46 protein-coding genes and 2 tRNA genes (2 of these 48 cut by a window edge) are annotated in these 57,671 nt (G+C 34.8%); 23 read left to right on the forward strand and 25 right to left on the reverse strand.

Features of this window, described 5'->3' with window-relative positions:
* From DFQ03_RS04535 to DFQ03_RS04545, 3 genes are all read right to left on the reverse strand, one after another.
* On the reverse strand, positions 1-1,870 hold the 5' portion of the coding sequence (locus DFQ03_RS04535) for a thioredoxin domain-containing protein (protein WP_243834417.1). It extends 182 nt beyond the left edge of the window; 1,870 of the gene's 2,052 nt are visible here — the first part of the coding sequence; it begins with the start codon at positions 1,868-1,870; its stop codon lies beyond the left edge, outside the window.
* Between the two features lie 66 nt (positions 1,871-1,936).
* Positions 1,937-2,137, reverse strand: a complete 201-nt coding sequence (locus tag DFQ03_RS04540; RefSeq protein ID WP_027064938.1) for a dodecin family protein — start codon at positions 2,135-2,137, stop codon at positions 1,937-1,939.
* Between the two features lie 71 nt (positions 2,138-2,208).
* Positions 2,209-3,120, reverse strand: coding sequence for a NifU family protein (locus tag DFQ03_RS04545; RefSeq protein ID WP_133671809.1), 912 nt, complete (start codon positions 3,118-3,120; stop codon positions 2,209-2,211).
* Positions 3,121-3,243: 123 nt separating this feature from the next.
* On the opposite strand from DFQ03_RS04545, the gene DFQ03_RS04550 reads away from it, so the two are divergent.
* On the forward strand, positions 3,244-4,266 hold the full coding sequence (locus DFQ03_RS04550; protein WP_133671810.1) for a PorP/SprF family type IX secretion system membrane protein: 1,023 nt from the start codon (positions 3,244-3,246) through the stop codon (positions 4,264-4,266).
* A 37-nt stretch (positions 4,267-4,303) separates the two neighbouring features.
* On the opposite strand, the gene DFQ03_RS04555 is transcribed toward DFQ03_RS04550, so the two are convergent.
* Positions 4,304-5,479 carry a VWA domain-containing protein gene (locus DFQ03_RS04555; protein WP_133671812.1) on the reverse strand — a complete coding sequence of 392 codons (1,176 nt, stop codon included), beginning with the start codon at positions 5,477-5,479 and terminating at the stop codon, positions 4,304-4,306.
* Between the two features lie 202 nt (positions 5,480-5,681).
* Here DFQ03_RS04555 and DFQ03_RS04560 point away from each other — a divergent pair, with 202 nt between their 5' ends.
* The 7 genes from DFQ03_RS04560 to DFQ03_RS04590 all read left to right on the forward strand — a co-directional run bounded on the left by DFQ03_RS04560 (position 5,682) and on the right by DFQ03_RS04590 (position 17,613).
* The gene (locus DFQ03_RS04560; RefSeq protein WP_133671814.1) at positions 5,682-7,886 is read left to right on the forward strand and encodes a histidine kinase; all 2,205 of its coding nucleotides are present in this window, start codon (positions 5,682-5,684) and stop codon (positions 7,884-7,886) included.
* Positions 7,883-8,614 (forward strand): LytR/AlgR family response regulator transcription factor, encoded by a 732-nt coding sequence (locus DFQ03_RS04565; protein ID WP_133671815.1) that lies wholly within the window; start codon positions 7,883-7,885, stop codon positions 8,612-8,614. Before DFQ03_RS04560 ends, DFQ03_RS04565 begins: the two co-directional genes overlap by 4 nt.
* 10 nt (positions 8,615-8,624) lie before the next feature.
* Complete coding sequence (locus DFQ03_RS04570; protein WP_133671817.1) at positions 8,625-9,134, forward strand: gamma carbonic anhydrase family protein; 510 nt, start codon at positions 8,625-8,627, stop codon at positions 9,132-9,134.
* A 76-nt stretch (positions 9,135-9,210) separates the two neighbouring features.
* Positions 9,211-10,098, forward strand: a complete 888-nt coding sequence (gene fabD, locus DFQ03_RS04575; protein ID WP_133671819.1) for an ACP S-malonyltransferase — start codon at positions 9,211-9,213, stop codon at positions 10,096-10,098.
* Positions 10,099-10,256: 158 nt separating this feature from the next.
* Positions 10,257-14,702, forward strand: a complete 4,446-nt coding sequence (locus DFQ03_RS04580; RefSeq protein ID WP_166637430.1) for a Calx-beta domain-containing protein — start codon at positions 10,257-10,259, stop codon at positions 14,700-14,702.
* Between the two features lie 8 nt (positions 14,703-14,710).
* Positions 14,711-15,691, forward strand: a complete 981-nt coding sequence (locus DFQ03_RS04585) for a PorP/SprF family type IX secretion system membrane protein (RefSeq protein ID WP_133671823.1) — start codon at positions 14,711-14,713, stop codon at positions 15,689-15,691.
* Positions 15,692-15,702: 11 nt separating this feature from the next.
* A complete protein-coding gene (locus tag DFQ03_RS04590; protein WP_133671825.1) occupies positions 15,703-17,613 on the forward strand; it encodes an OmpA family protein in 1,911 nt (636 codons plus the stop codon).
* A gap of 21 nt (positions 17,614-17,634) precedes the next feature.
* Here DFQ03_RS04590 and DFQ03_RS04595 read toward each other — a convergent pair whose 3' ends face one another.
* The 5 genes from DFQ03_RS04595 to mutS form a co-directional block, all read right to left on the reverse strand.
* Positions 17,635-18,885: an NRAMP family divalent metal transporter gene (locus DFQ03_RS04595; RefSeq protein WP_133671827.1), complete on the reverse strand. Its 1,251-nt coding sequence runs from the start codon at positions 18,883-18,885 to the stop codon at positions 17,635-17,637.
* 48 nt (positions 18,886-18,933) lie between these two features.
* A complete protein-coding gene (locus DFQ03_RS04600; protein ID WP_133671829.1) occupies positions 18,934-19,569 on the reverse strand; it encodes a SanA/YdcF family protein in 636 nt (211 codons plus the stop codon).
* A 134-nt stretch (positions 19,570-19,703) separates the two neighbouring features.
* Positions 19,704-19,790, reverse strand: a tRNA-Leu gene (locus DFQ03_RS04605).
* A 42-nt stretch (positions 19,791-19,832) separates the two neighbouring features.
* Positions 19,833-19,904 (reverse strand) — tRNA-Gly (locus tag DFQ03_RS04610).
* A gap of 97 nt (positions 19,905-20,001) precedes the next feature.
* Positions 20,002-22,584 carry a DNA mismatch repair protein MutS gene (gene mutS, locus DFQ03_RS04615; protein WP_133671831.1) on the reverse strand — a complete coding sequence of 861 codons (2,583 nt, stop codon included), beginning with the start codon at positions 22,582-22,584 and terminating at the stop codon, positions 20,002-20,004.
* Between the two features lie 165 nt (positions 22,585-22,749).
* On the opposite strand from mutS, the gene DFQ03_RS04620 reads away from it, so the two are divergent.
* A complete protein-coding gene (locus DFQ03_RS04620) occupies positions 22,750-23,280 on the forward strand; it encodes an RNA methyltransferase (protein ID WP_133671833.1) in 531 nt (176 codons plus the stop codon).
* A gap of 118 nt (positions 23,281-23,398) precedes the next feature.
* Here DFQ03_RS04620 and folK read toward each other — a convergent pair whose 3' ends face one another.
* Positions 23,399-24,541, reverse strand: a complete 1,143-nt coding sequence (gene folK / locus DFQ03_RS04625) for a 2-amino-4-hydroxy-6-hydroxymethyldihydropteridine diphosphokinase (protein ID WP_133671835.1) — start codon at positions 24,539-24,541, stop codon at positions 23,399-23,401.
* A 71-nt stretch (positions 24,542-24,612) separates the two neighbouring features.
* Here folK and sppA point away from each other — a divergent pair, with 71 nt between their 5' ends.
* From sppA to DFQ03_RS04640, 3 genes are read left to right on the forward strand one after another with little or no spacing between them, the layout of a single operon-like run.
* Positions 24,613-26,373 carry a signal peptide peptidase SppA gene (gene sppA / locus DFQ03_RS04630; protein WP_133671837.1) on the forward strand — a complete coding sequence of 587 codons (1,761 nt, stop codon included), beginning with the start codon at positions 24,613-24,615 and terminating at the stop codon, positions 26,371-26,373.
* A 3-nt stretch (positions 26,374-26,376) separates the two neighbouring features.
* Positions 26,377-27,093: a queuosine precursor transporter gene (locus DFQ03_RS04635; RefSeq protein WP_133671839.1), complete on the forward strand. Its 717-nt coding sequence runs from the start codon at positions 26,377-26,379 to the stop codon at positions 27,091-27,093.
* Between the two features lie 32 nt (positions 27,094-27,125).
* Positions 27,126-29,864, forward strand: coding sequence for an AsmA-like C-terminal region-containing protein (locus DFQ03_RS04640; protein ID WP_133671841.1), 2,739 nt, complete (start codon positions 27,126-27,128; stop codon positions 29,862-29,864).
* On the opposite strand, the gene DFQ03_RS04645 is transcribed toward DFQ03_RS04640, so the two are convergent.
* Positions 29,857-30,651, reverse strand: a complete 795-nt coding sequence (locus DFQ03_RS04645) for a DUF2797 domain-containing protein (RefSeq protein WP_133671844.1) — start codon at positions 30,649-30,651, stop codon at positions 29,857-29,859. The two genes, DFQ03_RS04640 and DFQ03_RS04645, sit on opposite strands and share 8 nt — an antisense overlap.
* Before the next feature lie 78 nt (positions 30,652-30,729).
* Here DFQ03_RS04645 and DFQ03_RS04650 point away from each other — a divergent pair, with 78 nt between their 5' ends.
* Together DFQ03_RS04650 and DFQ03_RS04655 are read left to right on the forward strand one after the other, a co-directional pair.
* Positions 30,730-32,244 (forward strand): GH3 auxin-responsive promoter family protein, encoded by a 1,515-nt coding sequence (locus tag DFQ03_RS04650; RefSeq protein ID WP_133671845.1) that lies wholly within the window; start codon positions 30,730-30,732, stop codon positions 32,242-32,244.
* 254 nt (positions 32,245-32,498) lie between these two features.
* The gene (locus tag DFQ03_RS04655) at positions 32,499-33,056 is read left to right on the forward strand and encodes a dienelactone hydrolase family protein (protein ID WP_133671847.1); all 558 of its coding nucleotides are present in this window, start codon (positions 32,499-32,501) and stop codon (positions 33,054-33,056) included.
* Positions 33,057-33,137: 81 nt separating this feature from the next.
* Here DFQ03_RS04655 and clpX read toward each other — a convergent pair whose 3' ends face one another.
* From clpX to DFQ03_RS04685, 6 genes are all read right to left on the reverse strand, one after another.
* Complete coding sequence (gene clpX / locus DFQ03_RS04660) at positions 33,138-34,373, reverse strand: ATP-dependent Clp protease ATP-binding subunit ClpX (RefSeq protein WP_133671849.1); 1,236 nt, start codon at positions 34,371-34,373, stop codon at positions 33,138-33,140.
* 87 nt (positions 34,374-34,460) lie between these two features.
* Positions 34,461-35,141, reverse strand: coding sequence for an ATP-dependent Clp endopeptidase proteolytic subunit ClpP (clpP, locus tag DFQ03_RS04665; protein ID WP_133671851.1), 681 nt, complete (start codon positions 35,139-35,141; stop codon positions 34,461-34,463).
* Between the two features lie 88 nt (positions 35,142-35,229).
* Entirely contained in the window at positions 35,230-36,552 is a 1,323-nt protein-coding gene (gene tig, locus DFQ03_RS04670; protein ID WP_133671853.1) for a trigger factor, read from the reverse strand.
* A 100-nt stretch (positions 36,553-36,652) separates the two neighbouring features.
* Positions 36,653-37,000, reverse strand: a complete 348-nt coding sequence (locus tag DFQ03_RS04675; protein ID WP_133671856.1) for a phage holin family protein — start codon at positions 36,998-37,000, stop codon at positions 36,653-36,655.
* Positions 37,001-37,022: 22 nt separating this feature from the next.
* The gene (locus DFQ03_RS04680; protein ID WP_133671858.1) at positions 37,023-37,799 is read right to left on the reverse strand and encodes an alpha/beta fold hydrolase; all 777 of its coding nucleotides are present in this window, start codon (positions 37,797-37,799) and stop codon (positions 37,023-37,025) included.
* A complete protein-coding gene (locus DFQ03_RS04685; RefSeq protein ID WP_133671860.1) occupies positions 37,796-38,509 on the reverse strand; it encodes a pyridoxine 5'-phosphate synthase in 714 nt (237 codons plus the stop codon). The genes DFQ03_RS04680 and DFQ03_RS04685 overlap by 4 nt, the downstream gene beginning before the upstream one ends.
* Before the next feature lie 92 nt (positions 38,510-38,601).
* Here DFQ03_RS04685 and DFQ03_RS04690 point away from each other — a divergent pair, with 92 nt between their 5' ends.
* The 7 genes from DFQ03_RS04690 to DFQ03_RS04720 all read left to right on the forward strand — a co-directional run bounded on the left by DFQ03_RS04690 (position 38,602) and on the right by DFQ03_RS04720 (position 45,804).
* Complete coding sequence (locus DFQ03_RS04690; protein WP_133671863.1) at positions 38,602-39,258, forward strand: CBS domain-containing protein; 657 nt, start codon at positions 38,602-38,604, stop codon at positions 39,256-39,258.
* A gap of 1 nt (position 39,259) precedes the next feature.
* A complete protein-coding gene (locus DFQ03_RS04695; protein WP_133671865.1) occupies positions 39,260-40,141 on the forward strand; it encodes an NAD kinase in 882 nt (293 codons plus the stop codon).
* A 113-nt stretch (positions 40,142-40,254) separates the two neighbouring features.
* On the forward strand, positions 40,255-40,941 hold the full coding sequence (gene porG, locus DFQ03_RS04700) for a type IX secretion system protein PorG (RefSeq protein ID WP_133671867.1): 687 nt from the start codon (positions 40,255-40,257) through the stop codon (positions 40,939-40,941).
* A gap of 8 nt (positions 40,942-40,949) precedes the next feature.
* Positions 40,950-41,690 carry an isoprenyl transferase gene (locus DFQ03_RS04705; RefSeq protein WP_133671869.1) on the forward strand — a complete coding sequence of 247 codons (741 nt, stop codon included), beginning with the start codon at positions 40,950-40,952 and terminating at the stop codon, positions 41,688-41,690.
* Between the two features lie 4 nt (positions 41,691-41,694).
* A complete protein-coding gene (locus DFQ03_RS04710) occupies positions 41,695-44,304 on the forward strand; it encodes a BamA/OMP85 family outer membrane protein (protein ID WP_133671987.1) in 2,610 nt (869 codons plus the stop codon).
* A 103-nt stretch (positions 44,305-44,407) separates the two neighbouring features.
* Positions 44,408-45,241, forward strand: coding sequence for an OmpH family outer membrane protein (locus tag DFQ03_RS04715; protein WP_133671871.1), 834 nt, complete (start codon positions 44,408-44,410; stop codon positions 45,239-45,241).
* 53 nt (positions 45,242-45,294) lie between these two features.
* Positions 45,295-45,804 (forward strand): OmpH family outer membrane protein, encoded by a 510-nt coding sequence (locus DFQ03_RS04720; protein ID WP_133671873.1) that lies wholly within the window; start codon positions 45,295-45,297, stop codon positions 45,802-45,804.
* 50 nt (positions 45,805-45,854) lie between these two features.
* Here DFQ03_RS04720 and DFQ03_RS04725 read toward each other — a convergent pair whose 3' ends face one another.
* From DFQ03_RS04725 to gcvP, 4 genes are all read right to left on the reverse strand, one after another.
* Positions 45,855-46,709 carry a glycosyltransferase family 2 protein gene (locus DFQ03_RS04725; protein ID WP_133671875.1) on the reverse strand — a complete coding sequence of 285 codons (855 nt, stop codon included), beginning with the start codon at positions 46,707-46,709 and terminating at the stop codon, positions 45,855-45,857.
* Between the two features lie 15 nt (positions 46,710-46,724).
* Positions 46,725-47,246: a class I SAM-dependent methyltransferase gene (locus tag DFQ03_RS04730; RefSeq protein WP_133671877.1), complete on the reverse strand. Its 522-nt coding sequence runs from the start codon at positions 47,244-47,246 to the stop codon at positions 46,725-46,727.
* Positions 47,247-47,248: 2 nt separating this feature from the next.
* Positions 47,249-48,307, reverse strand: coding sequence for a 3-oxoacyl-ACP synthase III family protein (locus DFQ03_RS04735; RefSeq protein WP_133671879.1), 1,059 nt, complete (start codon positions 48,305-48,307; stop codon positions 47,249-47,251).
* Between the two features lie 163 nt (positions 48,308-48,470).
* Positions 48,471-51,323 (reverse strand): aminomethyl-transferring glycine dehydrogenase, encoded by a 2,853-nt coding sequence (gene gcvP, locus DFQ03_RS04740; RefSeq protein ID WP_133671881.1) that lies wholly within the window; start codon positions 51,321-51,323, stop codon positions 48,471-48,473.
* A gap of 129 nt (positions 51,324-51,452) precedes the next feature.
* Between gcvP and DFQ03_RS04745 the strand changes: the two genes are divergently transcribed.
* Positions 51,453-52,286, forward strand: a complete 834-nt coding sequence (locus DFQ03_RS04745) for a UbiA prenyltransferase family protein (RefSeq protein ID WP_133671883.1) — start codon at positions 51,453-51,455, stop codon at positions 52,284-52,286.
* Here the strand turns inward: DFQ03_RS04745 and DFQ03_RS04750 are convergent.
* Together DFQ03_RS04750 and DFQ03_RS04755 are read right to left on the reverse strand one after the other, a co-directional pair.
* On the reverse strand, positions 52,273-52,503 hold the full coding sequence (locus DFQ03_RS04750) for a hypothetical protein (protein ID WP_317128160.1): 231 nt from the start codon (positions 52,501-52,503) through the stop codon (positions 52,273-52,275). The two genes, DFQ03_RS04745 and DFQ03_RS04750, sit on opposite strands and share 14 nt — an antisense overlap.
* Positions 52,504-52,505: 2 nt before the next feature.
* Positions 52,506-53,060 (reverse strand): sigma-70 family RNA polymerase sigma factor, encoded by a 555-nt coding sequence (locus DFQ03_RS04755; RefSeq protein WP_133671885.1) that lies wholly within the window; start codon positions 53,058-53,060, stop codon positions 52,506-52,508.
* A 72-nt stretch (positions 53,061-53,132) separates the two neighbouring features.
* Here DFQ03_RS04755 and DFQ03_RS04760 point away from each other — a divergent pair, with 72 nt between their 5' ends.
* Positions 53,133-53,483 (forward strand): rhodanese-like domain-containing protein, encoded by a 351-nt coding sequence (locus tag DFQ03_RS04760; RefSeq protein ID WP_133671886.1) that lies wholly within the window; start codon positions 53,133-53,135, stop codon positions 53,481-53,483.
* Between the two features lie 10 nt (positions 53,484-53,493).
* Here DFQ03_RS04760 and DFQ03_RS04765 read toward each other — a convergent pair whose 3' ends face one another.
* Positions 53,494-53,892: a response regulator gene (locus DFQ03_RS04765; protein ID WP_133671887.1), complete on the reverse strand. Its 399-nt coding sequence runs from the start codon at positions 53,890-53,892 to the stop codon at positions 53,494-53,496.
* A gap of 4 nt (positions 53,893-53,896) precedes the next feature.
* On the reverse strand, positions 53,897-57,671 hold the 3' portion of the coding sequence (locus DFQ03_RS04770) for a PAS domain-containing sensor histidine kinase (RefSeq protein WP_133671888.1). It continues 8 nt past the right edge of the window; 3,775 of the gene's 3,783 nt are visible here — the last part of the coding sequence; its start codon lies beyond the right edge, outside the window; it ends in the stop codon at positions 53,897-53,899.

A 57,671-nucleotide genomic window follows, 5' to 3' on the forward strand; every position in this document is an offset into this window, starting at 1 on the left:
TGAGGGTTTTGCATATGAGTTCAAAGTTTTCACCGATAACGACCAATTCATAGAAATTATCACTCATTAGCTGTGCTAAGTGAAGCCAATTTGCATGATTTTGAGGATTTTTTATGATAGATGGTTTCATCGTTTTTATCATTTGATGCAAACGGATATCAAAATTATCTTCTGGAAAATATCTGGAGAGCTTATGTAAATTATGAGCCATCATTGAATTGGAAGACGGAATTACATTATCTGCAGTTTCCAAAGTTCTTCTTATAAGGTCGTTATCGTTATTAGATGTGAAAAAGAATAATCCCGTATCGGCATCTGAGAAATTTTTAATGACATATTTTGTGAACTCCAAACTATGATTAAGCCATTTTTCATCAAAAGAAACTTCATATAGCCCTATGAATGCATCGATTATTGAAGCATAATCTTCTAAAAAACCATGAATAGTACTTTTTCCGTTTTTAAAGTTACGGTATAAGCCACCATCTTCAGTGGTCATTAGTTCTACAATAAAATTAGCGTTATTAATTGCAAGTGGTAAATACCTATCATTTTCTAGGTATCTGTAAGCATCTGTTAACCCTTTTAAGGCCAAGCCATTCCAAGAGGTTAAGATTTTATCATCTAATCTTGGTTTGTTTCTTTTCTCTCTCTCAACTTTTAATAATGATAGGCATTTAGAGATAATTTGTTGTAATTCTACTTTTGTTATGGAATGATTCATTGCAATGGCCAATGCTTCTGAATCTCTAATAAGAACATAATTGTCTTCTTCCCAATATCCATAAGAGTTAATACTGAAGTAATCACTAAAAACAGGGTAATCGTCTTTTAATAGTTCTTTAAGTTGATTTTCTTGCCAAACATAAAATGCACCTTCTACTAATTTGTTGTCATCAGTAAAACTATCTGCATCTAAAGAGGAGTAGAATCCGTTGCTTTTATCCAAAAGCTCTTCTTCTAAAAAGGTAATACTTTTTTCTACTACACTTTTGTAAAGCTCATTTTTAGTAGCTGCATATGCATTCGCATATAGGCTAATCAATAGCCCATTATCATAAAGCATTTTTTCAAAATGAGGAACATGCCATTTAGTGTCTACAGAATATCTAGAGAATCCGCCTCCAACATGATCAAATATGCCGCCCCAAGCCATTCTTGTCAGGGTTGTGTTTACATATTCGTTTACAGTATTATCTAGTTTAGTGTGAGAATAGTATTGTAAAAAATTGAGATTAGTAGGCATCATGAATTTTGGTGCCCGTTTATATCCTCCTAAAAAGGTATCAAAGTATTTGGTCCAATCGATAACCATCGTATCAATTTCAGAACCTTCGATTAAACTTTGATTTTCACTAGTAGTTATTGCATTGATTTCTTTAAGTCCTGTTGCCATGTTTTCGGCATACCCTATAATTTTATTAGGGTCATCAACGTAAAGTTGTTGAAGTTGATTTAAGACTTGTATCCATTCTTGTTTTTTCACAAAAGTTGCTCCCCAAAAAGGTCTACCGTCGGGCAAGGCAAGAATATTTAAAGGCCAGCCGCCACTGCCCGTCATCATTTGTAAGGCATCCATATAAATATGGTCAATATCTGGCCGTTCTTCCCTGTCCACTTTAATATTTATAAAATGGGCATTCATTGTTTTGGCAACTTCTTCATCTTCAAAACACTCATGCTCCATAACATGGCACCAGTGACAAGCCGCATAGCCAATACTAATAAGTATTAGTTTATTTTTTTCTTTAGCTTTTAGCAAAGCTTCATCGTTCCAAGCTTCCCAATTAACTGGGTTATGTGCGTGCTGCAGTAAATATGGACTGCTTTCTTTAATTAGATTATTAGTATGCTTTTGTGGGATAGGCATTGGGTATATTTTAGTTTTAAAACAAAAAAAGCGCCATTTGGCGCTTTTAATCCTTTTAGGTAATTGTTATTTCACTTCAAAAGTGATTTTCACATTTACTCTATAATTTTTGATTTTTCCGTCTTCAACAGTAGCACTTTGCTCGTTGATGTAAACCGACTTAATATTCTTTACTGATTTAGATGCTTCAGAAACTGCTTTTTTTGCTGCATCTTCCCATCCGTTATCGGAATTTGCTAATATTTCGATTACTTTTAAAACTGCCATAATTAATGATTTTTAGATTTATTTAAAGTTACAAAAATTGGAGGCAATGTTTAATTCATTTCAATGATTAATTAACCGTTAAGCGCAACTACCTCATTTACTTTGTCTCCCATCATATTTTTTAGCATGGTTTCTATACCATTTTTCAATGTAAAAGTTGATGAAGGGCAACCACTACAAGCTCCTTGTAGAATTACATTAACCGTTTTACTTTCTACGTCGTATGATTGAAACATAATATTACCACCATCACTAGCTACAGCAGGTTTTACGTATTCTTCTAAAATATCAACGATTTCTTGAGAGGTTTCATCAAGCGCTATGGTGCTTTCTGCCGATACAGTTTCTGATACTTGGGCTTCTGCGCCTATAGCTTTTGCATTATCAGCAACAATTTCTTTGCCGTCGGCAATGAAATTTCTAATTACTTCGCGTAGTTCAATATTAATATCATCCCATTCTGCGACTTCATATTTAGAAACAGAAACATAGTTCTCGTCTATAAACACTTGTTTCACGAACGGAAACTGAAATAGCTCCATAGCCAATTTAGAATCTCTAGCTTCATCAATATTTTTGAATTCGAATGCAGAAGCTACTATTTTCTTGCTTGCTACAAATTTCATAGTAGAAGGGTTAGGTGTAACCTCGGCATAAACTGTTACCGGTACTGGCTTATCCATATCTTCTTCTATGACTATGGGTTCCCCGGCATTTAAATACTCAACTAACTGTTGTGCCACTTCATCTTTTACATCTTCCCACTGAACAATATCATAACGTTCCAACCCGATGAAATCACCAGAGATGTATACCGTTTTGATAAATGGCAAGTGGAATAATTGCTGAGCTAAAGGGGAGTTTTTAGCATCATCAATATTCTTGAATTCGTAATTTTTTCGTTGAACTAATATGTGATTAGTTTCGAACTTTAATATATTAGGGTTATTGGTTTTAACGACCGTAATTGAATACTCTTTCATCTCTCAAAAATTTTAGGCAAAAATACAAAGGAAATCTTAGTTTGCACCTACATAATAATGTTGAGGTTAACTCGTTATAAACTTTATATTAGTGAAACTAAACCCTAGTTTTAAAGTCCCAAGATGAAATACCATATACTTCTATTGTTTACCGTGCTTTTGATTGGTCTAAAATCTAATGCACAAGAAGGTATTCCTGTTTATTTTGATTATTTATCTGATAACTACTATTTAGTTTTTCCATCAATGGCCGGTATCGGTGAAGGCGGAAAGATTAGGGCAACTGCTAGAAAGCAATGGTTTGATGTTGATGATGCACCAAGTTTACAGACTATAAATGCACATTTTCGATTGGGTGATTCCCCTAGTGGTGTTGGTGCAATCATATTTAATGATGCTAACGGTTACCATTCTCAAACAGGATTGAAATTAACATATGCTCATCACTTAAGAATGGGTGGAGAAGATGTAAGGCAGTTGAATCAACTTTCTTTCGGATTAAGTGCAACAATTTTACAAAGTAGTTTAGATGAGACCGAGTTTAGGTCAGCTACACCAGATCCAGCAGTTTCTGGTATAAAATTAAGTTCGTCTTACACCAATGTTGATATCGGTATTTCATATAACTATCAAGAGTTTTATACGCATTTTGCAGTAACAAATGCATTGACAGGAAGTAAAAGAAACTTATATTATAGAGATAGAAATGACGACCCAGAGGAACTGGTCATTGATAATATTAGAAGATTTTTAGTATCTGCAGGTTATGTTTTTGGAAGAAGTGAATGGCAGTTTGAGCCCTCTATACTTTTTCAACTGACCGAATTTACAAAGGAAAAAAGCATGGATATTAATGCTAAAGTTTACAAGGATGTAGATTTTGGCCGTATTTGGGGCGGATTGTCATATAGAAGAAGTTTTGATGGTGCACAGTTTCAAGACGGTACTTCTTTTGGTGAGCAACGTTTGCAATTGGTTACTCCGATTGTTGGTGCAAACTTCAATAACTTTATGGTATCTTATAATTATTCGTATCAAATGAATGATTATCGTTTTGATAATGGTGGTTTTCACCAAATAACTTTAGGGTATGATTTTGGTCAAAAAGAACGTAAATACGATTGTTACTGCCCGGCGGCAAATTAAAAAGGTCTGCTCATAGTTGAGCAGACCTGGTATTTTATTATTCCCAACTGTAATTTTTAGTCTTGGCCTGTTTTTTTATGGCTTTTATCATAGCATTTTCAAGGTCTCCTGATTTATCATCTTTTTGATGTTCAGAAATATAGGCTAGTCGTTTCTTATTGTATTCTTGTATCTCCTTTTGAATTTCTTCTCTTTCATTCTTTTTTGATTCAACGAAAGTTTTTATCTCTTTTTCATTTTTGCCTTGTAGTTCTTCTGGTAACTCGTCGTTTTCCACAGAACTTATTTCGAATTCGACATCATCGTAGGCATCGACCAAATCCCACTTTTTATTATTGTATAACCTTGAACTTTTGCTAACTGCTCTTTTAACAGCAACGGCTTCTTGCATTTCTAAGGCATTACTGTCTTGTACTTCTTGCGCTATAATCTTTGATTTGCCCATAGACCCATAAGAAACGTATGTGTTATTCAATCTTGAATTCAGTTTAATAATGATATCATCATAAGGTGTATTAATATGTACTACTTTCTTATTATGATCTATTGCCATGTACTCGCCACCAGTTAACGAAGCTCCATTCTTCCAATTGGTGTTTACCCCTAGGTCATAGTTTCCGCAGAAAATAGTATTTACCACTACGTCTTTTTCATTGGCATTCGTAAGTGCTGTTCTGTAATTATATCTTCCTTGGTCAAAAGGTTCATTGCCAGCAATAAAAATCATACGTAATAAATCAGGATTCTTATTCCACGGTAATTGGTGTAAAGAGGTCTGTAAAACCTTACCACAATATTCTTCGCCACCATTGGTAGTTAAAGAAAATAGCTTTTCTGAAATCTCATCTAAATCGCTACTAAATCCTAATACTTGTTGAATGTATCCTTCATTGGCAGAAAGGTTGTCATTTCCATATTGATATAAGGCTATTTGTAAACTAGGTCTGGTATCATTACCGCATTTGGCATAACTAAACTCGTTTACAATATCCCAAAGTTGAGATTTTGCTTGATTTATTAATCCGTCCATACTATTACTAGTATCCAATAATAAGGCTATTTGAACAATATTAGCTTCTTTGTGTTTGTCAGGTTCTATTGCTTGTGCAATTAGTTCAATTGGCTTTTTCTTTTCATTAATATTACATGCATATACTGTTGACAGTGTTAGTAATGATATGCCTATTGATCCCAGTTGTTTAAATGTTTTCATCGTTTCCGTTTTAAATTCAGGACCAAACTAAGGGCAAACTATTTCTTGTAATAGGGATAATGAGGGAACTGTGCGTTTCACTTAGTAAAGAGGTATACAGAGTTTGTAAACGTATATATTGATAGGTTGAAAATAGCTTTTATGAATATTTGTCATTTTTTAGTACCACAATATTCAGCTAAGTTTACCGTAGTTATATCAGATGAAAAATTTTAGTACCTACATATTAATTTGTTTTCTTTTGGGATGGAGCGTACTTCATTCTCAATCTCAAAACGATGCCCTAAAATTTACTTTAGAGGGTAGGGTAGAAGTTAGAAATACCGGAAGACCAATCTCGGGTGTATCTATATCCAATGATATGGGAGATTATGTAATTACTAACGGACTAGGAGAATTTGAGATTAGAACTAGAATTGGTGATCAGCTTGTTATTCAACATGATGATATTGAAACCTTAAGGTACGATGTACAGAAGAATGATGATGTGTTGATATTAGTTGAAGATTTTGAATCTTCTGCAATTAGTAGCAGATCAAAATCATTACCAGATATCTCGGTTAAACACCAGCAATTATTAAACTCGGCAGAAGAATATAAAGGCCAAGATATTGAAAGAAGTATTGATTTGGTTGCGCAGTCGATCGCAATTTTAGGTAAGCGGGGGCGAAAGAAAGAGTTGGCGAGATCGTTATCTAAGCTTGGTGAAATCTATCAATATCATAAACAACTAGATCTTGCTATTGATAATTATGAAGATGCTTTAGAAAATAACAAGACCATTTCCACTTCTTTGCTTTTAGCTAAGGCATATAATTTAACAGATAGATTTGATGAGAGCTTGGCATTATTAAATCCGTTATTGGATATTAAGTCTATGCCGCCAAACCAAAGTGTAGTGCTTTATGAATTGCTAGGCGATGCTAAAAAAGGAAATGGTAGAACACAAGAAGCTTTAGACTTGTATAATAGAGGATTGTTGATTGCCGACAAGAATCAGATTACATCAAAGATGATCGATCTAAATTCTAAAATCGGCGATACCTATTCTTTGGGAAATCAGAATATGGAGGCTGAAGCTTATTATGATAGTTCATTAGAACTTGCAACTCAATCTGCACCCAAAAGAGCTTTGCAAGAAAAAGAAAAGGTAGCAGATTTCTACAATACAAAAAGTCGATTCAATGAAGAAATCAATATGCGTAAAAGTAGTCTTCAAGAATTAAAAAAGCTTAATTCGCCAAATGCCGGAGTTAAGAAATTAGAACTTGGCGATACAATAACATCTCAGCGTATAAATTATAAAATTGCAAATGCCTACATCTCTCAAGATAAGTATAACGAAGCTATTCCGTTCTTAGAGAAAAGTATAGTTGAGGCAGATTCAGATGATGATTTGGTAGTACAAAAAGATGCTACCAGAAAACTGTCCGAAGTATATAAAGTAAAGGGAGATTTTACAAAAGCTTTAGATACATATCAAACTTATGTAGCATTAGTAGATTCTTTATATGTACGTAAAGAACAAGAGATTTCAAGGGCAACCCGTTTTAATAGGGAGATTTCAAGTGCACAAAATAGACTTACTGGTTTAGAGCAAGAACGAGAACTGTCTCAGAGTAAATATGATTTAGCACTTACTGAGCAAGCACTGGTTAAAGAAAGTAATAAGCGCCAACAACTGATCATTTATTCTCTCATATTCGGACTACTATTAACCCTTCTGGCAGCTTTTTTCTTTTACCGTAGTAATCAGCAACAAAAATTGGCAAATAATTTATTGGCGTTGAAATCGTTACGATCGCAGATGAACCCGCATTTTATATTCAATGCGTTGAATTCGGTAAATAACTTCATTTCTAAAAGTGATGAACGTAGCGCTAATAGATATCTAAGTGATTTTTCAAAGTTAATGCGCTCTGTACTTGAAAATTCTGAGGAAGATTTTATTCCGTTAGAAAAAGAATTACAGCAGTTAGAACTTTATATAAAATTAGAACATTCTCGTTTTGAAGATAAGTTCGATTACCAAATAAATGTTGATGAGAATGTTCAGGTGTCCAAGTTTCAGATTCCGCCCATGTTACTGCAGCCTTATATAGAAAATGCCATTTGGCACGGTCTACGTTATAGGGATGAAAAAGGGGAGCTATTGATCAACATAAAGGAGAATACTGCAGATTCTATAATTATATCTATTACAGATAATGGTATTGGAAGAAAGAAATCTGCCGAGATCAAAACCCAAAACCAACGCAGACAAAAATCTAAGGGTATGGGTATCATAAAAAAACGAGTGGCAATTTTAAACGATATGTATACCGATAAGGTAGATATTAAAATTTCAGACTTACAGTCAGACGGTACAGGAACTAAAGTCCTATTCATTTTAAAAAGAGAAAAATGAGCTTAAACGCAATTTTAGTAGAAGATGAGGCAAATAGTAGGGAGATTCTAAGAAATTATATTGCTAAATATTGCCCCAGTATAAATTTATTAGGGGAGGCTTCATCAATTAAAGAGGCTTTAGTATTGATTGAAAACAATCATCTGGACTTAGTATTTTTAGATGTGGAGATGCCTTTTGGTAATGCGTTTGATCTGCTAGATCAATTACCAGATAGAACATTTGAGACTGTTTTTGTCACTGCATATGACCATTATGCTAAAGATGCCTTGAACAACCATGCCGCATATTATTTAACTAAACCCATTAATATAGATGAGTTGGTAAATGCCGTAGATTATGTGGAAGGTGTTAGAGAAAAAGAAGCAAGTTTAGAAGGAGAGGTGCTAAGCACAAAATCTAACGGAGTAGAAGGGAAGTTAACATTGCCCCAGCAAGACGGGTTTCAGGTTTTGAATATTGCCGAAATATTGTATTGCAAGGCAGATGATAATTATACGGAGATTTACTTGTTGAACAAGAAGATATTGGTAAGTAAAACATTGAAGTATTTTGAGGATGCTTTAACTGATTATCCTTTTGCACGTGTACATAAATCTTTTTTAGTGAACGTAAACGAGGTTGTAAAGTATCGAAAAGGAAAGGGCGGTAGCGTGGTTATGTCCAACGGAAAAGAAGTGATGGTCTCTGCATCAAAGAAGAAAGATTTTCTATCCTATTTTAATTAAAAGAATTACAATGATAAAAGCTGTTAGAGGTAAAGAACCAATTATAGGTAATGATTGCTTTATTGCTGAAAATGCAACTATAGTAGGTGAAGTAAGTATGGGTCAGCAATGTAGTGTGTGGTTTAATGCAGTACTACGTGGCGATGTACATTTTATAAAAATGGGCGATAAGGTTAATGTACAAGATGGAGCCGTAATTCATTGTACGTATTTAAAGTCTCCTACTACAATTGGTAATAATGTATCTATAGGGCATAATGCTATTGTACATGGATGTACGATACATGATAATGTTTTAGTAGGTATGGGAAGTATTATAATGGATGATTGCGTTGTTGAAAGTAATAGTATTATAGCAGCCGGAGCAGTTCTTACAAAAGGGACTCATGTGCCATCTGGAAGTATTTTTGCAGGTATGCCAGCAAAGAAGATAAAAGATATTAGTCCTGAATTAAGTTCTGGAGAAATCAATAGAATTGCTGAAGCGTATACCATGTATTCCGGTTGGTTTAAGGAATAAAGGTTGACTCAAAAAGTCAATTGCCTGTTGCAATCTATCTAAATTATGTACTTTTGAGCCACCAAAACTAAAAGTTATGAACGCGTATGTTTTTCCTGGGCAAGGTGCTCAATTTGTTGGAATGGGTTTAGATTTATATGAGAAATACCCAATTGCAAAGGAGTTGTTTTTAAAGGCAAATGAAATATTAGGCTTTGAGATTACAGAGGTAATGTTCAGAGGTACCGCCGAAGGTTTAAAAGAGACCAAGGTTACCCAACCTGCAATATTCCTACATTCGGTTATACTAAGCAAGGTAATGGGAGATACTTTTAAGCCAGATATGGTTGCTGGTCATTCTTTAGGTGAGTTTTCTGCATTGGTGGCGAATAATACCTTAAGTTTTGAAGACGGATTAAAATTGGTTTCTCAACGAGCTTTGGCAATGCAGAAAGCATGTGAGTTAAAGCCGTCGACAATGGCTGCCGTTTTAGGTTTGGAAGATGCCGTGGTAGAAAAAGTTTGTGAAGAAATATCAGGTATTGTGGTAGCTGCAAATTATAACTGTCCTGGTCAATTGGTAATTTCCGGTGAAGTATCGGCAGTAGAAGAAGCTTGTGAAAAATTAAAAGAAGCAGGAGCCAGACGTGCTTTGATGCTTCCTGTGGGTGGAGCTTTCCACTCACCTCTAATGGAACCTGCTAGAGAAGAGTTAGCTGCGGCAATAGCAAATACTACTTTCTCGACACCTAGTTGCCCGATCTATCAGAATGTGCCGACAACTGCAGTGAATAGTGCAGAGGAGATTAAAAAGAATCTAATGCTGCAATTGACAGCTCCTGTAAAATGGACTCAGAGTGTACAGCAAATGGTAAAAGATGGAGCTACGGTTTTTACTGAAATAGGTCCGGGTAAGGTATTACAAGGATTGGTAAGAAAAATTGAACCTAGCGTTACTACCCAAGCCCCAGAGCTAACAGAGTAACCATTGTTTCCTTAATATTACCATTTAACCTATAAATCTTTTTTTCAACTGTTTCTGAGCGGTTTACCTTGATTTTTTTGTAATATTGAGACCCTTATTTTTGGTTGTGGATTTAGAAAATCCTCCAGCCTTACTTGTTGGGAATGATAAAGAATGCTATGAAAATAAGTATACATAATAATTTTTTAACTCCTCATATTAGCAGGAGTTTAAAGAAATCCCTTTTTGTTTTTGGATTCCTTTTTTTAGGTGCTTTTTCGCAGATTGTTTCTGCTCAGTTTGTTAGTCTAAATGTTTTAGATTCTGATGCTGGTGAGTTGGGAGGAAATCCTGGGTCTTTTAGGGTTAGTTTGTCAAGTACAAGGCTTGTTGATACTGAAATTGAGGTATTAGTAGATCAATCTGTGTCCACGGCAACTGCAGGAACTTCCGCAGCAAATGGAGATCGCTCCTCAATAAATGGAGCGATAGTGATTCCTGCTAATACATTAAGTTTTATTATTAGCGTGTCAGTTTTTGATGATAATTTGGTTGAGGGTAATGAAATAATAAAGCTTGATTTAATTTCTACTTCTGGTACTACTACAATAAATCCGTTCTCAAATACTGCAACTTTGGTTATTTTAGATGATGATTTCGCCAATTTAAGTATTAATGATGTTGTTGCCGATGAAGGCGATGGTTTGGTTTTTACGATATCCTCAGATGAGTCCGTAGCATATGATTATAACGTTCAAGTCGATTTTTCTGGAGGAGATGCAACAGGCGGTGGAAATGGAATTAATCATCCTCAAGATTATAATAGTAACTCTCAAACTATTACTTTTCCGGAAGGTTCTACTTCGCAAACTTTTTCAGTGCCAACGGGCAATGATAATGTTATAGAGGATGATGAGACGTTCGGAGCTCAAATAGTGAGTGCCACTAACGAGAATGTTAATGTGGGAGCTGCGTCAAAAGGAACTATTGTCAATGATGATTTTCCAGGTGTAAACGTAAGCGCTATTAATGGTGATACAGGTGAAGATGGTTCGACAGCCACTTTTAATGTTACTTTAGATTCGCAGCCAACCGCAGCTGTTTCTGTTCTTTTGTCAAGTAATAATACAGATGAAGGTACTGTACCTACTTCGGTGACAATTCCTATAGCAGATTGGGATACTGGTACTCTTGTAACCGTTACTGGTGTTGATGATGCCATTGTTGATGGTGATATTTCATATTCGATTATTACGGGGAATGTTACCTCTGCCGATACTAATTATAATGCCTTAGTAGGTGGTGATGTTGCAAATGTACCTGTAGTAAATATTGATAATGATATCATATTTGTTACTTCAGTGGTTTCTTCCATAGCTACAGCCAATGAAAGCCCTGTATCTAATGGTGTTTTTACAATAAGTTTAGATGAAAATAATACAACTGGTGCACCAGTTGTCGTAAATTATAATATTACTGGTACTGCGACATCTGGCTCGGATTTTACAGCTTTAGGTGGTTCGGTTTCAATACCAAACAATGCAGATTCAGGGATTGTTAACGTCGTTCCGATCAATGATACCGATATAGAGGCTAATGAAAGCGTAATATTAACTCTTACGAACGGTTCGGGTTATACTGTAGGAACACCAAACAATGCTACAGTGTTTATAGTAAGTGAAGACAATTACGTTGCACAAATCACAGCTTCAGATGATACTGCTGCCGAGAGTAATGGAGCGGTTTCCCCGGGTGAGATTACCATTGGTTTAAGTGCTCCGAATAATACCGGTGGTACTATAACCATTAATTATATAATTAGTGGAACTGCAGCTAATGGTACGGACTATACTGCCATTAATGCCAATGCAGTTAATATACCAAATGGTCAACAAGAGGTTGAAATTGACATTTTACCAATAAATGATGCAATTCAAGAAGGTACTGAAACCGTAATATTGACTTTGACTACAGGTGCTGGTTATATTTTGGGAGCTGCAGCTACCAGAACAGCTACAGTTGAAATTGACGATAATGATCAGGCAACATTAACTATTTCAGATGTATCTTTAAATGAAGATGATCCAGCAGGTGAAATGGAATTTGATGTTGTTCTTGATTTAGCTGTTGTTGGTGGTACAACAGTAACTTATTCCTTTTTTGATGATACGGCTACAGGTGGAGGTACAGATTATACGGGTACTAATGGTTCGCTGGTTTTTGCAGGTACAGCAAACGAAATCCAAACAATTACAGTACCTATTATTAATGACGCTGTTCTAGAAAATACAGAAGCATTTACGGTTCAACTTGGTTTGCCAACCAATAATGTACAAAGAGCCGGTGGGGGTACGGCTATAGGTACCATTCAAGATGATGATAATTGTGTTGCTGCTCCAACACTTGATACAACAGTTTCAAATATCTATTGTGTAGAGACAGCTGGCGATGATTTTTCTGCAAACTTATTCGATTATACAAATAGCGCAGCTCCTGCCGGAACAGTTTTAACTTGGAGTAGGGTTTCTAATCCTTTAAATACGAATTCGCACTTAACAGTTGCTGAAGCTCAAGATGTAGGTTTACCCGCTTCTTATTATGGTTTTTTCTATGATGAAGCCAATGATTGTGCTAGTGGTACTATAGAAGTTCAAATAGTCCGAAATGTGCTACCACAATTAGCTGTAATCAATGATAACGAGCGTTGTGGTCCTGGTACTTTATTATTAAGTGTTGAGCCAACTGATGGTGCTTCTGTAAATTGGTATGATTCTTTGGATGCGGTTACCCCAATTGCAATGGGTGAAACATTTACAACTCCTTCTTTGAACGCAACGGCAACCTATTATGTTGAGGCTAACGAAAACGGATGTACCACAGAAAGACAGCCTGTTATTGCAAGAATAGGGGCTCAAGCCTCTACTGGCACGGCAACAAACGGTTCTATTTGTAATGTAGCTGCGAACGGACTTACAACGATAGATTTAGATACGAGGCTTGCAGATGCTGACCCCGGAGTGTGGATTTTTGTTTCAGGTCCTGAAACCAGTGTGGATATTAGTTCTACCAATGTGGTGGAATTTGAAGGAGCTACTTCGGGTGCTTATGTTTTTAGCTACACTACCACTAATTCAACAGCACCTTGTGAAAATCCAACAGTTGAAATCACTATTAATGTGAGCGACTGTGAAACCGATGATGATAATGACGGACTTCTAGGTGGTCAAGAAGTAGTTCTTGGTACAGATTCTAATGATCCTGATACTGATGGTGATGGTATTGAAGATGGAGTGGAAGTTGGTGATGATATCAATAATCCTTTAGATGAGGATGGAGACGGAATTATTGATGCACTAGATTCGAATACTGCAGATACAGATAATGACGGGGTGAATGATCAAGAAGATCCAGCAAATAATAACCCTTGTATTCCTAACCGTTTCAACGGTAGTTGCGACACAGATGGTGACGGGGTTTCAGATTTAGACGAACAAACGAACGGTTCTGATCCTGATGATCCTTGTGATCCTGTAGCAACGCCAAATTGCGATGATCCAATTGATTTGGAAGTACTGAAATCTGTTGATAATATAGATGCTTTAATTGGCGATACCATTATATTTAAAATTTTAGTCACCAACTTATCAGACAGAACTACAAGAGCTATTGTTATTGGGGATATTTTAGAATTAGGTTTTGATTTTGTTTCTTCCGATGCTCCAGACGCTACCGATTATGATGAGGTATCGGGCAACTGGACCATTTCAGAACTTGCCGCAGGTATTTCTTTGGAATTATCTATTACAGTTATAGTAGCAGCACAAGGTCCATATACAAACACTGCCGTACTACTAGAATCTATACCTTCAGATAATAATCCTGAGAATGATGAAGCAACTGTAGAATTGAATACGGAAGCTCCAGAAGGCGTTGATCTTATGATTGAGAAAGAAGCTCGTCCAGACACAGCTTTGGTAGGAGATGAGGTAGAGTTTATTATTCGCGTTACTAATATTTCTGAATCTGACGTGGTTACAGACATTATTGTTAATGATTTGATATCGATTGAAAACGGATTTGAATTTGTTTCTGCGGAGTCAGATTTTAATGGTACTTATGAAGAAGATTCTGGTAATTGGAATATTCCTACTTTAAATAGGGAAGAGACCGCTACGTTAGTAATTAGAGCTAGAGTTCCTGCAGTTGGTACGTATACTAATACTGCAAATATTGTAAGGTCTACACCAAGAGATGGCAATACCGAAAACAATGAAGCTACTGTTGAAGTTGAAGTAATTCAGAAAAGCCCTGCATACCCAGGATTCCTTTTTAATCAATTCTCACCAAACGGTAATAATCAGAATGAAGTTCTTCGTATTAATAGAACTATGACAGATCCAAATACCGGTACACAGGTAGAAGTTAATTTACAATACAAAATAAAAATATACGATCGTTACGGAAACCTTGTTTTTGAAACTGAAAAAGTAAATGATAGTGATGTTTGGGATGGTACCTATGAAGGTAAAGAATCGCCAAAGGGAACTTATTTTTATATCATGAATTATAGTGTTAATAATCAACCTGCAGTTTTGGATAAGGGTTGGATACAGCTTATTAGATAAAATAAATTATGGATTATAACTTTTATAAATCGAGTTATACTATTGCTTTAGTACTATTTTCTCTGTTAAGCTTTAATGCATTTTCACAGAAAGAACCTCAGTATACGCAGTACATGTATAATATCGGTAGTTTTAACCCGGCTTATGTTGGTACGGTAGAGAACCCTGAGTTTTCTGGGTTATACAGAGCCCAATGGATAGATATTCCCGGTGCGCCTAGAACGTTTCGTTTTGGCGCCAATCTCCCTTTTCAGAATGATAAAGTTGGGTTAGGTATTAATATCGTTAATGATGAATTAGGACCTGCAACACAGACTTACGCCGATATTTCATACTCCTATCAAATAATGGTTACCGATGAGACGAAATTGTCTTTTGGTATTGATGCCGGTGGTTCTTTTTTAAATGTTGATTTTTCTAAAGGAACTTTTGAGAACCCAGGTGAAAACCTTAGTGATGAAATGCTAACTAAATTTTACCCAACGGTTGGTGCCGGTGCTTTCTTATATTCAGAAGATTGGTACTTAGGTGCTTCGGTGCCAAATTTTTTAACCGAAGGTGTGTATAATGACGAGATAGCATCTGTAGTAGAAGATAAGATTCAATTTAATTTTATAGGTGGTTACGTTTTTGAACTTTCAGACAATCTAAAATTTAAACCTGCATTTTTGGTGAATACCATTTCTGGTTCACCTGTCAATGTTAACTTATCCAGTAACTTCTTAATTTCTGATGTGGTTACTGCAGGTGTTTCGTATCGCTTAGATAATGCATTTAGTGGTCTAGCAGGTTTTCAGATATCCAATCAGTTGTTTGCTGGGTATTCTTATGATTACAATACAAACTTACTTGGCGAATTTAATAATGGATCTCATGAGATCATACTTAAATTCTATTTGGGTAGAAAAGGAGCTTCGAAATCTAAAGGTAGTAGTGATAAGAATGCAAAAGGTAAACCTAAACAAGTAGATTCGCCTAGATTCTTTTAAAGTGAACGAAAATGAGATTTAAATTAATCATAGTATTACTAGTTTTTGTGCCATTTTTAGGTACTGCTCAAGACAAGAAGTCTAAAGCCGATAACCTTTTTTATGGCTATCAATACGAAAAAGCAATAGCAGCTTATAAGAGTGAGATGCAAAAAGATTCATTAACTAATCATCAGTTGCTGAACCTTGCAGATTCATATTTTAGTACGGGCAGTTATGATAGTGCATCTGAGCTTTATTTAAAGGTAAATAAGAATGATACTATTATGTCTGTTAATAGGTTTAATAAAATGCTGCAGAGCCTTTCTAAAAACTCAGAAAGAGATAGAGTGAAAATGTTTTTAAAGTCAAAAGCAGACAAATTATCTCCTGAACTTTTAGAAAATGCAGAGTTTAACTATAGTTTATTAGAAATTCCGGGAAATACAGATAACAGTGCAATACGTAATTTGGGAGTGAATAGTGCGCAAGGAGATTTTTCACCTGCATTCTATAAGAACGGAGTACTTTTTAGTAGTAGTAGAGGTCGAAATAGTAAAAATGTATATGAGCCAACAGGCGAATCTTATCTAGATATCTATTTTGCAAGATTAAGTTCAAACAAGAACTTGGTAGATGTTGAAACTTTTAAGGAAATTCCGGCGACGGACTTTCATAAATCTACACCATATTATTCTGAAAAACTTGAAACGTTTTTTTATATTCTTTCTAATGAAGAAGATGGTGAACTAAGGTATAATGAGAATGGGAAGAATGCATTGGCAATAGGTACACTTACAAAAAATAATAGGTTTAGATTTATATTAAAAGATTTAAGCACTTCATTTTACTATCCATTTTTTGATGATCCTACTGAACGATTATATTTTGCCGCAAATTTTGATGATAGCTATGGCGGTACAGATTTGTATTATGTGTATACTAATAACGGACAGATAATGTCTGCACCAATTAATTTAGGACCTAGAATAAATTCTCCAGGTAATGAGATTGCCCCCTACGTTTTTGATGGTAGTTTATATTTCTCTTCGGATATTTTCTATGGTCTTGGAGGTATGGATATTTACAAATCTAATATGTTGCCTAATGATTCCTATACCATACCGGTAAACCTTGGTGAGGGAATTAATTCAACTTCAGATGATTTCGGATTCATAATACAGAATGTTGAAAACACAGGATTATCAGGATTTTTTGCCTCTAATAGGGCAGGTGGAAAAGGCGGAGATGACCTTTATGGTTTTGAGCTTAAAAATGCACCTGGCTTAAAAACTTTTGCCTTGGGTGGTAAAGTAGTTAACCTTAGAAATAAAGTTGGTTTAAAAGGAGCTCAGGTGAGATTATTAAATCAGCAAGGCGATGTTTTAAAAGAGGTTGTTGCTGGTAATGATGGTAGTTTTAGAATAGAAGTGCCTTGGATGTCTCAAGTGACCATACAGGCTATGAGCGATGGCTATTCAATTTTCTCTACCACGTATTCTGAAGAAGGTATGGAAGAAATTCAAAACACGTCTTATAACATGGGACTTGCAAGAATGGAAGACTTAGTAACTCAGCGAGAAGATAAGACGGTATTAAAACTAGATAAGTTTTATTTCGATAAAGGCAAATCAGTATTAAACGCTCAAGTAGAAGAGCAGCTTAAGAAAGTTGTAGATGCTGTGGTACGTTTTCCGCAAATGAGATTAAGAATACAATCGCATACAGATACTAGAGGTAGTTCATCGTCAAACAAAAGATTGTCACAAGAAAGAGCTGATGTAATTAAAAGTTATCTTTTAAGTAACGGGTTGAATTCAAGTAACATTATTGAGGCAACTGGTTATGGAGAAGAAAATATTGTAAACAATTGCGTTAATGGAGCCTACTGTTTAGATTTTCTTCATAAACAGAATGAACGTACATTGTTCGTAGTAGAATAACCATGAATTATTTCTAAACTATTAGATAATAATGATATAGAAATAGTACAGCGCAAAACAAGACAAGAATAAAATTCCGACGTAGGTGAGCATTTTTAATTTCTTACCTGGTTGATATTTAAGTTCGAGGTCGTTACTGGTTACATTCTTTAAATTCATATAGCCTATTATTGGTGCGACTACGAAAGAAACAAATGTTGCCAAAGCTACCAAGTTACCCATATTAGCACTAAACGCTGCTATAACTACAAAATTGATAAGAGTTAAGACCAGTACTCCTATGGCGAATGCCGCTTTGGTAGTATACCATTTACTTTTTGGTTTCAATAATGATATAATATCTAAACTGACTCTAGCTAAAGCATCATGTGCTGTCATACAAGTACTGAACATAGTGGCAAATGCAGAAATGGCAATAAATAGATATGCCCATGATCCAATATGTTGTGTAAATAGCCGTACTACTTGATCTGCAAAGCTTATCGCATTATTACTGAGTTGTATGTTCGTGCCATATAAAGTATACCATCCTATAATCATAAAAAAGACAGCTATTATGGCGGTAATCGTATATCCAATACTGAATTCTTGCAGCGATTCTTTTAAGCTTGGTTTGTTTTGAGTTTTCCATTTTTCTATACTCCATAAACTGATCCAACTAGAGGCTTCTACACTAGTGGGCATCCATCCTATTAATCCTATTAAAAACAATATTCCCACTTCGTTGAAAATGGGTAGAGGTTTAAATTCTGGTACATGGCTTACAGGTCCTTTTAATAGAACTAAAATTGTTGTAACCAGTAACGCAACGAATAGTACGCTAACCACAAATTTTAAACTGATTTCCAAAAACTTGTATTTTCCAAAAATGAGTAGAACACTTATAATTAAAAATAGACTTAAGGCAACCATGGCGATAGAGCTATGACCTATGCCGAATAGGTTGATGAAGAGACCTGCCGTAACCGTATATAAAGCAGCTAAGATGGTGAATGTAGTAATGAGGGTAATAATGGCATAAAACCATAGAAAGCCTTTGCCACGGTTTAGATAGCCTTCTATTAAGGTTTTGTTCGTGACGTTGGTATAGCGTACACCAAATTCAAAAAAAGGGTATTTTAATACGTTCGCTAAAATAATAGGAATAACCATTAACCAGCCATATTGCGCTCCTGCTTTGGTAGATAAAACTAGATGAGATGTACCTATGGCCATACTGGCGAACAGAAGTCCGGGACCTAAGTTTTTTAGAATTCTTTTAATATTGAGCATGGTAATCGGTTTGGTTGGTGCTCTTAAATGTAGTCTATTTAATTCTACTTATTTTATTTCTATTGTAGTACCGTAAAATTTAGGCTGCGTATTTAGTGCCATATCTATAAACACTTTTACACGCGCAAGGTATTCTCTTATTTGAACTTTTAGACCTTGACTTGTAGAAACATCTTTTGCATTATAGCCAATGGCATTCAATCCTTTTTGCTTAGCTATGTAAATGGCTCTCTCATTATGGAACTTTTGAGAGATTACGGTAACGTCGTCTAAGCCGAATATAAACTTTGCCCTGAACATAGAATCTAGAGTGCGAAAACCTGCGTAGTCCAAGAATATTACTTTTTCTGGTATGCCCGCGTCTACCAAATCTTTTTTGAAGGTGTCAGGTTCGTTGTAATAAATGCTACCATTATCTCCGCTAACCAATATAAATTTGATCTTACCTACATTGTAAAGCGCTTTGGTCGCATTAATACGGTATGTGTAATACGGATTTGGAGAGCCGTCTGTTAATCTATTAGAGGTACCTAAAACAAGACCCACACGATTACTGGGAATAGAGGATATGTCGGTATATGTTTTATCTTCTGCAGTACTTGAAATAATACTATTACAGATAAATATGATTAGAATTAATGCTAATAGTAGTAGGCTGGATATTTTTAATATTTTTTTTAGCATATAATCTATATCGTAACTAAAGTTAGTGAATAACTACATGATTTAAATTTTTTTAAATTCTTTTTCACTTTAAGTTATCCTAAACGTTGCCCTAAAAAAGAAAACCCCTGAAATCAATTGATTTCAGGGGTTTGTGGTACTCGAGGCGGGACTTGAACCCGCACGCCCCAAAGAGCACAGGATTTTAAGTCCGGCGTGTCTACCAATTCCACCACTCGAGCATACTTGGCTTTGAAAAAAATGTTGACCGGCAACATTTTCTGAGCGAAAAACGGGATTCGAACCCGCGACCTCCACCTTGGCAAGGTGATGCTCTACCCCTGAGCTACTTTCGCAAATTTTAATGAACGTGCATCTCTTGAAAGATGCGGGTGCAAATTTAAAACATTTCTGTAAAAACCAAAGTAAAAATGTGCAAAAGAATTAAAAAAATTATGAAGTCGCCTTTTTGTCCTTGGTTAACAGCCTTTTAATCTCATTTAATTTCATCAAAGCCTCTACCGGAGTTAGTGTATCTATGTCTAAATTGGTGATTTCGTCCTTAATTTCTTCCAATAATGGGTCGTCTAAATTAAAAAAGCTGAGTTGCATTTCGTCAGAATCACTTTTTAATTTGTCTCCGACATCTTCACTAACATGTTTATTTTCCAGCTTTTTCAAAATTTTATTTGCCTTCTGAATTACTTGTTGGGGCATACCTGCCATTTTAGCTACATGTATACCAAAACTATGTTCACTGCCACCGGGGACCAATTTTCGAAGAAATAGGACAGTATCTTTTAATTCTTTAATAGCGACATTATAATTTTTAATGCGATTAAAGGTGTTGGTCATTTCATTAAGCTCATGATAATGCGTGGCAAACATCGTTTTTGCCCTAGCTGGGTGTTCGTGTAAGTATTCTGAAATCGCCCACGCAATTGAAATACCATCATAGGTACTTGTGCCTCGACCTATTTCGTCCAATAAAACAAGACTGCGTTCAGAAAGATTATTAAGTATAGATGCTGTTTCGTTCATTTCTACCATAAATGTAGATTCGCCCATTGATATATTGTCACTTGCGCCAACACGGGTAAATATTTTATCTACAACACCTATTTTAGCTTTTTCTGCAGGTACAAAGCTTCCCATCTGAGCAAGAAGTACTATTAATGCTGTTTGTCTTAATAAGGCAGATTTACCACTCATGTTCGGACCGGTAATCATTATAAATTGTTGATTGGATCGGTCTAGTTGTAAATCGTTAGCAATGTATTGTTCGCCTAAAGGCAATTGCTTTTCAATAACCGGGTGCCTGCCATCTATTATTTCTAAATCTGTAGAGTCATTTAAAGACGGACAATTATATGTATTCTCTTTAGCAAGTTGGGCAAAACCGCAAAGGCAATCTAATTGAGCAATTAGGTGCGCGTTGTTTTGTACAGGGGCAATGTACTCTTGCATCCATACTACTAATTGAGAGAATAGTTGTTGCTCTAATGTTAAGATACGGTCTTCTGCTCCTAGAATCTTTGCTTCGTATTCTTTAAGTTCTTCAGTAATATAGCGTTCTGCATTCACCAAAGTTTGCTTGCGCGTCCATGTTTCAGGTACTTTATCTTTATGGGTGTTTCTAACTTCTATGTAATATCCGAAGACATTATTAGAGGCTATTTTAAGGGAAGTTATGCCCGTTGCGGCGGTTTCCCTTTCAAGCATTTTATTTAGATAGTTTTTTCCTGATGTTGCTAATCCCCTAAGCTCGTCTAATTCTTCAGAAAATCCTTTTGCGATTGTACTTCCTTTTAAAATATTTACAGGTGCTTCTTCGCTAAGCATTTCTTTGATTTTTGCTCGTAGCAAATCGCAAGATTGTATTTGATCACCTGTTAAAGCCAGCGATTCGTTTTTAGAAGAGGTCGCTAATTGCTTAATGGGTATTAAGGCTTCTAAAGAATTTTTTAACTGTACGACTTCTTTAGGGTTTACCTTGCCTGTTGCAACTTTAGAGATCAAACGCTCTAAATCGCCCATTTGTTTAATATGATGCTGAAACTTTTCTAAAACAACCTCTTCATCATGTAAGAAAGAAACAATTTGCTGCCTCCTTTTGATTTTCTCCAAATTTTTAAGAGGTAGTGCAAGCCATCTTTTGATCATACGCCCACCCATTGGCGAGATGGTTTTGTCGATGACATCTAAAAGTGTCACTGCATTAACATATGTAGAATGGTAAAGTTCTAGATTTTTAATGGTGAATCGATCCATCCATATATAATCATCTTCAGCAATACGTTGTAGTTTTGAAATATGTTGCAACTGGCGATGTTGTGTTTCGCCTAAGTAATGTAATACCACGCCCGAAGCAATTATACCGCAGGTTAGATGATCGACACCAAAACCTTTTAAGGTATTGGTGTTAAAATGTGAGGTAAGGTTTTCTAGGGCATAATCTTCTTGAAAAACCCAATCTTCTAAATAGAAAAGATGATGATTTTTACCGAATACGTCTAAGAATTCTTTTTTGTGTGCTTTGGATATTAAAATCTCGTTGGGTGAAAAATTCTGTAGCAATTTGTCAATCTGCTCCTCGCTACCTTCTGAGGTCAAAAACTCACCAGTAGAAATATCAACAAATGCAATCCCTATTTTTTTTCTTCCGAAGTGAACGGCGCAAAGAAAATTATTGGTCTTGGAGTTTAAGATATCGTCATTCATTGCCACACCTGGTGTCACCAATTCGGTAACGCCTCTTTTGACAATAGTTTTAGTTTGTTTAGGATCTTCTAATTGATCGCATATAGCAACACGCTGACCTGCTTTCACCAATTTAGGTAAATAAGTATTTAATGAGTGATGCGGAAAACCGGCTAATTCTGTTCGCTCGCCACCATTATTTCTATTGGTTAGAATAATGCCTAATATGCGGGAAGCCTTTACTGCATCTTCACCAAAAGTCTCATAAAAATCGCCTACTCGAAATAGCAATAATGCATCAGGATACTTTGTCTTGATGGTGTTATATTGCTTCATTAAAGGGGTTACCTTTTTTGTCTTGCTTTTATCCGCCACTTTATCTTTATCTCATTAATTTTGCACCTTCACGAAAGTATGGTTTAATCACCGGAAATTTAATCATTGTTGATATTTCAGGATAAGTTTATGACCATATAAATTAATGAAATTGAATAGTAAAGTATGAGAAAATTAAGAAATGAGGAGTTAGATAGAATAGATGTTGAAGGTTATAAGCTTGCTGGTAAATCTCCTATAATTATTGTTCTTGATAATATAAGAAGTTTAAATAATATTGGATCGGTCTTTAGAACTGCCGATGCTTTCTTGATGGAAAAAATATATTTGTGTGGCATTACCGCTAAACCACCTCATAAAGATATTCATAAAACGGCATTGGGCGCCACCAATAGTGTCGATTGGGAGCATGTTGATGATACGATGGCTTTGGTCGAAAGATTGAAAGAAGACGGCTGTCATATTATATCGGTAGAACAAGCTGAAAAAGCAACACAGTTAAATGAATATATGCCCGCTAAAGGTAAAAAGCAGGTACTCATTTTTGGTAATGAGGTTAAGGGCGTTGCCCAAAATGTGGTTACTGCAAGTGATGAGGTTTTAGAAATACCACAATTTGGTACGAAGCATTCGTTGAATATTTCAGTAAGTGTTGGCGTTGTGGTGTGGGATTGTTGGAGTAAATTAAATGCATAAAAAAAGCCTGGTCGTAGACCAGGCTTTTTAGTATAGTTTGAGTTAGTTAGTTGCACGTATGCTAGCACAAGAAAAGATTTTCTTTTCATTTACACAAGAAATAATGCTATTTATATTGTCATAAATTAGCTAAGGCAAAGTCTTCGATCTTAGTTAAAACGGTTTCATAATCACCTTGATGACTCACAAAATCAAGTTCGCTTACATCTATAATGAGTTGATTTTCTTTGGGATATGTTCTTAAAAAGTCAAAATAACCACGATTAATTTTCTCAAGATAGGTGAGTTCTATATTCTGCTCATAGTCTCTGCCTCGCTTCTTTATTTGCTGTAGTAATCTTTCTGTTGTTTGATACAGATAAACGTATACTTTGGGCTTTTTAACTTCTTTGTACATAAAGTTAAACACCTTTCTGTAAAGGTCAAACTCATTTTGTTGAAGTGTAACCTTTGCGAATATTAACGATTTATAAATGTCATAATCGCTTACCATAAAACTTTTAAAGAGGTCAAGTTGATTGGTGTCTTCTGTAAATTGCTGATATCGATCAGCTAAAAAGGACATCTCTAAAGGGAAAGCATACCTCGCTTGATCTTCATAAAAATTAGGTAAAAATGGATTCTCGGCAAATCGTTCTAAAATCAATTTGGCATTGAAGTCGTCAGAAATTTTTGTCGCCAAAGTTGTTTTTCCCGCGCCAATATTTCCTTCAATAGCCACATATTCTAAACTAGCAAAAAACGTATGCCTGCTTTTAAAAAGTCTCTTTATCTGTTTTGTTATAGTGCTTTTGTCTTTACTTTCTTGCAGTAAATTTCTAGTGTCCTTATTGAATATGGGGTGATAAAATTGGGGAGTAATATCTGCAAGTGGTTTCAGAATAAACTTTCTGTCTTGCATTTTAGGGTGTGGAACCGTTAAGTTTTCCGTGTTAATAATATCTTTTTCATAATAGATGATATCAATGTCTAAAGTTCTGCTTTGGTAACTATCACCTTCATTTCTTTCTCTTCCAAAATCGGTCTCTATCGCCAATAATTTTGCTAAAAGGTCTTCTGGGGACAGCAGGGTCTGTAATTCTAAACACGCATTTAAAAAATCTTCACCTTCAAAACCCCAAGACGGAGTTTCATAGACAGCGGAAACTTGCCTTATTTCACCGGCTACCTTGCCAATTTCGAAAATAGCTTTTTGTAATATCAATTGACGGTTGCCTAAATTACTGCCAATAGATAAGAATGTTGTTTTGTATACTCCCATAATATTGGGACAAAATAACTAAAACATATCCACATTAGTTATCTTTGTTGATTATTATAATAAAGATTTAAATGAATTTTTTAAGAAATTTTCTTGCTTCCATTTTAGGTTCCCTGTTTGCATTTGGAATCATGTTTGTAATGTTTTTAATTTTTGTGAGCTTGGTTAGTAGTGGCGAAGACACCGTTTCTATTGAAGATAACTCTATACTTGAGTTGCAGTTGCAAAGACAAATTTCAGATTATACAGGTAGTAACGAATTAGACCCGTTCGCAGGTATTTTTGAAGAATCGCAAGGTTTAGATGAAATAATACAGGCTATTGAGGTTGCGAAAAATGATGACCGTATAAAAGGTATCAGTATTAACAACAACTTTATCATGGCTGGCTTGGCACAAACACAAGCTATTAGAAAATCATTAGAAGATTTTAAAGCTGAAGGTAAATTTATATACGCATATGCAGACTTTTTTATGCAACGCGATTATTATTTGGCTAGTGTTGCAGATTCTATTTTTATTAATCCGGTAGGGGTTTTGGACTTTAAAGGCTTGTCTACAGAGGTTCTTTACTATAAAGAGCTGCAAGAGAAATCTGGAATTAAGATGGAGGTTATTCGTCATGGAAAGTATAAAAGTGCTGTTGAACCTTATCTAGAAAATAACATGAGTGAAGCGAACAGAAGCCAATTAACTTCTTTACTTCAATCACTTTGGAATTCTATGATTTTAGATATTTCAAAAACACGTTCTATCTCAGAATCAAATCTAAATATCATTGCAGATACCTTAGGTGGTAGAACTCCGAAATATGCGAAACAATCAGGATTGATTGATGATGTTGTCTTTTACGATGAGTATGAGAGCAAGTTGGCAAATGCATTAAAAATTAAAAAAGATGAAGATATTAACTACAGTACTTTAGATGACTATGTTAAGTATTCTAACAAAAAAACATTAAAATCTGGTGATGATAAAATTGCCATTGTTTTCGCACAAGGTGAAATATTATACGGCGAAGGTGGTCCAAATATTATTGGTCAAGGTATTATAAACGAGGCATTGATTAAAGCACGTGAAGACGACAAGGTTAAAGCTATTGTTCTACGTGTTAATTCACCAGGCGGTAGTGCTTTGACTTCAGATATTATTTGGAGAGAAGTCGCGCTTGCCAAGAAAGTGAAACCTGTAATTGTATCTATGGGTAACGTTGCTGCATCTGGTGGGTATTATATTGCTGCTGGTGCTGATAAGATTTTTGCAGAACCAACTACAATTACTGGTTCTATCGGTGTTTTTGGAACTGTGCCAAATATGACCGAATTAGCTGGTGATATAGGTATCAATGCAGAGCAAGTTGGCACCAATAAAAATGCTGTAGAGTATTCACTTTTTGAGCCAATGCAAGAAAGTTTTAAAAATCAAATTCAAGAGAGTATAGAAGAAACCTACCAAACATTTCTGCAAAGAGTATCTGAAGGTAGAAATATGACCATGGCGCAAGTTGATAGTGTGGCACAAGGTAGGGTTTGGAGCGGTACTGAGGCATTAGAAGTTGGTTTAGTAGATGAGTTAGGTAATTTAGATGATGCTATTGAAGCGGCGGCGGAGTTAGCTTCTTTGAGTTCTTACGGAATTAAGAAGTTTCCGAAATATAAAAGCGGTTTTGAGCGCTTTATGGAAGATTTAGAAGGAGCCAGTATGCAAATCAAAGAGAATTTATTGAAAGATGAAATTGGCGATGAGGCATATAAAGTACTTAAAGAGCTACAGTCTTTTAAAGAACATAAGGGTATACAGGCTAGAATGCCATTTGCATTAGACATTAAATAATTTATGACCTTAAGAGATAGAAAACTAGCACAACGTATTTATCTGTATTTAGGGGCTTTATTTATCACTTCTTTAGTGGTTTCTAACCTCATATTTCAAAAGTTTTTTTATTGGAATCCCTTCGGGGATTTCACTGTTTTTGGGGTTTCGCTTTTTGAAGTATCCGTAGGTATTTTGCCTTACCCCATAACATTTTTAATAACAGATCTTATTTCGGAGATTTATGGTAGAAAAATGGCGAACCAGATTGTTACCGCTGGTATTTTTGCATCGTTCTTTTCTATGGGTATTATTCTACTTGCAGAAGTTGCTCCGGCAATTCCTTCTTCCCCTATAAACGATGAAACGTTTACGCAAGTTTTTGCGCTGTCGCCAATAGCTGTTTTAGCTTCTATGATAGCTTATTTGTTAGCGCAATATGTAGATGTGGCTATTTATCATTTCTGGAAAAAATTGACGAAAGGCAAACATTTGTGGTTGCGAAATAATTTTTCGACATTCCTCTCACAATTTCTTGATACGTTTACCGTTGTGGGGTTGTTATGTGTGTTCAAAGTATTACCGTGGGAGCTTTTTTTTGGTCTCGTAGTAAGCGGATTTATATTTAAGATTTTTATAGCATTTATTGACACTCCTTTTCTCTATTTCTTCGTATATATAATGAGAAAACGTTTTAATCTAAAGCCAAATGAAGAATTGGATTTAGATGTTTTAGATTAAAAACAGTAAATAAATCAGTATTAAAGTATACTATGGGAAAGAAAATATTGAAAATTGTTGGAGTACTATTATTGTTGTTGATTGCAGTTTTGATAGCAGCTCCATTTTTCTTGGAAGCTAAAATTGGAGATATTATTAAAAACAATGTTAATAATAATGTCAATGCTACTTTAGATTTTTCTGAAGCGAATTTAAGCTTGGTAAGTAGCTTTCCTAATGCCGAAGTAAACTTTAAAGATGTTATTTTAATTAATAACGCTCCTTTTGAAGGCGATACCTTGTTTAAGGCAAATAATTTAGATTTGACTATGGGTATTATGCAATTGTTTAAAGGTACCGGTGATGCCATTGCTATTAATAATATCAGTTTAGATGACGCATTTATTAATGTAATAGTTGATAAAGAAGAAAATGCAAATTATGATATAGCAAAACCTTCAGAGCCGACTGTCGCTGTTGAAGAATCTAGTACAACAGATGGTTTTAATCTGGATTTACAGTCATATGAAATAACAAATTCTAGAATTTATTATACCGATAATTCTACTGGCATAACTTTTAAGTTAGATGATTTTCAGCATAAAGGTACCGGAGATTTATCTTTGGCTACTTCTGAGTTAGATACCCATACAGATGCTTTTATTTCTTTGGAAATGGATAGTGTTAATTATTTGAACAAAAACAAAATTAAGTTAGATGCGCTTATAGGTATCGATTTAAATGAGAATAAATATTCTTTCTTAAAGAACGAAGCATTAATAAATCAGTTGCCATTGGTTTTTGATGGTTTTATTAAATTAAATGAAAGCAATCAAGAAGTAGATTTAACCTTTAAAACTCCTTCTTCAGGTTTTAAAAACTTTTTAGGGGTAATTCCAGAAATTTATTCGAAGGATATTGAAAATGTTACTACTACTGGAGATTTCACTGTTAATGGTAATTTTAATGGTATTGTTGATGAAACCCACATACCTAAGTTTCATATTGAACTAAAGTCGGATAATGCGTCATTTAAGTATCCAGATTTGCCGAAAGCGGTAAGTAACGTATTCCTTGATATTCAGTTAGACAATAAAACTGGTATTGTAGAAGACACCTATGTTGATATTAATAAGGCTTCTTTTATGATAGATGAAGATAAGTTCAACCTTACTTCAAATATAACTGAGCTTATGGGCAATACGAAAGTAAAAGCTCATATAGATGGCGCAATGAACTTAGCGAATATTTCGAAAGCATACCCAGTACCGGAAGAGTATGATTTAAAAGGGTTGTTGAAGGCAGATATTACTACAGCCTTTGATATGCAATCTGTTGAGAAAGAGCAATACGAAAACACAAATACTACAGGAGATTTAAGTGTGAATAATTTTGAGTACAACTCAGAAGAATTGGCGAACCCTGTAAAATTTAATGCCGCTCGTTTAACTTTCAATCCAAAGACTGTTACTTTAAATCAATTAAATGGTACCACAGGTACTACAGATTTTGATGCTACAGGTACCATAAACAACCTTTTAGGGTTTATGTTCAATGATGAAAAGGTAGAGGGTAACTTCAATTTGAAATCGAACTCTTTTGCTTTAAACGATTTTATGGTTGCTGAAACAAAAGTGCCTGCGACTACAAATGAAAGTAAATCTACTTCTGGTGGAGCGGTTCAAGAAGAAAAAATTAAAATTCCATCTTTCTTAGATGCGACAATTAATGCTGATGCTAAAAAAGTATTCTATGATGATATCGTGTTAAGTGATGTAAAAGGAGTTTTGAAGATTAAAGATGAAACTGCTACATTAAGCAATATGACTGCTGGTATGTTTGGTGGTAAAATTGGCTTTAATGGCGATGTGTCTACAAAAAATGAGACACCTACTTTTAACATGAAGTTGGACTTAAACCAACTAGGTATTCAAGAAACTTTTGCTTCTGTTGATTTGTTTAAAGCTATAGCGCCAATTGCGAAAATGTTAAATGGTAAATTAACATCAGATATTTCTCTGTCAGGTAATTTAACAAATGATTTAATGCCTAACTTATTGTCATTGACCGGTGAGATGTTTGCTGATTTAATGACAGAAGAAGTGAATACCGAACAGGCACCTGTTTTAAATTCATTGGTTTCTAAATTAAATTTTATTGATTTAAAACAGCTGAATTTAAAAGACTTAAAGACCTCATTGTCTTTTAAAGATGGAATCGTAGTTGTTAAACCTTTTACCTTGAATTATAAGGATATCGCCATAAATGTTGATGGTAGTCACTCATTTGATCAAAAGCTAAACTACAAGGCAACTTTACAGGTGCCTGCAAAATATTTAGGTTCAGATATTACAAATTTGATTGCCAAGATTGATGATCCATCATTATCAGAATTAACCATACCTGTGGTAGCTAGTATTGGTGGGCTATATAATAGTCCTACGGTTACTACCGATATGACATCAGGGGTAAAGCAGTTAACTAGTAAGTTGATTGAGGTTGAGAAACAAAAACTTATAACTAAGGGTACAGATAAGGCTAAAGATTTAATTGGTGGTTTGTTAAGTGGTAATAAAACATCGACAGATTCAACTAGTCAAGAGACTACTACGACTAAGTCTACTGCTAAAGATATTTTAGGCGGAATCTTATCTACGAAGAAAGATACTACCGCTACTACGTCTGTAAAGAAAGATTCTACTCCCGTTAAAGCAGAAGATGCTGTAAAAGAAAAAGCAAAAGATGTTTTAGGTGGTTTATTCGGGAAAAAGAAAAAGGATAGTACTAACTAATAGTTAAGCCTACATAGTAACCTTCGCTGCCTCTTACATTGAAAACGGTGTTGTCTTCAAAGATGAGGTATTGACCTTTTATACCTTTTAGCGTACCTTCAAAAGTGGGAGTTTTACTTAGGTTTAAACTTTTTACTTTTGTAGGATATTGTAGTACCGGAAATTCCAATTCGGTTTCTGCATTAGAATCTAAAAAATAGGGTAGTGCCTCTTCAGGTATATATTGTTTTAGTCTATCGCGCCATTCTTGAAGATTTTCATCAACAACTTTATTCGTAAGCATGGTGCGCCAATTGGTTTTGTCGCCCACATGGTCTTTTAGAGCAACTTCAGTTATACCTGCTAGGTATCTATTTGGTACTTCTACAATTTCTATGGCTTCATGAGCGCCCTGGTCAATCCATCTTGTCGGTATTTGCCCTTTTCTGGTTACACCTACTTTTACGTTGCTAGAATTTGCCAAGTAAACAATATGTGGTTGCAATTGCACCTTTTTCTCATAAGCTAAATCTCGATCTTCTTGGTCTAAATGGGCTTTGCTTAACTCGGGTCTCATAATCCAATCGCCTGCAGATGGTATTTCAAAAAAACATGTTTTACAGAAGCCTTGTCTGTAAATAGGGCGATCATTACCACAATTTAGGCATTGATGTTTAATGAATTCTATTTTTAATGTTTTGTCCAGAATTTGATTTACATTCAAAAAATCAGATTCGAATAACATATAATATTGAATCGGACTTCCTATTTCTGTCTGCATTTTTCTAAGTACTCCTTCGTATTGCATTTAAATCTTGCTTATTGAATTATCATTTGAAAATGATAGTTAGATGCGCTATTTTTAACAACACAAAGATACCTATAAATGCCAATTACCCTATTTAATTCAATTGCCTCTTGGTTGCTTAAAAAACGTTATCATCAGATAGAACTTTTTTTAAAGTATCCTGACGAGGTTCAAGAAGAGGTTTTATTGCAGTTACTTGAATTTGCAGAAGACACAGAGGTTGGCAGAACCTATGATTTTGAGTCGATTCAATCATACAATGACTTTAAAGAAAGGTTGCCTATAGTATCTTATGAAGAGATCCAGCCAATTATAGAACGCACTAGAAGAGGGGAGCAAAATTTATTCTGGCCAACTAAAGTAAAGTTGTTTGCTAAAAGTAGTGGAACAACTGATGCAAAAAGTAAATTTATTCCTGTAAGCGGCGAGGCTTTAGAAGATTGCCACTATAAATCTAGTAAAGATTTATTATGCCTGTATTTAAATAACAATGAAAACTCACAATTGTTTACAGGAAAGAGTTTAAGACTGGGAGGCAGTAAAGAGCTATACGAGGATAATGGATCGTTATTTGGAGATTTATCTGCTATTTTGATTGATAACATGCCATTGTGGGCAGAGTACAGTAGTACGCCTAGTAATAAGGTTTCGTTAATGAGTGAATGGGAGAGTAAGCTTATGGCTATCATTCATGAAAGCGTTCAAGAAAATGTAACTAGTTTGGCTGGTGTACCTTCCTGGATGTTGGTTTTATTGAACAAAGTGCTCGAAGAAACGGGTAAAGAAAATCTTTTTCAAGTTTGGGAAAATTTAGAGGTATACTTTCATGGTGGTGTAAATTTTAACCCATACAAAGAGCAGTACAAAAAGATACTTCCACATAGTAATTTTAGATATTATGAAATCTATAATGCTTCTGAAGGCTTCTTTGCTATTCAAGATAGAAATGGAGCAGATGATTTGTTGTTGATGTTAGACTACGGAATTTTCTATGAGTTCATTCCGATGGATGTTTATGGTTCTTTCAATGAAGAGGCGATACCTTTATGGAGTGTAGAGTTAGGTAAAAATTATGCTATAATAATTACTACTAATTCAGGATTGTGGAGGTATAAAATTGGCGATACAGTTCGTTTTACGTCTAAAAGTCCGTATAGAATTAAAGTAACTGGTCGCACAAAACATCATATTAATGTTTTTGGTGAAGAGCTTATTATCGAGAATGCCGAAGAAGCTTTAAAAAATGCGTGTGCAAAAACGGAATCGGAAATAATGGATTATACTGCCGGACCAGTTTTTATGGAGGGTAAAGAAAAAGGTGCGCATGAGTGGATTATAGAATTTAGAACCCTGCCAGAAGACTTCAGTGCGTTTGTTGAGATATTTGACAATGCATTAAAATCTCTCAATTCAGATTATGAAGCTAAGAGGTTAAACAATATTACACTAAATGCACCATTAGTGCACATAGCACGTAAGAACTTATTCTATGATTGGCTGAAATCAAATGACAAGCTTGGAGGGCAACATAAAATTCCGCGATTGTCAAATAAGAGAGATTATTTAGAAGAGCTTTTGCGAATGAACCAGTAAATAACTCTATTCATACCAATTATTAGCCTAATCACAACAAACTTTTATATATCCTCAATAGTTACTATACATTTGTCTTAATTAATGTAGTTTTTGCCTTACGTCATAATTGTAGTTGTATTTGTCTTACTTATTTATGATAAAATGGACTACACCGATATTTTTAAGCGTGTAAACAATTAAATGATTGTAAGTGCAGTTATTATTTCAACTTGCTGAAGTAAAACTTAACCAAAACTGTAAATACTATTATTATGGCAGATAAATTAGTGATCGTTTCCGATATGTGGGGTGCTAAGAAAGGACTATGGATTACTTCATACTTAGGATATCTACAACAGTATTTTGATATTACTTTCTATGATAGTCAACAACTGGCCAATTTAGATATTCTTATTCAAACAGAAGAGAATGTACATAGTGCTTTTATAGAAGGCGGTACTGAAACTGCTGCAGCACATTTATTAAAAAAGGAAAAAGAAGCTTGTTATTATCTTGCTTTTAGTACCGGCGCTACTATTGTTTGGGAAGCTGCTAAAAAAGGTTTGCCGGTTAAGTCTTTATACGGTGTTTCGCCAACAAGAATTCGCAAAACAAATAATAAACCTAATGTTCCTTTTAATTTGGTATATGGTGCTAACGATGAGTTTAAACCAAGTGAAGAATGGGCGAGTAATTTAGGTGTAGATATGGAAGTATTACCTAATTACGGGCATACATTATACACAGATGAGAAAATCATTCAAAAAGTATGTATGGATCTACTACAAGAAGTAACCCAGATTACACCACAGATTAAAAAAGTGGTTTGAAAAGAATATAAAGAGGTAGGTATAAAAAAAGCGAAGATTTAAATCTTCGCTTTTTTTTGTATTCAATAATAGGTTGAAATCTTATGAAACTGCCTTTAGTTTTTTAATGGTATCGTGAGATAACATTTCTTCGGCATAAGGTTTTGTTACCTTGAAATTTGTATCGCCAGTACTTGGCATCTCGAACATTGCGTCAGTAAAAATGGCTTCACATAAAGATCTTAAACCTCTCGCTCCAAGTTTATACTCAATTGCTTTTTCTACAATATAATCTAAAGCCTGGTCTGTAATGGTGAAGGTAATATCATCCATTGCAAACAACTTCTCATATTGTTTTATAATCGCATTCTTAGGCTCGGTTAAGATAGCTCTTAATGTCTTCTTGTCTAATGGGTTCATATGTGTTAGAACTGGAAGTCTACCTATGATCTCAGGTATAAGTCCGAAATCTTTTAAATCTCTAGGAATGATATATTGCAATAAATTGCTATCGTCTAAAAAGTTGTCAGATTTTGAAGCACTATAACCAACAGCTTGCATATTCAAACGTTTTGTAATAGCACGTTCAATACCGTCAAAAGCTCCGCCGGCAATAAATAAAATGTTTTCGGTATTTACTTCAATAAATTTCTGATCAGGATGCTTTCTTCCACCTTTTGGTGGAACGTTGACTACGGTACCTTCCAACAATTTCAGAAGACCTTGTTGCACTCCTTCTCCAGATACATCTCTTGTAATTGAGGGGTTGTCACTCTTACGAGCAATTTTATCGATTTCATCAATAAAAACAATACCTCTTTCAGCTTTTTCAAGGTTGTAGTCTGCCGCTTGTAAAAGACGGGTAAGAATACTTTCTACATCTTCACCAACATATCCAGCTTCTGTTAATACAGTTGCATCAACAATTGCTAATGGTACATTAAGTAATTTGGCAATGGTCTTAGCCATAAGGGTCTTACCGGTACCGGTTTGCCCTACCATTATAATGTTACTTTTTTGAATCTCTATATCGTCTTCTGGAGATGAAGGCTGTAATAACCTTTTGTAGTGATTGTAAACCGCAACAGACATTACTTTTTTGGTACGCTCTTGTCCTATAATAAAAGTGTCTAAAAACTCCTTAATTTCTTGAGGCTTCTTTAAAACAAGTTCAGAAGAAAGATCGTTGGTCTTTGACTGTTTTGACTCTTCGGCAACAATGCCATGAGCTTGCTCAATACAGCGATCACAAATATGCGCATCTAACCCAGCAATCAATAAATTGGTTTCTGGTTTTTTTCTACCGCAAAATGAACACTCTAAATTTTCCTTTGCCATTATCTATCTTCTCTATTCTATTCCTTAACGATCAAAAATCGTTTTTGGTTTAAAATTCATTAATTTATTTGATTCAATTAGTCGGAATTATTTCTTTTCCCTTACCAATATTTCGTCAATCATGCCGTATTTAAGTGCTTCATCAGCTTTCATCCAGTAATCACGGTCACTATCATCACGAACTTTTTCAATATCGGTGCCAGAGTGTTCTGCTATGATTTGATACAATTCGTCTTTTAACTTCAATATCTCTCTAGCTGTAATTTCAATATCACTCGCTTGACCTTGAGCACCGCCCATTGGTTGGTGTATCATAACACGAGAGTGTTGAAGACCACTACGTTTTCCTTTCTCACCTGCACATAAAAGTACAGCACCCATAGAAGCGGCCATACCTGTACAGATAGTGGCGACGTCTGGTGTAATGAACTGCATAGTATCATAAATACCTAAACCTGCATATACACTACCACCTGGTGAGTTAATGTAAATTTGAATATCTTTTTTAGCGTCAACACTTGCTAAAAATAATAACTGTGCTTGTATGATATTGGCTACCTGATCATTAATACCAGTACCCATAAAAATGATGCGGTCCATCATTAAACGGGAATAAACGTCCATTGCAACAATGTTCATAGAGCGTTCTTCAATAATGTTAGGCGTCATGTTCGTTGGGTACATGCTGCTCATTATAGAATCGTAATATGTGCTGCTAATGCCTTGATCGTTTATAGCGAAATTCTTGAATTCTTTTCCGTAATCCATAAATTGTATGTCTATATTTTATAGTAAAAAAAGGTGCCGAAAATTTTATTTCCGGCACCGTAAAGATACTTAATTTATTGTTTGGAATTTATCCGTAAACTTCTTTCACGAAATTTTCATAGGTAACTTCCTTTGTCTTAAGATTCGCTTTTTCTTTGTAAAGATTCAATAATTTTTGACTCATCAATTGTTCTGATAGTCTTTTTACTTCATCTTGGTTACCAAGAACTCTTGCTGCGATATTGTCTAACTCCTCTTCTTTTGGGTCTAATTGACCAAATTGAGCCATTTGAGAACGTATAAATCCTTTAGAGAATTCTTTCAATTCATCAAACTGAACTTGTAGTTCATTATCGCGAATTATTTTACCTTCAATTAGTTGGTAACGTAATCCTTTTTCAGACTTAGCATATTCTTCAACAGCTTGCTCCTCAGATAATGGCTCTTCACCAGTCATTTGAATCCATTTGGTTAAGAAACCAGTAGGTAATTCAAATTTGGTATTGTCAATGAAATATTCTGTAACGTCGTTCAATAATTTTTGATCAGACTGTTGCTCAAATTGCTTTTCAGAATCTTCTTTGATGCGCTCTTTTAATTCCTTTTCAGTTTTTACGCTGTCAGGACCAAAAAGTTTATCGAACAATTCTTGATTTAATTCAGCAGCTTCTCTTTCGTTAATTTCAGAAATGGTGAAAGTAACTTCAGTATCCAATGCCTCAGCTTTTTGCTTATCAACACCTAAGGCGCTAGATAACATGTGGTCTTCAGTGAATAAGCCTTTTGTTTTCAAAGTAACAACATCACCAACTTTTTTGCCTATTAATGCATCTAAAGCTTTTTTGCTTTTTAACTTGTCAGTTTCAAGCAACGTTTTATTGTCAATTTCTTCAGCTTCATTAGTAAATGTACCGCTTACTTCATCATTTTTGCTAACAACATCTTTGCTTACTAGTTTGCCGTATTGTTTTTGAATACGCTCAACTTGCTCGTCGATCATTTTTTTGTCGGCAACAATTTTATATTGGGTAATTGCTTTTTTAGTTTTCAAAGAAACCTCGAAATCAGGAGCTAATCCTAATTCGAATTCAAAAGCCAATTCATCTTGATCCCAATCAAAATTGTCTTGTTGTTTTGGTAATGGGTTACCTAAAACGTCTAACTTTTCTTCAGTTAGGTATTTGTTAAGATTGTCTTGCAACAATTTATTTACTTCATCAACCAACACGGCTTTACCATATTGTTTTTTGATAAGACCCATAGGAACTTGGCCTTTTCTAAAACCAGGAATATTAGCTTGCTTCTTATAATCCTTTAAAATGGTGTCTACCTTATCTTGGTAATCTTCTTTTGTGATAGCAACTTTAACTACTGCATTTAAATCGTCTATCTGCTCTTTCGTAATATTCATTCCTTAATATCTATTTGCATGTGTAAAATGGGATGCAAAAATACTACATTTTGCAAAGTCAACCAATTTTTTAAAGTATTGAATTTCAAATCACAAGCAACTACGACTTGTCATCTTTTAGCAGTGTAAAAAAGATTGATTGTAAAAAAGATAGCAAGAGGCTAAAAATCAATGCCCACCAAATGTTACCAACGGCAAAACCATCAATAAGTTTATCTGCCAATAAAATAATTATTGCATTGATGATTAATAAAAAAAGGCCAAAGGTAATTACGGTAACAGGTAGTGTTAATATTACTAATATAGGTTTGACCAATAGGTTTAAAAGGCTTAATACAACGGCTACGATTATGGCAGTCATAAAACCGTCTACAGATACGTTGGGTAGTACATTTGCTAAGATAATAACAGCAACGGCGCTTAATAGAATTCTTAAAATTAGTTTCATGGATTTTGGTTTTAAGTTATGTTTATTCTTTATTAAAAAAGGCAAGTGATTTTTCGAAAAATTGTTCTGGATTTTCAGCATGTAACCAATGTCCGGCATTGTCTATGGTTTCTACAGTTGCTTTTGGAAAGTGACGGTGTATAATTTCAGTATCATTTTTTGTTACATATTCAGATTTGTCTCCTCTTAAAAATAACGTGGGTCCGTCAAAACTGTCTGTACTATTAATATTATCGCCAATTTCTTCCATCTTCTCGCTCAGTACCTCTAAATTGAATTTAAAACATAATTTCTTATCCTCATCTCTGTCGAGATTTTTCAACAAAAACTGACGGATACCTGCATTTGAAATATGTTTCTTTAATTGTTCGTCGGCATCTTTTCTCGATTTCAAATTTGTGGTGTCGATGGCGTTTAGACCGTTAATAATCTCTTGGTGGTGAGGAGGATAGTATTTTGGTGCTATATCTGCTATAATTAATTTGTTTACGCGATCAGGGTGGCTACACGCAAATTGCATAGCTGTTTTTCCACCCATTGAATGACCGATTAAAGCAGTGTTTTCTATGTTATGTGCATTTAAATAATTTAGAAAATCATCTGCAAGGGTATCATAATTGAAATCTGGTGAATGAAAACTTTTACCGTGATTTCTTTGATCTATTAAGTGAACGCAAAAACCATTTTCTGCATATATGGTTCCTAGTGTTTTCCAATTATCTAACATGCCAAGAAATCCGTGTAGAATACACAAGGGTTTGCCTTCTCCTAAAACTATCGAATGTAATATCTGTTTCATTTTAATCTATGTAAATACATGTTTACAACATTATCAAGCCCTAGGTAAAGTGCTTCACTGATAAGCGCATGACCAATAGATACTTCTAGTAAGTTAGGTATATTTTTAGCAAAATATTCAATGTTGTCTAAACTTAAATCATGACCTGCATTTATGCCGATGCCTAATTCGTTTGCACGCTCGGCAGCTTCAATAAATGGTTTTATAGCCTTTTCTTTGTTTTGCGGATAATCGGTTGCGTAGCTTTCAGTGTACAACTCAATTCTATCGGTACCAACTGCTTTTGCGCCTTCGATCATTTTTGGGTCTGGATCTACAAATATCGAAGTGCGAACACCTGCATCTTTAAAGGTTTTAATTACATCGGTTAAAAATTCCTTGTTTTTAATGGTATCCCAACCGGCATTCGAGGTAATGGCATCGACAGCATCGGGTACCAATGTTACTTGTTCTGGTTGAACTTCTAGAACTAATTCAATGAATTTTGGAACCGGATTACCTTCAATATTAAATTCTGTAGTTACCGTGTTTTTTAAATCTCTTGCATCTTGGTATCTAATATGGCGCTCGTCTGGTCTTGGGTGTATCGTAATGCCTTGTGCGCCAAAACTTTCTAAATCTTTAGAAACCTTCAGTAAATCTGGTACATTGCCGCCACGGGCATTCCTAAGAGTTGCAATTTTGTTTACGTTAACGCTAAGTTTTGTCATTATGTCTTATTTACCTTTTAAGAGCATCAAAAATACAAATAAGGCACGCCTTTTGATATTATTAATTGTTATTTTGCGTTATATATAGGTCTATGAATATTCAAGAACATATCATTTCGAGTTTACCGGTATTCGATATCAAGGATACTACTGAAAAAGTTTTAGAGTTTTTTCAGGATACAACCTATTCCCATATTGCTATTTTAGAAAATGGAAGGTTTTTAGGACTTTTCTCTGAAATAGATGCTGATGGCATACAGCCAGATGCTAAAATTGAGGAATACAGATATGAATTACAGAACTTTTTTGCACGTCGAGAAACCAATTGGTTAGATGTGCTAGAGGTTTTTGCACGAAATGAAGCCAACCTTCTGCCTGTTTTAAATGAAAAGGAAGAAGTAACTGGTTATTATTGTCTTACTGATATTGTTTCTGTTTTTATAGATACTCCATTCTTTACAGACCCTGGTAGTATTTTGGTAATTTCAAAAGGGGTAAAAGATTACTCATTCAGTGAAATTGCCCAAATTGTTGAAAGTAATAATGCTAAGCTCTACGGAGGTTTTATTTCAGGTACTGAAAATGATATTATTCAGGTGACCTTAAAAATCACGGCAAATAATTATAATAAGGTGGTACAGACCTTTAGACGATATAATTATACTATTATTTTCGGAAATAGCGACGATGAATTCCTTGAAGACTTAAAGAACCGTTCAGATTACTTAGATAAATACCTTAATGTTTAAAATGAAAGTAGCTGTATACGGTCAAACATATCAAGATAATGCAATTGAATATTTCATCGAGTTGTTAGATGAGTTAAGTAATGTGTCTGCTGAAGTTTACATTGAAAAGGATTTTTACGAATTATACCGTGCTAAAGGTAATAGCCAAACCTTCCCTATTTTTACTATGAAAGAAGGTTTAAATGCTTCTTTTGACATGTTTGTTAGTTTTGGTGGTGATGGTACCATATTGAGGGCTACTACTTTTGTAAAAGATTTAGGTATTCCTATTGTTGGTGTTAATACTGGTAGGTTAGGATTTCTATCCACATTTAAAAAAGAAGATGTTAGAAAAGTAGTTCGAGAATTTAAGCAAGGTGCATATACGGTTGTAGAACGTAGCTTGGTTCAGTTAAATACGAAGGAACTTGATGTGGAATTCGGAGATCTTAATTTTGCATTGAACGAAATTACCGTAAGTAGAAAAGATACGACCTCTATGATAACGGTCGAAACATTTTTAAATAACGAGTATTTAACTTCTTATTGGGCAGACGGCTTAATTATTTCTACCCCAACTGGGTCTACCGGGTATTCTCTTAGTTGTGGTGGTCCTGTAATAGTGCCTACGGCAAAATCGTTGGTATTAACACCTATTGCACCGCATAACTTAAATGCTAGACCCTTGGTGATTTCAGATGATACCGTAATTCGCTTAAAAGTATCTGGTAGAGAAGAGAACCATTTGGTTTCTTTAGATTCAAGAATTGCATCTTTAGAAAATGATCAAGAGATTACCATTAGTAAAGCTCCTTTTACAATTAAAATGATAGAATATACTTCAGAAAGTTTTTTAAAGACCTTAAGAAATAAGCTTCTTTGGGGCGAGGATAGGCGAAATTGAGCCAACTTTTAAACAATAATTGTCCTTAATCGCTGTTTATCTTTTGAGAACATAAAAATTATTGCCTTTTCAATTTTAATTACGATATCAGCAATAATTGTAAAATCTATTTTATGCGTTACATAACGTTGTTAGTATTGCTTTTTTCTTTCTCAGGTTTGCAGGCGCAGACATATGAGGTGGGTATTTTTGCTGGTGGTGCCAATACAATTAGTGATGTTGGTAGAACAGATTATCTGTTGCCTTCTAATATTGCTTTTGGCGGTTTGTTTAAATGGAATATCAGTAAAAGATATGCTTGGCGTGGTAGTTTAACTTACGGTAAGTTTACAGCAGACGATACTAAGTCTAGTTCAACTGCAAGGCAGCAAAGAGGTTATGTGGTTGATAATTCCATTTTAGAAGGTTCAGTAGGTTTAGAATTTAACTTCGTAGAATATAATTTACATAAACTTGGACCAGCTTTTACTCCTTATCTATATACTGGTCTTACTTATTTTAGGTATGATTATCAGTATTTTAATGGTGGTGTTCTGCAAGATATAAATCAAAAAGAAGGTAGTTTTGCCGTACCAATGACGGTAGGTTTTAAATATCGTATCAATCAGTTTCTTATTTTTGGGGGCGAAATAGGTGCTAGGTATACTTTTACAGATAACTTAGATGGTAGTAACCCTGAAGGATCTAACTTTGAAGAATTTCAATTTGGTAATATTTTTAGTGATGACTGGTATGTATTTTCTGGTTTAACGCTAACGTATACCTTTGGTAGAAAGCCTTGTATGGATTGTTTTGAGTAAATTTTAAGATGAGTGATATAAACGATATTGATAAACTGAATGTTCCAAAGCACCTTGCTATTATCATGGATGGTAATGGTAGATGGGCAAAAGAACGTGGTAAACTAAGGGTTTTTGGTCACGAACACGGTGTAAAAACGGTTAGAATTGTCGTTGAAGAATGTGTTCAATTGAAGATTGACTACCTAACATTATATACTTTTTCTACAGAAAATTGGAACAGACCAAAGGTAGAAGTGCAAACTCTTATGCGCTTATTGGTGTCTTCATTAAAGAAAGAACTTAAAACTTTTAACAAAAATAACATACGTCTAAATACCATTGGTAATATAGATGCACTGCCTTCTAAAGCGTATAAAGAATTGGTCGAGGTAATGGATCAAACAAAGCAAAACACAGGCATGACCCTGACTTTGGCTTTGAGTTATGGGGCTCGAGAAGAGCTTCAATCTATGGTGAAAGAGATAAGTACCAAAGTTAAAAATAATATAATTTCAATTGAAAACATTGACCAAGAAATTATAAATAGCCATCTTTACACGCATGATTTGCCAGACGTAGACTTGCTTATCCGTACTAGTGGAGAACATCGGATCAGCAATTTTTTATTATGGCAAATAGCGTATGCAGAGTTATATTTTATTGACGTATATTGGCCTGATTTTAGAGAGCACCACTTGGTGGAAGCCATAAAAAATTACCAGAACAGAGAACGAAGATTTGGAAAAACAAGCGAACAACTCACTTAAAGATATGGCCAGGTTCATATCCTTGAACCACTTTTTAACTACCCTTTTACTTTTAACCACCTTTATTGCTGCCGCACAGGATAACACCTATGAAGACGGTAAAAGCTATATTTTAGGAGGTATAGACGTTACCGGGCTGCAAAGTTATAACGAACAAACCGTTAAAACGTATACTGGTTTAAGAGTAGGTCAACCTATTACCTTACCTGGAGAACAAATTAGTGAAGTCATTAAAAAATTGTGGGGTCTTGAGCTTTTTAGTGAAATAGACATCTTTATTACCAATATCGAAGAAAATACTGTTTTTCTTGAATTGAACATAATAGAGCGCCCTACGTTGACCAACGTAAAGTTTTATGGTGTTAAAAAAGGTAAAGTTGAAGGCTTGATTAAGGATACAGACCTTAAGAAAGGAAAGAAAATTACCGAAAGTTTAATTTCCAACTCTAAGAATTACATCACCAATAAGTATAAAAAACAAGGCTATTTAAACGCTGATGTTACTATTGCTACTTCAAAGGATACCATTGAGGGTAATACCCGTAATATGGTGGTTAACGTCAATAAAGGTGATAAAGTAAAAATTCGTGATATTATATTTGAAGGTAACGAACAGTTATCTGATAAGAAATTACGCAAAGCTTTAAAAAGTACAAAGCAGAAAAAATTAGGTCGTTTTTGGAAAAAATCGAAATATATTCAAGAAGATTACGAAGAAGATCTTGGTTTATTGGTTGATAAGTTTGCCGAAAATGGATATCGTGATGCTCGTGTAATTTCTGATTCTATTATTAAGGTTGATGAGAATAACATTGATTTAAAGATAAAGGTTGAAGAAGGCGATAAGTATTACTTTGGTAATATTGATTTCGTTGGTAATACGGTATATACAGACCGTCAATTAAATCAGGTTTTAGGTATTAAAAAAGGTGATACCTATAATGGTGTATTATTACGTGAAAGAATTGCAGATAATTCAAAGCCAGATCCAAGTGACGTTACTAGCTTATATCAAAACAACGGTTACCTGTTTTCTACTATTAACCCAGTAGAGATTTCAGCTGCTAATGATACTATCGATTTTGAGATTAGAATTATAGAAGGTAAAGAGACTTTCTTAGATCACGTTACGGTTTCAGGAAACGATAAAACCAATGATCATGTAATCTATCGTGAATTACGCACAAGACCCGGTCAAAAATATAATAAGGCAGATATTATTAGAACTATACGTGAACTAGGTCAACTTGGCTTTTTTGATGCGGAACAAATTACACCAGATGTCTTAAACGCTAACCCGAATGAGGGCACAGTTGATTTAGCTTGGAATTTGGTAGAATCTGGTTCTAGCCAAATAGAGTTGCAAGGTGGTTATGGTGGCGGTGGTTTCATTGGTACCTTAGGGCTATCATTTAGTAACTTCTCTATTCAGAACTTATTTAAAGGTGAAAAGTACAAACCAGTACCAATGGGTGATGGTCAAACTTTCGCTCTACGTTTACAGGCAAGTCAGACATACAGAGTATATAGCTTAAACTTTGCTGAACCTTGGTTAGGTGGTAAAAAGCCGGTACGTTTTAATTTAAGCATGTCTAGAACGCAGCAATTTGCAGCTTCTTATGCTAGTGATGGCGATATAGAGATTGAAAAAGATCGACAGTTTTCTATTACGGGTATTACAGCAGGTTTGGCAAAACGCGTACAATGGCCAGATGATTTCTTCACCATTTCACACTCACTTAGTTACCAGTTATATGATTTTAGAAACTATAATATTGGTCTATTTAACTTTGGTGATGGTAAAGCAAACTCCTTAGCGTACACTTTTGGTATCTCAAGAAATGCTACTCAAGGTGGTCGTATTTTCCCACGAGGCGGCTCAAACTTTGAGATAAGTGCTAAGTTTACACCGCCCTGGTCGTTATTTAGTAATAAAGATTTTAGAGAACTTAAGAACAGGTCTGAGGAACTTGAAGATTTAAAGAATGCTCAGGGTGGTCAGTTAAGTACTGCTGACCAAAGTGAATTGTCAGATTTAGATCAAGACCGTTTTAGGTTACTTGAATATTATAAAGTAAAGTTTAAAGGAGATTGGTACACTACTTTAGTAGATAAATTGGTTCTTCGTAGTAATGCTGAATTTGGTTTCTTAGGTAGCTATAACAGTGCTGTTGGTAATGTGCCATTCGAAAGATTTTATGTTGGTGGTGACGGTCTAGGTAACTTTACTTTAGATGGTAGAGATGTAGTTCAGCTTAGAGGTTATGACAATCAATCTATTACACCATATTCAGAAGGGGCTAATACACCAGACGGGGCTTTAATATATAATAAATTCTCACTTGAGTTACGTTACCCATTAACATTAAAGCCTTCTGCATCTATTTACGGACTGGCATTTTTAGAGGGTGGTAATGCGTTCAACAATTTTCAAGACTTTAATCCGTTTGAATTAAAACGATCGGCCGGTGTGGGGCTGCGAATTTTTATGCCAGCATTTGGTTTGCTGGGTATTGATTTTGGTTACGGATTCGATGAGGATCTTGTACCAACTTCTGCAGGGCAAGGACCTAGCGGATGGCAAACACACTTCATCATTGGTCAACAGTTTTAATTTTCATTGAATTATTATAATCGTGCTTAGTGCTAATCCTTTAATTTTTAAAGATTTAGTAATTTTGGCACGATATTTTCTATAGGATTAAACGACATTAACAATGAGTACAAAAACAAAAGTTCTATTAGTAGTTTCGGTCATCTTCATGACAATACAGGGTTTTGCCCAACGAGGGGTAAGAATGGCCTATGTAGATATGGAGTACATTTTACAAAATGTTGATGAGTATAGAGAGGCGACCGAGCAGTTAGAAAATAAGGTGCAGCGTTGGAAGGTTGAAGTAGAGCAGAAGCAAAGTGTTGTGGAGCAAATGAAGAAAGACTTAATGGCAGAGAAAGTGCTATTGACTACAGAGCTAATTGCTGAACGTGAAGAGGAAATTCAAATTTTGGAACGTGAGATGATCGAGTATCAACAAGATCGTTTCGGACCACAAGGAGATTTAGTTTTGCAAAAAAGAAGGTTGATACAGCCTATACAAGATCAGGTGTTCAATGAAGTACAAAAAATTGGCACAAATAAAAAGTATGATTTTATTTTTGATAAATCTGCGGATGTTGTAATGTTGTATTCCGAAAAAAGACACGATATCAGCGATTTGGTGTTGAGGGGTATTGCGAGAACAAGAAAAATTAGCAAACCAACTAAAAAATCAGATAATCGTAGTAGATTAGATTATTTTGAAGGCGAGGAGGAAGAGGTTATTAGTGAGGCATTGCAAGAGCGTTTAGATAAAGCGACTCAAGCAGCCGAAACAAGAGAGAAAAGTGCGGCCGATGCCAAAGCCGAACAATTAAAATTGCGAGAAGAACGAAAGAAGGCTTACGAAGAAAGAAGAAAGAAGTTGTTAGAGGAGCGTGAAGCTAAGAAGCAAGAGAAATTAAAAGAGAGAAATAGCGATACCGAAAAAGACGATAATAGCGGTACTATTTAAATAGGTTTAACAACCATAAAAATTAACACTCAATTAGAATTAAAATTACACTCATGAAACAAGTAAAACAAATTGCGGTAGCCTTATTGTTGTTCGTAGCAACGACAAGTTTTGTAAATGCCCAAAGTAAGGTAGCTCATATAGACGTTACTCAATTATTATCTGCAATGCCAGAAATGAAGTCGGCAGAAGCTGAGCTTAAGAAATTACAGGAAACTTACAATGCAGATATTCAAGCTTCAATGACAGAGTTGCGTAACAAGTACACGCAGTACCAAAATGAAGCAGCAGCGAAGTCTAAGGAAGAGAACGAAAAAAGAGCTATAGAATTACAAGGTTACGAAAAGAATATTGGTGATGCACAACAAGCTGCTCAGCAAGAATTCCAAAAGAAACAAGCTGAGTTATTCGCTCCTATTTCTGAAAAAGCAAAAGCAGCAATTGAACAAGTTGCAGCAGCTCAAGGTTTTGATTATGTTATCGATGCACAAGCAGGTGGCGGTCTAATCGTTGCAAAAGGAAAAGACCTTTTAGCTGATGTTAAAAAACAATTAGGTTTCTAATAAGAGCCTTATAGTATAAGAGAAAAGCCATCTAATTTAGATGGCTTTTTTTATGCTTTCATTTTTCTTTTAATATTCGTCCAACGTAAGTTTTTGATAAACTTCCCCTCTTCTTCTGTTATAATATAAGGGGTCTTATTATTGTATGCCTGTATGTACCCGAATATATTGTTCCAGAATGATTTTATAGATTTATTTTTCATTGCCATTTTTAAAGAGGCAATACAGGTGATTACGAATCCATAACGCATAGTATACATAGCCTTGCCTTGTAATCTTTTTGCTTTTGGATTATACGATTTGCCTGTAGGTCTTAAGTGTTTTACTTTGAGTGTAGCATCAGTTTGTATTTTAAAGCCGTGAAACCTCGCTAAGAGCTCGTCTACCGTGTCCCATCCCATTGCATTCTTCAATCCTCCTATAGCTTTAAAACAAGCTTTAGAATAGGCTTTGATGGCACCTCTTACATGATCTTTATCCATTGGGTGGTTCAATATCCATTCTCCAGCGTTATTTTGCTCATATATGAATCCACCACAAATACCTAAATTCTTATTTTTCTGATATTGCGAACATATTACTTCAAAGTAATTAGTTGGTAAAATTACATCGGCATCTAGTTTTACGATAACATCATAATGTTGATCTAAAACTTCTAACCCCTTATTAAATGCATTAATAACTTTACTGCCTGGCATATGCTTTGTTGAAGAAATTGTGTTCAGCTTTTGAAACAGGCTGCTCGCTGTACAGTATTGATTTATGATGTTTTCTGTACCATCGGTAGAATTATCATTAACAAGAATAACTTTTTTAGGGGGTATGGTTTGCAGTAAAATAGAGTCTAAAGTACTTTTTAAAAAAGCCTCTTCGTTGTGTATAGGAATGACTATGTAGTAATCCATTTTTAATATAGTCTCTTATTTTCTGGTAGCGTAAATAATGTAATACCTCGGCGTAAATAAGCGAAGAAAAGGTCTAAAGCCTATTTTTTTTACGGGGTGAGCCCATTTTTGGGAATCTTGAATTTCCCATCCGGCCTTTTCCAACAACCAGTCAAATTGCCAATCTTCAAATTCATGATAATGCCTGTCCCATTTATCGGTTTTACTTCTATAGGCAGGAGAGAACCATAATTTGAGAGGTATGCTTGCCACTAATTTATTTGCCTTTGTAGTTGAAAGCAAATTTAGCGGAGCTAAAAGATGTTCAAATATCTCGAAAGCAGTAATGACATCTGCATCGGTATTCGTTACCGTGCTATAGTCGATATCTAAATCTTCACCTTTGGTATTGGTTACCGAATAACCATCTTCTAGCATGATATTAGTAAACGGGTTTTCTACGCCTAAGTCTAAAATAGATTCGGTGGTGTTAATATGTTTACGTAAAAAATGAAGTGTGTGTTTGTAACGTTTGTTTGGAAAACTGTTTTCGTACATGTTTAGATTCTGTATACCATTGCATTGACGTTCATTCCGGCGCCAACGCTAGCAAAGATAACAACATCTCCCTTTTTAATTTCGTGATTTTCTAATTTCCCGTCTTTTACTAGGTCAAATAAAGTGGGTATGGTGGCAACGGAGCTGTTGCCTAGCTTTGAAATACTCATAGGCATAATACCTTCGGGCATTTCTTTACCGTATATTTTGTAGAAACGTTTTACTATCGCTTCATCCATTTTTTCATTCGCTTGGTGAATAAATATCTTTTTCACCTCATCAATCTTAATACCGCTGTTATCTAAGCATGACGCCATTGCAGATGGTACGTTGGTAACCGCAAATTCATAAATTTTTCTACCTAGCATTTTTATATAGTAAGCCTTTTTCTCGTCCTCTTTGTTGTAAGATTCTCCAAAGAAAAGAAAGTTGGCTTCGTCGTTCGCGTAAGTAGCAGATTCATGACCTAATATTTCACCACCATCAGCGGCGTTTTCTAAAATAGCAGCACCTGCACCATCAGAATATATCATAGAATCGCGATCATTATCGTCTACAATTCTAGATAAGGTCTCTGCACCAATAACCAAACACTTTTTGGCAATACCACTTTTGATGAAGGCATTGGCTTGTATCATACCTTCGAGCCAACCTGGGCAGCCAAATATTAAATCGTAAGCAACACATTTCGGATTCTTTATCTGTAATTGGTGTTTTACTCTAGTAGCTAAACTTGGTAGTGTATCACCTTGAATATACCCATCTTTTAAGTCTCCAAAGTTATGTGCAACAATAATATAATCTAAAGTTTCTTTATCTACGTTGGCATTTTCAATTGCCTTTTCGGCAGCGAAAAAAGCTAAGTTAGATGTTGTGTATTCTTTGGGAGCATATCGCCTTTCTTCAATACCGGTTATAGCTTTGAACTTCTCTATAATAACCTCGTTGTTATGCTTGAAAGAAGTACCGTCTAGATTTAAAAAATTATGGTTATTAAAATCTGTGTTAGAAATTTTTAGATCAGGAATATAGCTTCCTGTTCCCGTAATTGATATGCTCATTTTATTTTTTTCAATTGTGCCCAACAATTTAAGTAAATTGTAAAAATATTATATGCATGCATAATAAACTTTACGATGGTCAATGCACATTTCTTAAAATAGAGTAGATTAAAAAAGCCTTTTCGAATTGTCGAAAAGGCTTGCTAGTGTGGCTTTAGAGCTGTTATTCAGTTTCCATATACGCCTCGATTGGTGCGCATGTGCAAATTAAATTACGGTCTCCATATGCATCGTCAACTCTACGTACCGAAGGCCAAAATTTATTTTCTGCAATGTATGGTAACGGAAAAGTTGCTTTTTGTCTTGAGTATGGAAATTGCCAATCATCTGTTGTGGCCATTTCTAAAGTATGTGGAGCGTTTTTAAGTACGTTATTTGAATCATCAGCATTAGATTCATCTATTTCTCCCCGAATAGAAGTCATTGCTTCACAGAACCTATCTAACTCCGCTAAATTTTCACTTTCGGTAGGCTCGATCATTACTGTTCCTGCAACGGGGAATGAAACCGTTGGAGCGTGAAATCCGTAGTCCATAAGTCGCTTGGCTATATCGGTTACCTCAATACCATTTTTCTTGAAAGGTCTACAGTCCAATATCATTTCATGAGCTGCTCTCCCTTTCTCACCTGTGTATAAAACATCAAACTTACCTTCAAGCTTATGTTTAATATAATTGGCATTAAGAATGGCAATTTTTGTTGAATGGGTAAGACCATGCTCACCTAACATTTTAATGTATCCGTAAGAAATAAGGCAAACCAATGAACTTCCCCAAGGTGCTGCAGAAATTGCAGTAATAGCATCTTCGCCGCCAGTAGTTATTACTGGGTTACTTGGTAAAAATGGAACCAGTTGTGGAGCAACACATATTGGACCAACACCTGGTCCGCCACCTCCATGTGGTATCGCGAAAGTTTTATGTAGGTTTAAATGGCAAACATCTGCACCGATAGTTGCAGGGTTTGTTAAACCAACTTGTGCATTCATGTTAGCACCGTCCATATAAACTTGACCACCGTGGTCATGTATTAATTTTGTTATCTGTTTAATCGACGATTCAAATACACCATGAGTAGATGGGTATGTGACCATTAAGGCAGCTAAATTTTCTGAATGTAATGTTGCTTTTTCTTCTAAGTCGGCAACATCTATATTTCCTTTTTCATCTGTCTTAGTCACCACAACTTTCATGCCCGCCATGACAGCAGAAGCCGGATTGGTGCCATGTGCCGAAGAAGGAATCAAACATATATTTCTATGAGATTCTCCTCTTGATTCATGATATGCTCTAATAACCATCAACCCTGCATACTCGCCTTGTGCACCAGAATTTGGTTGTAAAGAAGTGTCTGCAAAACCAGTAATTATCGAAAGGTCTTTTGCTAGTTCTCTTAGAATTGTTTGGTATCCTTCCGCTTGGTCAACTGGTACAAACGGGTGAATATTTCCCCAGTTAGAGGAGCTTAATGGCAACATTTCACTTGCGGCATTTAACTTCATGGTACAACTACCTAAAGAAATCATGCTGTGGTTTAGGGCTAAATCCTTACGTTCCAATTTTTTAATGTAACGCATTAATTCAGTCTCCGAATGATAGGAGTTAAACACTTTGTTCTCCATGAAAGAACTGCTGCGCTGAATATTGTTCGGAATAGAAGTTGAACTTAACAAATCTGTAACTTCTTTTGCAGGCTTACCAAGAGCTTCAGCGAATATGGATATAATCTGATTAAGGTCGTTTAAAGAAGTAGCTTCATTTACTGCAATTGAAATGGTTTCATTATCTATATAGTAGAAATTTACTTCATTGGCTTCAGCAAAAGCACGTACTTTTTTAGCATCTGCCTTTACTGTAATAGTATCGAAATACGCAGAATTGATCTGGTATATTCCCAAATTTTCAAGAGCATCTACTAAAGTAACTGCAGTAGCATGAATTTTTGAGGCTATGTATTTTAGTCCTTTCGGACCGTGGTATACTCCGTACATTCCTGCCATTACAGCTAGTAAAACCTGAGCGGTACAAATGTTAGATGTTGCTTTGTCTCTTTTAATATGTTGCTCCCTAGTCTGCAAAGCCATTCTTAAAGCAGGCTTGCCATCTGTATCTTTCGTTACACCGATTATTCTGCCAGGTATATTTCTTTTAAATTCTTCTTTGGTAGCAAAGAAAGCTGCGTGAGGACCACCATAACCTAACGGAATTCCGAAACGCTGTGTAGTACCTACAACTACATCTACACCAAAATCTCCAGGGGGAGTCAACAATACCAAACTCATGATATCTGCAGCTACGGCAACCTTAATTTCATTATCTTTTGCTTTGGCTACAAAACCGGCATAATCATATACTTGGCCGTATTTACCAGGATATTGCAATAAAGCACCATAAAAATCTGTACTAAATTCAAATTCTTCATGGCTGCCAATAACCAATTCAATACCTAAAGGTGTCGAGCGGGTTTTTAAAAGTGATAGTGTTTGCGGTAAAATCTCTTCTGATACAAAGAATTTTACAACGTTGTTCTTTTTTTGATCACGGCTTCTTACATCAAAAAGCATAGTCATTGCTTCTGCAGCTGCTGTACTTTCATCTAAAAGCGAAGCGTTTGCCAGTTTCATTCCTGTTAAATCTGAAACTATGGTTTGAAAGTTCAATAAGGCTTCTAATCTACCTTGGGCAATTTCAGCCTGATATGGTGTATAGGCAGTGTACCAACCCGGATTTTCAAGAATATTTCTTTTAATTACTGACGGAATCAAACTTTCGTGATACCCTAAACCAATATAAGTTCTAAAAACTTTATTCTTTTTAGATAACACTTCTGTGTGCGCAAGAAACTTATGCTCACTCATAGGTGGATCTAATTTTAGGGGCTCTTTTAGGCGAATATGTTCTGGTATGGTCTCAAAAATAAGCTGTTCCAGATTTTCAACACCTACAGTGTTGAACATGGTATTTAAATCTTCATTCCTAATGCCGATATGGCGCAAAGCAAACACGTCAGTCTTCATAGATACTATTGTTATATAATGCGCAAAATTACCACTTTTATGTGTTTAAATTAGTGTTGTAAGATGGTCTTCTGTTGAAAGTTTTTAACCAAAACATAAGGTTATAAACACATTAACTACTTTTGTTTAATGACAATGATAAAAAAGATTTTTGATTTTTATCTTGATGCTAGTATACATGTTGCTTTGGCGATATTTAGCTTGGTTCATGTAACTGCGCTGACCTTAAACATAAGTGTACCTTTAGAACTCTATTGTTTTATTTTTTTCGGATCTATTAGCTGTTATAATTTTGTAAAATTTGGAGTAGAGGCAGAGAAGTATATTCTTGTCACAAATACATATCAAAAAAACATTCAATTTTTTAGTCTTGGATGTTTACTTGTTGCAGGGTATCAATTGTTTTTTTTACCTGAACGAATTTTTATTGTTTTACTTGTATTGGTCGCAAATACGGGTCTTTATGCATTGCCCATTTTACCTAAGCACAAAAATTTCAGAAGCTTTAGTGGATTGAAGATTTTAATTGTGGCAGCTGTTTGGGCTGGTACAACGGTAGTGTTGCCGGCATTTTCTGCCCTAGAAACTATATCTTGGAACGTAAAGGTTGAGACGGCACAGCGTTTTCTGTTTGTGCTGATTTTATTGGTGCCTTTTGAAATCAGGGATTTGAAATATGATAGTGCATCTCTTAAGACCTTGCCACAAAGGGTAGGGGTGAAGGGAACTAAAATGATTGGGTATTGCTGGACAATACTTTTTTATGCCGGCACATTTTTAAAAACAGATCTTGATGTTGCTCACATTACTGTGAAAACGATTCTATTTATAGTATTAATGTTGATGGTCTATAAAACAAAACTAAATCAACATAAATACTTTTCATCTTTTTGGGTAGAAGCAATTCCGTTATTATGGTGGTTTCTATTTATTATAAATAAGAACTATTTTATTTTGCTTTAGAACAAGTTTCTTTCATTTTTTTCTTTTCTTCTTCAGATAGAACAGCAAGTCTAGCTTGATTGCAAAGAGAGGTTAATTTAGTATTGTCTTTACTGTGCTTTGCACAGGCTTTACACATTAGTAAATGGAACTTTAATTTTATTTTTTCCCAACTAGAAGCTTCTTCGTATTGGGCTTTATCGCAAATATTTGCTGCCTTTTCACATGAAATCATCATAACTAAAACCAATTTTGATTTAAACAACCCATTAAGCCTGTTCTTGCTCTATGTATCATTACCCAAAGATTAGACGCATTAATTCCTAAAGCATTACAAATGTCTTCAGTTTCCATTCCTTCAATCGTTTTCATGGTAAAAACTTGAGCTTGCTTTTTAGGTAATTTAGAAATACAATTTTGAATGGCAAGACCCAATTCTTCGTTCTCTAGAGCATCATTTTCAAAATTACTATTTGGGTCGGCAATGCGTTCTTCTAGCCAATCACCTTCGGCATCGGTCTGTGAACTATAGCTCATACGTATCTCTGCTTTTCCCTTTTTTGAATTAATTTTGCGATAGTGGTCAATGACCTTACGTTTTAGAATTGCAATTAGCCATGTTCGCTCTGCAGCATCACCTTTAAAATTTTTGGCAGATTTTAACCCCGCTATAAAAGTGTCTTGTACAAGGTCTTTTGCGATTTCAGCATCGCTTACCCTAGTTACGGCATAATTGAACAGGTAATCTGCATATAGATCTATCCACTTGTCAGGATTGAGGTTGTTTGCTTCCATTTTTTATTCTGCATTTCAAAAGTAATAGAATTTTAGCTATTATGTTTATTTTTGGTTGTAAACGACATTATCATGAAAAAAATGCTTTTGACCGTACTGTTAATAAGTACTCAGTTTGCTATAGGTCAAATAGAATCTAAGCCGATTAGTGAGTTTACCAGTTTTGACGAGTCTAAAGAAATTTTGCTAGATGTAAGAACGCCGGCAGAGTTTGAGGCAGGTTGTATTGTCGGAGCCATTAATATTGATTGGTTTTCGGATGACTTCAATCAGCAAATACAAGATATTGATAAAAACAAAAAAATCTTCGTTTACTGTAAAATGGGGGGTAGAAGTTTAAAGTCTCAAGAAAGATTAGCAGCGCTTGGGTTTAAGAATGTTGTTAATTTAGAAGGTGGGTATGACGCTTATTCTAGTAACTAATATAAGCCATTTATAATTCTGCAAGAATTTTAGTCAATTGGTTATCTCTTATCGGTTTTACGATGTAGTCTGCTACTTCCTTTATGTTTTTTGTTTTTTCAAAATCAACTAAGTCTACAGACGATGATAGAATATATATCGTTATTTTTTTGGTAACTTTTGGTATTAATTTTATGTATTCGTCCATGAATTTGTAACCATCCATAACCGGCATATTTACATCTAAAAAAACTACATCGGGTAATATATCGTGGTTGTCAATGTTTATATTAAAAAAGTTCATTGCTTCTGCCCCATCGGTAAAAGGCATGATATTACCAACAGAGTTATGAGCTTGTAAGGTATGAAGAATGGTGTATTGAAATACTTCGTCATCATCTATTACGCAAACTTGAATATTGTTGTCCATCTTTTTAATTTAAAATGATAAAAAATGATGTGCCGACGTCAACTTTACTTTCTGCTGAAATCGAACCTCCCATGGCAGCTATTTGTGCCTTGGTTAAAAAAAGTCCTACACCCTTTGCATCTGGGTGTTTGTGAAATACTTTGTTAAGTCCGAATAATTTGTGACCATTACTTTTCATATCTATACCTAGCCCATTATCTTTAAACTCTAAGGTCGTTTTTCCATTAACAATATTTGAGGTAATTAAAATTTCTGGCACTCTGTTTTCAGATTTGTATTTCAGTGAATTACTGACTAAATTAAGAAAAATACTTTCTAAATAAATAGGATTGTATTTTACATTTTTTGCTTTAGAGAAATCACATCTTATGTTGGCGTTACTTTCTATTAATTCGGCCGCTAAAATTTCTTTTGTTTTTAATAAGGTCTGTTCAAAGCAAAGTTTTTGAGTTGTCTCAACAGCGTTGTGTTTTATTGCTATTGTTTCTATTAAGGCATTTAGCGTTTCTGTTAAATGACCTATTACGATTTCGAACTTTCCAAATATCTCACCTTTTTTAGTCTCATTGTTGGCACTTTTATATATGGCTAATAATGCATTAAGATTGCTTACCGGGGATCTTAAGTTGTGTGATGTTATATGGTTGAATTCTGCAAGTTGTTTGTTTTTAGAGGTTAGGGTAATGGTTGATTTTTCTAAATTTCTATTGGTGTCCAATATTTTTTTCTGAACTTCAATTTGTTCGGTAATATCTTGGCTAGAACCTATTAATTCGATAACGTTGCCCTCTGAGTCTAGTATTACTTCTCCAATTAATTTTATTGATCGAATAGAATTATCATTCTTTATGATTCTATGATGAAATTTATCAAACTTTTTTGTTTCTATTATTTTACGGCTAACATCAATCACTTTTTTGCGATCAACTGGGTGAACTCTATTTATATATGTATTGAAATTAAGTTTCGTTTCTTGATCAAAATCTAAAATTTTCAATAAATTTTCCGATTTCTCCATAACATCATTGACAATGTCCCATTTCCAATAACCAATACTGGAGAGCTGTTCGGCGAAATTTAAAAGTTGGTTTTTTTCTAATAAATCTTGCTCTCTTTTAATACGATCTGTTACATCTTGTGCGGTGCCAATTAATTCTATTATTTTACCGTTGTTGTCTTTTACTACTTCGGCCATTAATTCTAGAGATCGAATAGTACCATCATTCAGAATAATTCGGTACAATAAAAGTGAATCGTTTTTTTTTGTTGTTACCACATTTGCTATGTGATCAGTAACTATTTTAGAATCTTCTGGATGTATTCTTGATAAAAATAAATCCATATCTATAGGTAAACCTAGCTCAAGGTCATATATTTTATAGAGATTGTCTGACCATTTTGAGACCCCTGTATAAGGATTCCATTGCCAAGAACCCATAGAAGCCATTTCTTCGGTAAAGGAAAGTAAGTGGTTTTTTTCTTTAAGTAATTGTTCTGTTTCTACAATATGTGTAATATCTTGGGTAGTGCCAAATAATTCAATATTTCCATGTTCGTCTTTATAAATTTCACGTCTAACCTCTAAAGTTTTAATTTCATTATTGTCAAGCAGAATTCTATAAATAGATCTGGGTTGATGTATTCCTTTTAATAGGTCGTCAATTACTTTTTGTACTCTGCCCTTATCGGGTGGGTAAATCATAGCTATCGCTATATCTATATTTACTTCTGAACCTGATTCAAAACCATAAATTTTATAAAGACTTTCAGACCATTTGAAAATATTTTTACTTGGTTTCCAGACCCACATACCTAGCATTGCCATTTGCTCTGCAAGGTTTAATTGGCGGTTTATTTCAAGTAATTCTAGTTCCTTGTTTCTAGCAATAGTAATATCTTGACATATGCCAGACATTTCTAATACCTCACCTTTTTTATTAAGAATTATTTTACCACTAGATTTAATAATTTTAACAGTGCCATCATCTAATTGAATTCTGTAGGTAGATTCTGGAAAATCTCCATTTTGCATTGCGTTGGTTAGGTTGGTAACCACCGTTTCCCTATCTTCTTCATGAACGTAATTAATGTAAGTTTCAAAAGTTAAAGGTTTGTTTTTATCATGACCGTAAATTGCATGAAGATTTTCTGACCAATAAACAGTGTTTTTTGCAGTGTCCCATTGCCAATGCCCTATCATAGCCATTTTTTCGGCTATACTCAATCGCTGGTTTTTTTGCGAAAGCTCTAACTCTTTAGTTTCATTTCTTGAAATATCCAAGCAAGTGCCAAGTAATTCTAGTTGACCGTCATTTAGGTTTCTTGTTACTTTGCCTATAATTTGAATTACTTTGATTTCGTTAGCGCTAACAATAATTCTATGTGTAAAGTCATAGAAGTTTTGCTCGCTAATAGATTGGTCAATTTTTTCTTTAACGAAATCTTTGTCTTCTGGGTGAATTTTATTGAAGTAAGATTCAAAAGTTAATTTATTAGTTTTAGGATGATCGAATATTTTATATAGATTGTCAGACCAGAATACTTCATTTAATTCTGGTTTATACCTCCAATATCCCATCTGTGTAAGATGTTCGGCAAAATTAAGTAGTTGATTCTTTTCAATTAGTTTTTGTTCAATATCTATTTTTCTGGTTATATCTTGAGTCGTACCTATTAGTTCTACGACCGTACCATTAGAATCTGTTATGGCATCAGATATTACTTTAACAGTTCTGACAGTATTATCTTTTAATACAATGCGATGCTTAAATGTGTGAGATTTCCTGTTGTTTATTATCTCTGCAAACCTTTCTTGGACCAATTCTTTATCCTCTGGATGGATGTAGTCTTGTAAGGTTTTAAAATTTATTTTATCACCGACTTTAAAGTCGAAAATTCTATATAGATTATCTGTCCATTTAAATTCATCTTTAATGAGGTCTAATTGCCATGAGCCAGATTTGTTATTATTTTCTGTCAATTTTAATTGACGTTTCTTTTGTAATAGTTCTCTCTCCCGCTCTGTTTTTTCGGTGATATCTTGGCACGTACCAACCATTTTTATGACCTCACCGATATTATCTGTAATTACTTTCCCTATAGAATTAAGAGTTTTGATCGTGCCATCTTTCAATTGAATACGGTAGCTTGATTCAGGAAAATAATTAGTTTTTAGTGCTTGTTCAAATTTTGCAATGATCTTTTCTTTGTCATCTGGGTGTACATAACTGAGGTAGGTGTTGTATGAAACTGGGCATTCTCTATCGTGATTAAAAATCACATAAAAATTTTCTGACCATGTTAATGTGTCCGTTGCAATGTCCCATTCCCAAGAACCTGATTTTGCAAGTTTTTCAGCGTAGTTTAATTGCTTTAGTTTTTGAAGAGTGTCTGCTTGTTGAGCTTCACTTTCGGTAATATCCATAGTCACGCCATAAATACCTGTAATTTCTATGGCTTTTTGAATTGGTTGAACCGAGGTCCGTACATGTCTTGTATTACCTTTTGCAGTTACTATTTTATAATCAATTTCAAAAGGAGTTCCATTTCTTAGTGCTTCTTGATGTGCTTGTAGAATTTGATTTTTAGAATTAGCGGACTCAATATTCCCGTAGAAATTTTCGGTAGTAGGAATATAATCATATGATTCTTCATGGATCTCTTTTAGGGTTTCGTTCCAATCAATATGATTTTGTTGTATGTCATATTGAAATACACCCATTTTAGTAACTCTATTAGAAGTTGCCAAAATTTCATCGTGATTTGAAAGAGAGTTCCCC

The sequence above is a fragment of the Maribacter caenipelagi genome (assembly GCF_004364175.1).
GTDB classification, from domain to species: Bacteria; Bacteroidota; Bacteroidia; order Flavobacteriales; family Flavobacteriaceae; genus Maribacter; species Maribacter caenipelagi.

Excerpts from the sequence above, each read along its gene's own strand:
- DFQ03_RS04725 (WP_133671875.1), bottom strand. The coding sequence starts at position 46,709 with ATGGATTACTACATAGTCATTCCTATACACAACGAAGAGGCTTTTTTA.
- DFQ03_RS04705 (WP_133671869.1), top strand. The coding sequence starts at position 40,950 with ATGAGTGATATAAACGATATTGATAAACTGAATGTTCCAAAGCACCTT.
- DFQ03_RS04540 (WP_027064938.1), bottom strand. The coding sequence starts at position 2,137 with ATGGCAGTTTTAAAAGTAATCGAAATATTAGCAAATTCCGATAACGGA.
- tig (WP_133671853.1), bottom strand. The coding sequence starts at position 36,552 with ATGAATATTACGAAAGAGCAGATAGACGATTTAAATGCAGTAGTTAAA.
- DFQ03_RS04560 (WP_133671814.1), top strand. The coding sequence starts at position 5,682 with ATGAAAAATTTTAGTACCTACATATTAATTTGTTTTCTTTTGGGATGG.
- DFQ03_RS04590 (WP_133671825.1), top strand. The coding sequence starts at position 15,703 with ATGAGATTTAAATTAATCATAGTATTACTAGTTTTTGTGCCATTTTTA.
- sppA (WP_133671837.1), top strand. The coding sequence starts at position 24,613 with ATGAATTTTTTAAGAAATTTTCTTGCTTCCATTTTAGGTTCCCTGTTT.
- DFQ03_RS04730 (WP_133671877.1), bottom strand. The coding sequence starts at position 47,246 with ATGTACGAAAACAGTTTTCCAAACAAACGTTACAAACACACACTTCAT.
- DFQ03_RS04685 (WP_133671860.1), bottom strand. The coding sequence starts at position 38,509 with ATGACAAAACTTAGCGTTAACGTAAACAAAATTGCAACTCTTAGGAAT.
- DFQ03_RS04650 (WP_133671845.1), top strand. The coding sequence starts at position 30,730 with ATGCCAATTACCCTATTTAATTCAATTGCCTCTTGGTTGCTTAAAAAA.
- DFQ03_RS04675 (WP_133671856.1), bottom strand. The coding sequence starts at position 37,000 with ATGAAACTAATTTTAAGAATTCTATTAAGCGCCGTTGCTGTTATTATC.
- DFQ03_RS04565 (WP_133671815.1), top strand. The coding sequence starts at position 7,883 with ATGAGCTTAAACGCAATTTTAGTAGAAGATGAGGCAAATAGTAGGGAG.
- DFQ03_RS04580 (WP_166637430.1), top strand. The coding sequence starts at position 10,257 with ATGAAAATAAGTATACATAATAATTTTTTAACTCCTCATATTAGCAGG.
- DFQ03_RS04755 (WP_133671885.1), bottom strand. The coding sequence starts at position 53,060 with ATGGAAGCAAACAACCTCAATCCTGACAAGTGGATAGATCTATATGCA.
- DFQ03_RS04545 (WP_133671809.1), bottom strand. The coding sequence starts at position 3,120 with ATGAAAGAGTATTCAATTACGGTCGTTAAAACCAATAACCCTAATATA.
- DFQ03_RS04695 (WP_133671865.1), top strand. The coding sequence starts at position 39,260 with ATGAAAGTAGCTGTATACGGTCAAACATATCAAGATAATGCAATTGAA.
- DFQ03_RS04720 (WP_133671873.1), top strand. The coding sequence starts at position 45,295 with ATGAAACAAGTAAAACAAATTGCGGTAGCCTTATTGTTGTTCGTAGCA.
- DFQ03_RS04760 (WP_133671886.1), top strand. The coding sequence starts at position 53,133 with ATGAAAAAAATGCTTTTGACCGTACTGTTAATAAGTACTCAGTTTGCT.
- DFQ03_RS04750 (WP_317128160.1), bottom strand. The coding sequence starts at position 52,503 with ATGATGATTTCATGTGAAAAGGCAGCAAATATTTGCGATAAAGCCCAA.
- DFQ03_RS04595 (WP_133671827.1), bottom strand. The coding sequence starts at position 18,885 with ATGCTCAATATTAAAAGAATTCTAAAAAACTTAGGTCCCGGACTTCTG.
- folK (WP_133671835.1), bottom strand. The coding sequence starts at position 24,541 with ATGGGAGTATACAAAACAACATTCTTATCTATTGGCAGTAATTTAGGC.
- DFQ03_RS04745 (WP_133671883.1), top strand. The coding sequence starts at position 51,453 with ATGACAATGATAAAAAAGATTTTTGATTTTTATCTTGATGCTAGTATA.
- DFQ03_RS04640 (WP_133671841.1), top strand. The coding sequence starts at position 27,126 with ATGGGAAAGAAAATATTGAAAATTGTTGGAGTACTATTATTGTTGTTG.
- DFQ03_RS04600 (WP_133671829.1), bottom strand. The coding sequence starts at position 19,569 with ATGCTAAAAAAAATATTAAAAATATCCAGCCTACTACTATTAGCATTA.
- DFQ03_RS04570 (WP_133671817.1), top strand. The coding sequence starts at position 8,625 with ATGATAAAAGCTGTTAGAGGTAAAGAACCAATTATAGGTAATGATTGC.
- DFQ03_RS04620 (WP_133671833.1), top strand. The coding sequence starts at position 22,750 with ATGAGAAAATTAAGAAATGAGGAGTTAGATAGAATAGATGTTGAAGGT.
- DFQ03_RS04585 (WP_133671823.1), top strand. The coding sequence starts at position 14,711 with ATGGATTATAACTTTTATAAATCGAGTTATACTATTGCTTTAGTACTA.
- clpP (WP_133671851.1), bottom strand. The coding sequence starts at position 35,141 with ATGGATTACGGAAAAGAATTCAAGAATTTCGCTATAAACGATCAAGGC.
- porG (WP_133671867.1), top strand. The coding sequence starts at position 40,255 with ATGCGTTACATAACGTTGTTAGTATTGCTTTTTTCTTTCTCAGGTTTG.
- DFQ03_RS04645 (WP_133671844.1), bottom strand. The coding sequence starts at position 30,651 with ATGCAATACGAAGGAGTACTTAGAAAAATGCAGACAGAAATAGGAAGT.
- DFQ03_RS04765 (WP_133671887.1), bottom strand. The coding sequence starts at position 53,892 with ATGGACAACAATATTCAAGTTTGCGTAATAGATGATGACGAAGTATTT.
- DFQ03_RS04680 (WP_133671858.1), bottom strand. The coding sequence starts at position 37,799 with ATGAAACAGATATTACATTCGATAGTTTTAGGAGAAGGCAAACCCTTG.
- DFQ03_RS04710 (WP_133671987.1), top strand. The coding sequence starts at position 41,695 with ATGGCCAGGTTCATATCCTTGAACCACTTTTTAACTACCCTTTTACTT.
- DFQ03_RS04555 (WP_133671812.1), bottom strand. The coding sequence starts at position 5,479 with ATGAAAACATTTAAACAACTGGGATCAATAGGCATATCATTACTAACA.
- DFQ03_RS04635 (WP_133671839.1), top strand. The coding sequence starts at position 26,377 with ATGACCTTAAGAGATAGAAAACTAGCACAACGTATTTATCTGTATTTA.
- gcvP (WP_133671881.1), bottom strand. The coding sequence starts at position 51,323 with ATGAAGACTGACGTGTTTGCTTTGCGCCATATCGGCATTAGGAATGAA.
- fabD (WP_133671819.1), top strand. The coding sequence starts at position 9,211 with ATGAACGCGTATGTTTTTCCTGGGCAAGGTGCTCAATTTGTTGGAATG.
- DFQ03_RS04735 (WP_133671879.1), bottom strand. The coding sequence starts at position 48,307 with ATGAGCATATCAATTACGGGAACAGGAAGCTATATTCCTGATCTAAAA.
- mutS (WP_133671831.1), bottom strand. The coding sequence starts at position 22,584 with ATGAAGCAATATAACACCATCAAGACAAAGTATCCTGATGCATTATTG.
- DFQ03_RS04655 (WP_133671847.1), top strand. The coding sequence starts at position 32,499 with ATGGCAGATAAATTAGTGATCGTTTCCGATATGTGGGGTGCTAAGAAA.
- DFQ03_RS04690 (WP_133671863.1), top strand. The coding sequence starts at position 38,602 with ATGAATATTCAAGAACATATCATTTCGAGTTTACCGGTATTCGATATC.
- DFQ03_RS04715 (WP_133671871.1), top strand. The coding sequence starts at position 44,408 with ATGAGTACAAAAACAAAAGTTCTATTAGTAGTTTCGGTCATCTTCATG.
- DFQ03_RS04550 (WP_133671810.1), top strand. The coding sequence starts at position 3,244 with ATGAAATACCATATACTTCTATTGTTTACCGTGCTTTTGATTGGTCTA.
- clpX (WP_133671849.1), bottom strand. The coding sequence starts at position 34,373 with ATGGCAAAGGAAAATTTAGAGTGTTCATTTTGCGGTAGAAAAAAACCA.